The organism is Sphingomonas sp. 3-13AW, assembly GCF_049311085.1.
In the GTDB taxonomy this organism is placed as follows: domain Bacteria; phylum Pseudomonadota; class Alphaproteobacteria; order Sphingomonadales; family Sphingomonadaceae; genus Sphingomonas.
In genome coordinates this window covers 1-53,314 of record NZ_JASNVZ010000026.1, presented here as the reverse complement: position 1 = coordinate 53,314, position 53,314 = coordinate 1, and the positions used below count along the sequence as shown (strand labels likewise).

Here is a 53,314-nt window from a genome sequence, read left to right as displayed (position 1 = left end):
TCGCGCCGTGGGTGCTCGACGGGCCCATGAACGCCGACGCGTTCCTCACCTACGTCACCCGCGTCCTCGTGCCCGAACTCGCCAGCGGCGACGTGGTCATCTTGGACAACCTGTCGAGCCACAAGGCACCCGCCGTGCGCGCCGCCATCGAGAGCGTCGGCGCCAGGCTCCTGTTCCTCCCGCCCTACAGCCCCGACTTCAACCCGATCGAACAGGCGTTCGCGAAACTCAAGGCGCATCTGCGCAAGGCTGCCGAGCGCACCATCCATGGCCTATGGAACGCCATCGGCCGCATCCTCGACCTCTACTCGCCACAGGAATGCGCCAACTTCTTCCCCAACTGCGGCTACGATGCAGACTGATCGAAAACCGCTCTAGTCGCCCGCCAGACGTCTCGGGCTATTAGCGGCCCGGACCCGGGGGAATTGCGCCACCTGGACCAGCGCCGCCCGGCCCACCCGGACCGCCACCGCCCTGCATCATCTGCTGCATCATCTGTTGGCGCAGGACTGCCTCAGGAATGAAATCGAGCAGCTCGACGTCGAACTGGAGCGGGATCTTCGCGAGTTCCGCGGCCTCACCGGTCAGCGGCGGAGCGCCTTCGGGGCGCGGCGCGCCATAGCCGAGGTGCGGCGGGATCCAGAAACGGTACTTGGAGCCCTTCGGCATCATCTTCAGCGCCTCGGCAAAGCCGGGCACGACGCCGCGCACGGGCATCGGGGTCTGCTGGTTCTGATCGAAAACGCTGCCGTCCGGACGCTTGCCGACATAGTTGATCAGCGCGACATCGTCATCCGTCGGAGTCGGCCCGGAGCCCGGCTCGATCACTTCATAGCGCAGGCCGGAAGCGGTGGTCTCGCCACGGGTGGTTCCTGCCCATGCCAGCGCGGCAGCGACAGCAACGGTCAGCGCAATGCCCAGCCACAGCCAGACGAGGTAGCTCCGCTTTACGGGCTGGAGCGGGACGGCAGTAACGGACATGGACGGCGATCCCGCTTTTGTCAGGCGCCCGACTCGGCGCCGGGACGGCGATGAGGAAGAAGGCGATTCTGAAAGAGCGACAACATCCGACGCCCGAAGCCGGGCGCCGGATGCAGGAACCTACCGGGCGTTGTCGCGCTCGACACGCTTGCGCTCGAGCTTGCGAGCGCGACGCACGGCCGCTGCACGCTCACGAGCGCGCTTCTCGCTGGGCTTCTCGTAGTGACGACGAAGCTTCATCTCGCGATACACGCCTTCGCGCTGCAGCTTCTTCTTGAGCGCGCGCAGAGCCTGGTCGACGTTGTTGTCGCGGACGATGATTTGCATGAGGCCGTCTAACTCCGATTCGTTCGTGCAATAGCAAATGGTCGCCGGAGCGCGGGCCGCGGCGGTATGCGCTGCCCCTACCAGTGGCCAAAGCCCCGTTCAACCCCTTTCCCTCTCGGGAGCGAAGAGGAATCGCTGCAAAAGCCTTGCCGTGTCGCCACATAGGCGGCGCCCGGCGGCGCTGCGGCTCCGAACCGGCGCCGACACGCTATTCTGTAGAGATGGCGACGCATTCCCCGCCGCGCAACCGATCAGAAGAGAATCGCGTCCTCGTCCGACTTGCTGGCCAGGATCCGGCCGATCGCGTCGAACAGCGCTTCCATGGCGACGGGCTTGAACAGGACTTCGTCCGCACCGGCTGCGATGCACCGCTCACGCAGGTCGAGCGCGGTGTCCGCCGTCACGACGATCAACGGCAGGTCGCGCTTGGCATCCTCACGCGCGCGGATGTGACCGATCGCCTCCAACCCGTCCATGCCGGGCATGCGCAGGTCCACCAGCACGACGTCGAAGTCCTCCTCGTCGATGCGACGAAGCCCTTCTTCGGCTCGGTCCGCTTCCGCCATGGTGGCGCCGGCAACGTCGAGCATGTCACGCACGACCCTGCGGTTCATCGCGTCGTCTTCGATAAACAGAATATTCATCGCCCCCTGATCCTGGACGGCATGGCGAGGGTCTGCAGCAGGGGCATGGTTCCCAAGGCTATTGCGTTATGCGGCGCGCGAAACAAGGGGTGATTCGGCCGATCCCCTGCCGTTCGTCGTGAACAGGGCCTCAACGAGTTTAGCACCGGACACCGGTTTCGCGATCACCTGGTCGATCCCGGCCGCCAGCAACGTCGTTCGCGTGGCGAGATCCAGGTTCGGCCAGAGCATCGCGGTGGCAACCCCCGATGCCCGGGTTGCCGCTACGAGCGTCATGACCCGAGCAACGGCGTCGTCATTCGCTTCCAGAGCGCCCTCGTCGATCAGCACCCGGGCAATGCCGCCGCTCGCGAGCGCGTCCAGCGCCTCCTGCGGCGTGCTGGCAAAGCGGAGGTCAGGTGCATGCGGCGCGAACAGCGTCTTCATCATGCCGCGGACGATGGGATTTCGATCCAACACGAGCATCCCTTCGGAGCCGCCGACGCCCTGCGCAGCGGCCGGTGCCGGCACTTCAATCAGGGGCAGATCGACGGTGAATGTCGAACCTTCACCCTCCACGCTTTCCACGTCGATGTGACCGCCCAGCGCGACAGCGAGGTTACGGCAGATGGTGAGGCCTAGCCCGGTCCCACCGTACTGGCGGGTGGTCCCGGCATCGACTTGGCGGAAGGATTCAAAGATCTGCGCGTGCTTGTCCGCCGGAATGCCGATTCCGGTGTCCCAGACCGCAATCCGCAGCCGCCGGGTCGCACCTTCGCCGACAGCGGATACGCGAACCCCGATGCTGCCACGGTGGGTGAACTTCAGCGCGTTGGACAGCAGATTGAATACGATCTGGCGCAGCCTTGTCGGATCGCTCTCCACCCAGTGCGGCGCATCGCCCAGTTCGAGCGAGAAGGCGATCCCGCGCCCCTGTGCCTGCTCTTCCCAAAGCCGCGTGGCCTCCTGAAGCGTCGCAGGAAGATCGACCGGCATGGCATCGATGGTGAAGTTGCCGTTCTCCATCTTCGCAACGTCGAGAATGTCATCGACCATGCCGCGCATCCGCATGCCCGCGCCGTGGACAACATCGACGCGTTCGCGCGTGGCGGGAGATAAGTCGGGGTCGGCAAGCATCACCTGCGTCATCCCGAGAATGCCATTGAGGGGCGTGCGGATTTCGTGGCTGGTTGTGGCCAGGAATTCCGTCTTGGCCGTCAGCGCCTTCTCAAGGGATGCGTTGGCGACCGCCAAATCGACGTTGGCGGCACGAACTTCGTTGCGGCTCCGCCGGATAGTGATCAATCCGAAACTGAGCATTGCGATCAGCACCGCCACCGCGGCAGCAACCCCGCCGAACATGATCTGCTGGAGGCGTGTGCGCTGCCGTTCCGCCTCGACGTTTCGGCGCAATTCCTCGGCTTTCAGGCGCGCGATCCGCAGTTCCTGGTTCTGGAAGTCGAACCGGGCACCCATCAGGGCCGCCTTGGCGGAGGTCGAGATCTGGAGGGCCTGCCCATCCAAGCGCCGCAGGGCGAGCAGATGCTCCACCGCTTTGGCGGGCTCGCCGCTACGCCGGTAAATCTGTGCAGCGACGATGTGGACGTCTCGCATTGGAAGCGTAGTTTCGCTTAGGGGAAGCCCGCCGAGACTTTGCTCGATGAGCGCCCGTGCTCGAGAAATGTTACCATCTTCAAGTTCGACGCGCGCCGCGACGGCGTAGATCTGCGCGCGGACCTCACCCCGCCCAGACCCTTGGATGATCTGCATCGCCTCAGCCAGGTTTGACCGAGCCTTCGCGACTTCTCCGGCGTCTAGCCTCGCACGAGCGAGGTTGACGAGAATACGAGCCCGTACAGGATCACCTCGAGGAGAGTACTCAAGGGCTTTCGCGAAGGCGACCGACGCTTCTGAATAGCGGCTGCGCTCATTCAGAACGTTCCCAAGACCATTATAGATTGCATAGCTGACGCCGCGATCGCCGGACGCCGCTTCAAGAGCTTGCAAAAAGTAACGGCGCGCACCGTCGAGATAGTCCGCCTCGCGGTACAGGGAGGCGAGACGGATCAATGCCAGCGCTTCGCTGCGCCTGTCGTGGGCACGAACGAACTGACGGTAGGCCTCCTGGAAGTCCACAAGAGCCAACGCTCCGCGTCCATCTTCCTGGTTGATCGCGCCTCGGGTGAGAAGAGCGTTACCCCGCAGCTTGGCAGGCGCGTTCAATTTATCCATCTGCGCGATGACACGTTCGATCATGCGGCGACTGGAGTCGGTGGTTAACTCCATTCGGAATGTCGCTTCAGCCTCGATCCAATCGGCTGTCAGAACCGCAATGGGGTCAGCGTTCCCTGGCGTACGCGCCCGGCTCTGCACCGTTCTGCTGAGCTGGATCGCCCGCTCAGGGTCGCCGACCAGGGCTGCCACCGCCTGATCCAGCAGATCTTTCGTGGAGCGATCGGGCGAAGCCGCCTCCGCTCCATATGCGACAGAAGCTGTCGCCCCCCCCAGCCCGGCGCAGACACCCACCAAGAGAATGACGCCCGAGCAGAAATGTTCGATGCCGAAGCAACGAAGCAACCTGGCGCTCATCCCGTCTTCCAAAGGCGGTCCGACCGGAGGAAGGACAAGCGCTGCGTATTGAGGACCTGAAGATGGGAGGATTCTTCCAGAAAGACCAAGAGGAGGTCGAGCTCCACTGGCCTGCTGATGAGGTAACCCTGAACCATGTCGCAGCCCATCACCCCGAGGAGTGCCATAGCAGCTGGCGTCTCCACACCCTCGGCCGTGACTTCCATATCCAGGGCGTGCGCGAGATCGATGGTCGACCGCACGATCAGCGGATCGCGGTTACTGCTGGTCAGCTGGGTGACGAAAAGCTTGTCGATCTTAAGCTCTCGGGCGGGCAGCTGCTTCAAATACGCTAGCGAGGAAAGCCCCGCTCCGTAATCGTCGATGGCGATCGTGACCCCGATGTCGGCGAAGCGCTGAAGATGGCGGATCGCGCTGGCGGGATCCCGGATGACCGCGGTCTCGGTGATCTCGAACCCGAGCTTGGCGCCATGTCCTGCAACGACGCGACAGGCTTCATCCACGAAGCAGGCGTCGGCAAGGAGCACGCCCGACACGTTGACGAAGATTGGGATATCGTACCCGGCGGCAGCGAGTGACCGCTGATCCTCAAGCACCCGTTCGAGCGTCCACAGGGTCAACTCCCCTATCGCCCGGCTTTGCTCCGCAGCGGGGATGAAGTCGCCTGGAAGCACGAGCCCTCTCACCGGGTGCCGCCATCGGACCAGCGCCTCGACACTAGACACTTGCTGCCGGCGGACGTGCACTTTCGGCTGGTACTGAAGGAAGATTTCTCCGTCCCGAATCGCGCGGGGAAGTTCCTGAATCAGTTCCAGCGGATCGATACCTGGATCATCCTCGACCACATCATGAAGGACATCCCGGCCCTGCTCGCGCGCTTCGACCAAGGCCTTTTCAGCACCCTCGACAAGGCGAACCTCGTCGCAGTCGAAGTTCCGCGCCGTGGCCCCGCCGACACGGAGGCGAATCAGATGATGTTCACCGTAGAAATCGAAGGGCTGCCTGAAAACTTCCTGCAATCGGCTGACCGCAGCCTCACCGGCCCTAGATTCTGCAGCTTCAAAGACGACAGCAACAAGACGGTGCGAAAGCGTCCACGCTCGACTGTTGGGAAGCGCGACATCGCAGCGCACGACCACTTCCCCGGCAATGGTGTCAGCACGCGCGACCCCGAGCTGACGCCGTAACGCCGGGAAGTTCTCCAGTTCCAAGAGAAGGAGAACCCTCAGCACCTTGGGAGGCGTATCTGCACCCGCTTCCTCGCGCGGCAGCACGTCCGCCCCCAACCTTTCGACCGGGACGCCAACTCTGTCAGTCCGCAAGCCGGAGGAGAGCAAGGGCGGTGTCATAGCCGCCATCCATCCCACACAGGATTGAAGCTCTGGTTAATTTCACCACTCGTGATGATTAATGTTGCGTTAGGGTTAGTTTTGTTTTAACCATGCAACAGCAGCAGCCGAGGAGACCTAAGATGTTCGCAATCTTCGCACTTTTTAAGCGCAGCTACGGCCAGGACCTTTACCCCTGGTAAGGTCACTCCGGTCGTCGACGGCCGTTGATTGACAAAAGGCCGCTCGGTTCATCCGAGCGGCCTTTTTCGTTGTTGCTGCGCTTCCCTGCGCACCGCGCCAAGCGCGTGCCTCCGCACAGGAGCCATTCCAACCTTCCCAGCCGTGCCCTTCCTCCATATGTGCAGGAGCAAGTTCCGGCGGCGCCGGGCCGTTTCCGCGACAAAGAGGAAGACCAAGCATGCGTATTGTGATGATCGGATCGGGATATGTCGGCCTTGTCTCGGGCGCGTGCTTTGCCGACTTTGGTCATGACGTGGTCTGCGTCGACAAGGACGAGACCAAGATCGCCAAACTGCGCGCAGGCGGCGTTCCCATCTATGAGCCTGGCCTGGAGCAGTTGGTTGCGCGCAACGTCGCGGCAGGTCGCCTATCCTTCACCACCGAACTCACCGGTCCTGTGGGAGAAGCGGACGTCGTCTTCATCGGCGTGGGCACGCCGTCTCGTCGTGGCGACGGCCATGCCGATCTTTCCTATGTCTATGATGCGGCGCGCGAAATCGGTGCCGCCCTCAAGGACTTTACCGTCGTGGTCACCAAATCGACCGTGCCGGTCGGCACCGGTGACGAGGTGGAGCGCATCATCCGGGAAGTAAACCCGACCGCCGAGTTCGCCGTCGCCTCCAACCCGGAGTTTCTGCGCGAAGGCGCAGCCATCGAGGACTTCAAGCGTCCCGACCGCATCGTCGTCGGCATTGAGGACGAGCGCGCACGCGGGCCGATGGAAGAGGTCTACCGGCCGCTGTTCCTCAACCGCTCGCCCGTGCTGTTCACGGCACGGCGCACCAGCGAGCTGATCAAGTACGCCGCCAACGCCTTCCTCGCGATGAAGATCACCTTCATCAACGAGATCGCGGACCTGTGCGAAAAGGTGGGCGCCGACGTGAAGGACGTGTCGCGCGGCATCGGCCTCGACAACCGCATCGGCTCTAAATTCCTGCACGCCGGCCCCGGCTATGGCGGGTCGTGCTTCCCCAAGGACACGCTGGCGCTGGTGAAGACCGCGCAAGACCACGAGGCGCCGATCCGGCTGATCGAAACCACGGTGGCGGTGAACGACACCCGCAAGCGTGCCATGGCGCGCAAGGTCATCGCGGCGCTCGGGGGTGAGGTACGCGGCAAGTCGATCGCGCTGCTGGGCCTCACCTTCAAGCCGAACACCGACGACATGCGCGATTCGCCGGCGCTCTCCATTGTTCAGGTTCTGGAGGATGCCGGCGCAATCGTGCGCGCCTATGATCCGGAGGGGATGGACGCCGCCCGCGAGTTGATGCCGGACATCGTCTATACCGACTCGGCCTATGCCGCAGCAGAGGGCGCCTGCGCCGTGGTGATCGCCACCGAATGGGACGCGTTCCGTGCGCTCGACCTCAAGCGGCTGAAGGGCATCATGGCGCAACCTGTGATGGTAGACCTTCGCAACGTCTATCACCCCGAAGCGGTTGAGGCGGCAGGCTTCACCTATCGCGGCGTCGGACGCCCCGGCCACTCGATGCCCGTAAGCCAGGGCGGGGCGTCCCCGGCGGAAGCGGCCGCAGGCTGATGCGGGTCCTGATTACCGGCACGGCTGGTTTCATCGGGTTCCATCTCGCGCGCCGGTTGCTGGCGGATGGGCACGACGTCACCGGCTTTGACGGTATGACGCGCTATTACGATACGCGGCTCAAGCAGGCCCGCAACGCCGTGCTCAAGCAGTCCGATCGATTTCATATGGTCGAGGGGATGCTGCAAGACCGGTCGGCGCTGTACCAGGCGGCCGAGATGGCGGAGCCCGAGGTGATCATCCACCTCGCCGCCCAGGCGGGCGTACGCTATTCGATCGAGGCGCCGGGCACCTATGTCGAGAGCAACCTGACCGGCTCGTGGAACGTGCTGGAGCTCGCCCGCGATCTCCAGCCGCAGCATCTGCTGATGGCCTCCACCTCCTCGCTCTATGGTGCCAATCCCACTGTGCCGTTCAGCGAGGCGGACCGCGCGGACGAGCCGCTCAGCCTCTACGCGGCCACCAAAAAGGGCATGGAGGCGATGGCGCACAGCTACGCCCACCTGTTCGGTGTCCCCAGCACCATGTTCCGCTTCTTCACGGTCTATGGCCCGTGGGGCCGCCCGGACATGGCGCTGTTCAAGTTCACCGACGCCATTCTGAGCGACCGCCCGATCGACGTGTACGGCCATGGCCAGATGGCGCGCGACTTCACCTATGTCGATGATCTCGTCGAAGCGGTGGTCCGCCTCGCCGACCTCCCGCCTGCCGAAGAAAACCGGATCCGGGACGAGGGCGTGATCGACTCCCTGTCACACCAGGCGCCGTTCCGCGTGGTCAACATCGGCGGCGGGAAGCCGACACCGCTGATGGACTTCATCCGCACCATCGAGGGTGCGACCGGCCGCACGGCCAAGCTCAACATGATGGACATGCAGGCCGGCGACGTACCCCGCACCTATGCCGACCCAAGTCTGCTGCGGGGGTTGACCGACTATGTGCCGAACACTCCGATCGAGCAGGGCGTGGGAGCGTTCGTGGAATGGTTTCGCGAGTGGCGGGCTCAAGCTCCGGCGTAAAACGACAGTCTTAGCTGAACATCGCGCGCTCCTCCCGGTCGGAAGCGCCGAGGCATCATCCCTGCCCTTCCCCCAGAGAATAGCGGGCGGGGCCGATAGAGCCCTCCCCTGATCCTCCCGCACACCGGCATCGGTTGTGCCGCCGACCCACCGCCCCTAAAGCCGCCGCCATGTCGGGCGACACCATTCTCAAGGGCGTTGGCCTGCGGCTGCTCGCGATCTTCTTCCTCTCGACGATGTCGGCGCTGGTGAAGCTTGCGGAGACGCGCGGGGCGACCTTGTTCGAAACCATGTTCTGGCGCCAGTTCTGCGCCCTTCCCGTCGTGATCGCGTTCGTCGCCGCGGGACCGGGACTCGCGTCGCTACGCACACACCGGTTCAAGGCCCATCTCGGCCGCTCCGCCGTGGGTCTGCTGGGCATGGTATTCACCTTTGGGTCGGTGATGCTGTTGCCGCTGGCAGAGGCGACGACCTTCCAGTTCACGGTGCCGATCTTCGCCACCATTCTGGGCGCGCTGGTGCTGGGCGAGCGCACCGGCTGGCAACGCTGGACCGCGGTGCTGGTAGGCTTCCTGGGAGTGCTGGTGGTGGCACAGCCCGGCTCGGGCCATCACGTCTCCCCCTTCGGCGCGATGGTCGGGCTACTCGCCGCGCTGTTCGTGGCGATCGTGGCGATCCTCCTGCGCCAGCTCGGCCGCACGGAGAACAGCGGCACGACGGTGTTCTGGTTCTCGCTGCTGTCGGTGCCGCCGCTGGCGCTGGCCTATGCCTTCAACCTCAAACCGCATGACGCGGCCACCTGGGGAATCCTGGTGTCCATCGGGTTAATTGGGGGGATGGGGCAGATCGCCCTCACCGCCGCGATGCGCTACGCCCCGGTCGCAGTGGTGGTGCCGATGGATTATTCGGGACTGGTCTGGGCAACCATCTACGGCTGGGTGCTGTTCGGCTTCCTGCCGGGCACTTCCACCTGGATGGGTGCGCCCATCATCGTCGCAAGCGGGCTCTTCATCGTGTGGCGCGAACACCGGCTGGGCCGCCAAAAGGTAAAGACGGCGGCTGCGGTCGACGAAGCTTAGTCGCCTTCGTAGGAAACGAGCGTCTGGACGGTGATGCCGTCGCTGCGCAGTGCTTCGGCGCCGCCCAAAGCCGGCAGGTCGATCACGAACGAGGCCTGGGTGACGATCGCGCCGGCCTTGCGCAGCAGGCGCACTGCGGCCCGCGCAGTGCCGCCCGTGGCGATCAGGTCATCGACGAGCAACACGCGCGCCCCCGGTGCACAGGCGTCCGCATGGATGGTGATCCGGTCGGTGCCATATTCGAGGGCGTAATCCTCGGCGATCGTCGCGCCCGGAAGCTTCCCGTCCTTGCGGACCAGCAACACGCCCGCGCCGAGCGCCAGGGCAACGGCAGGCGCGAACACGAAGCCGCGCGCCTCGATCCCCGCCACAAGGTCGATCGGCCCCTCGACCGAAGCGACCATCTGCTCGACGGCGAGGCGCAGGCCATCGGGGTCGAGCAGCAGGGTCGTGATGTCCCGGAACTGGATCCCCGGCTTGGGAAAGTCGGGGATCGTCCGGATGCGCCGCCGAATTTCGTCGGCGGCGCTGTCGGCTTGGGTCAATGCTTCACGCCTCGCCAGATGTTGCGATAGGCGCCGAAGGTAAGGAGCGAGAAGATCAGAAGGAAGAGGATGGTCGCCAATCCCGCCTGATGCCGCGTCTGGAGGTTGGGCTCCGCCGTCCACACCAGGAACGCAGACACGTCCTTGGACATCTGGTCCACCGTCGCGCGCGTGCCGTCCTGGTAGGTCACCTGATCGTTGCTGGTGATCGGCGGCGGCATGGCGATATTCAGGTTCGGGAAGTACGGGTTGTAGTGTAGCCCTTCCGGCGTCTTCGCTCCCGGGAACTCGTGCAGCAGTTCGGCCGGCTGGTTCTGATAGCCGGTCAGCAGCGAGTGGATATACGCCGCCCCGCCTTCACGCGCCTTGGTGATCAGCGAGAGATCCGGCGGGATCGCGTTGTTGTTCGCCGCACGCGCCGCCACGTCGTTCGGGAACGGCAGCGGGAAGCGGTCCGACGGGATGTTGGCACGCGTCGCCGGCTCGCCGGTCTCGGGGTTGATGCTCGGCTGCTGGATCGCCCACTGGCTGGCGATCGCCTTCACCTCGGCCTCGTTATAGCCGAGATCGCTCAGGTTGCGGAACGCGACCAGGCGCAGCGAGTGACAGGCGGCGCAAACCTCCTTGTACACCTGGAAGCCGCGCTGGAGCTGCTGCCTGTCGAAACGGCCGAAGGGCCCGTCGGAGGCAAGCTTCAGCGGCTTGGCCTCGCGATGGAACTCATGCTCGGCCGTCGGTGCCGCCGGCTCCGTCACCAAGCCATAGATGGTGGAGACGAGCGCCAGCATCAGGACGCCTGCGAACGCCAGCCCAATGATGATGTTCAGGTTGCGCAACGCCACCCGGAAAAGGGAAGAGATCATGTAGGTCGATGCCCCTTATTCGGCGACGGCTGGCGAGCCGGTCACTGCAGTTTCGCGCATGCGGGAGCCGCTCTTCCCTTCCAGCACCGCTTCGGTGATGGAGTTGGGCAGCGGCCGCGGACGCTCGAGCGCGGACACGATCGGAACCAGCACCAGGAAGTGCAGGAAGTAGTAGGCCGCCGCGATCTGGCTCGCGATGATGTAGGCCGGCTCCGCCGGCGCACCGCCGCAGTAACCCAGCACCAGGACGTCGACCACCAGCACCCAGAAGAGGAAGCGGTACATGGGGCGATAGTTCGCCGAACGCACCGGCGACCGGTCCAGCCACGGCAGGAAGAACAGCAGCAGGATCGAGCCGAACATCGCCAGCACGCCCCACAGCTTTGCCGGGATGATGAAGTCGACGGTGAAGGCGCGCAGGATCGCGTAGAACGGCCAGAAATACCATTCCGGCACGATGTGCGCGGGCGTCGAGAGCGGGTTTGCCGGGATGTAGTTGTCCGCGTGACCCAGATAGTTCGGTGCGAAGAACAGCAGCCCTGCGAACACGATCAGGAACACGCCCAGGCCGAAGCCGTCCTTGGCGGTGTAATAGGGGTGGAACGGGACCGTGTCCTGCTCCGACTTCACCTCTACCCCGGTCGGATTGCTCGAACCCGGGATATGCAGCGCCCAGATATGGAGGATGATGACCCCCAGGATCACGAACGGCAGCAGATAGTGGAGCGAGAAGAAGCGATTGAGCGCGGCGTTGTCCGGCGCATAGCCGCCCAGCAGCCAGATCCGGATGGTCTCGCCGATACCCGGGATCGCCGAGAAGAAGCCGGTGATGACCTGCGCACCCCAGAAGCTCATCTGCCCCCAGGGGAGCACATAGCCCATGAAGGCGGTAGCCATCATCAGCAGGAAGATGGTGACGCCCAGCAGCCACACCATCTCTCGTGGCGCCTTGTACGAGCCGTAATACAGCCCGCGGAAAATGTGGATGTAGACCACCGCCAGGAACATCGAGGCCCCGTTGGCGTGGGCGTAGCGGAGGAACCAGCCGGCGTTGACGTCGCGCATGATCGATTCGACCGAGTCGAACGCGACTGCGCCGTTGGCGGCATAGTGCATCGCCAGGACGACGCCGGTGACGATCTGGATCATCAGCGCGGCACCGGCCAGGATGCCGAAATTCCAGAAATAGTTGAGGTTGCGCGGGACGGGGTAGCCGCCTCCGATGGCGTTGTAGACAAAGCGCGGCAGCGGCAGGCGGCTGTCCACCCACTGCATCAGCGGGTGCTTCGGCTCGTAATGCTGGGCCCAGGGAAAGCTCATCTCGGGTCCTTCCTCAACCGACCAGAACGGTCGTGTCGGACGTGAAACTATACTCGGGAACGGACAGGTTCGTCGGCGCCGGTCCCTGGCGAATGCGGCCTGCCGTGTCATAGGCAGAGCCGTGGCAGGGACAGAAATAGCCGCCGAACGGCCCCTTGTTCTCGCCCTCGCCCGCGCCCAGCGGCACGCAGCCCAGATGGGTGCAAACGCCCAGCGTGATCAGCCAGTTAGCCTTGCCTTCCTTGGTCCGCTCGGCAAGCGTCTGCGGGTCGCGCAGGTCCGACAGCGGCACCTTGTTGGCGGCCTCGATCTCCTGCGGCGTAAGGTTGCGCACGAACAGCGGCTGCTTGCGGAACGAAGCCTTGATCGCCTGTCCCGGTTCGATCGCCGAAAGGTCGAGCTCGGTCGTGGAGAGCGCCAGCACGTCTGCCGACGGGCTCATCTGGTTGATGAGCGGAAGCGCGATCACGCCCGCTCCCACGCCTGCAAACGACACCGCGGCAATGGATAGGTAATCACGCCGGCGGGGATTCTCGATCGCATCTTCTTCGTGAAAACCGGGCGATCCGCCGGGGGGAACCTCGTCTATTCTCGCCATGCGCTACTTGCCCCTGCAACCAAACCAATTGACGCGAATGCGTCTCAGAGAACTACAGGCAGCCTTACCATCTACTCGGCTGCGTCAAGTCGCCCCGAACGCGGCGCCCCGGCAACGTGATAGACGCGGGGGAACGTATTTGCCAACTGCCCCCGACCAAACACTGCCTGTGGGCCGCCCTTACACGACCTCGTTGCACAAGAGTTTGAGGCAAGGCAAAGCCGTACGGTGCGGATTGCAATGTTTCAGCCAGACATAGCCGGGAACGTGGGCACCGTGCTTCGGCTGGGTGCGTGCCTGGGCGTGGGCGTCGACCTGATCGAGCCGATGGGCTTTCCCTGGAGCGACCGGGCGCTCGCCCGCGCCGGGATGGACTATGCCGCGCAGGCATCGGTGGTACGCCACGTTGACTGGGAGGCATTCCGCACACAGGTGCCGCGCCGGCTCGTGCTGCTCACCACCCGCGGCGCAGTTCCCCTGCCCCAGGCCCGATTCGAGGCCGACGACACGCTGCTGCTCGGATCGGAGGGGTCCGGGGTTCCAGAGGAGGTCCATGCCGCCGCCGACCTTGCGGTCTTCATCCCGATGCGGCCGGCGATGCGCTCGCTCAACGTCGCGGTCGCGGGCGCGATGGTCCTGGGCGAAGTGCTGCGCCAGACGGCGAGTTGGCCGAAAGCGCATGCCCCGGAGTTTCGCTGACACTCTCGACTTCGGCCGTACCGCGCAGCTAAGTCGGCGCGATGGAACCCTTGGACTCCCAGCAGCTTGCCGCACGTACCTGGTTCGAGCTGCTACGCGACCGCATCTGTGCCGAATTCGAAGCCATCGAGCGTGAGGCCGGATCGAACGCCACGTTCGATTATAGTGCGTGGGACCGGGTCGATTCGGGCGGGGGCCACGGCGGCGGCGGCGTTCGCGGGCTGATGAAGGGCCGCGTGTTCGAGAAGGTCGGCGTCAACGTCTCCACCGTCGCGGGCACGCTGGAGGGCAGCTTTGCCCAGTCGATCCACGGCGCGGGAGAAAACCCTGCCTTCTTCGCCACCGGCATCAGCTTGGTCGCCCACATGGCCAACCCGCACGTACCGGCCGTGCACATGAACACGCGCTTCCTGGTCACCACCAAGCGCTGGTTCGGCGGCGGCGCCGACCTCAACCCGCCGATTCCCTATGCGGAGGATACCGCCGACTTCCACTCGGCACTGAAGACGGCGTGCGACCGGCATGATCCGACCTATTATCCGCGCTTCAAACAATGGGCGGACGAATATTTCTTCATCCCCCACCGCAACGTCCACCGCGGCGTCGGCGGAATCTTCTACGACCATCTCGAAGGCGATTTCGAGGCGAACCTGGCCTTCACCCGCGATGTGGGTGAGGCGTTCCTGTCGATCTATCCCGCGCTGGTGCGCCGCCGGATGCGGCAGGACTTCGACGCCGCCGATCGCGCCCGTCAGCTCGAATGGCGCGGCCGCTATGCCGAGTTCAACCTCGTCTGCGATCGGGGCACGCTGTTCGGCCTGAAGACCGGCGGTAACATCGACGCGATCCTGATGAGCCTGCCGCCGATGGCGACCTGGAGCTGATGCGGTGGGGCTGATCCCCCTCCGCCCCGACGAGGTCGCGACGGTCGTCACGTCGCTGGAGATGCGCAGCCGCCCGCCCCTGCGCCCGCTGCCGGACGCGCCGCTGCGGCTGGTCCACTGGCCCGCGCCGGACCTTGGGAACTATCGCGCGCTGTTCCGGCGGGTCGGCGAACCCTGGCTGTGGTTCTCTCGGCTGGTGATGGACGACGATCGGCTGCGCGCGATCGTCCACGATCCCGGGATCTCGGTGTATGCGGTCGTGGACCGGCGCGGCATCGAGGTCGGTTTGCTGGAGCTGGACCATCGCCGCGCCGGCGAGTGCGAGCTGTCCTATTTCGCACTGGTTCCGGAGCTGGTGGGACGCGGGCTCGGCCGCTGGCTGATGGCCCATGCCCTCACGCTCGCGTGGCGCAAGGATGTGGAGCGGCTGTGGGTGCACACCTGCACCCTCGACCACCCCCGCGCGCTCGCGTTCTACCGGGCGAGCGGCTTCGTTCCGTTCAAGCGGACGGTGGAGACTTTCGCCGACCCGCGCGCATCGGGCATCCTGTCGCCCGATGCCGCCCCGCATTATCCGCGGCTGGCCGTCGCTTCCCGATAAGCGGTGACGCGCAACAGCGCATAGGCCAGGGCCATGCCGCCGTTGGCCGCCCCGGCAATTAGCGCACCGACCGCAACCGCGACGGGATTGCCCTGCCCCAGGCTGGTAAACGTGCTCGCCAGCGCGATCACGACCTGCGCGGCAAAATAGAACATCGCCTGCAGCCCCAGGAGCGCCAAGCCGTTCCCGGCGGTAAGCTGGAGACCGCGCGCCATCGCGTCGACGGCGCCGCGACGCGGCTCCGCGATAATCGCGGCGGGGATCAGGAAGATGCGGCCGACCGCGTAGAGCCCCGGGATAAGGAACGCGAGGAGGCCGAGCACCACGGCGAACTGGCAGACGATCTGGGCCAGCAACAGGGCCGGGAAGCGGCGCAGCGCCACGCGCATGGCTTCCGCCACGGTCGGCCGCGAGCCGTCGAGGAACAGGGCCAGGATCACGCCCATGCCGAACAGGCCCATCACCGTTTCCAGCAACAGCCAGTGAAGGTTTGCAGAGACATAGCCCTGCATCCCCTCCACCAACGTCGCCAGGTCTGCCGGCGCAGCGGGGTCGGTGGCTGCCGGCGGCGGCACCATCCACACCGTACCGATCACGGTGGGCAACATCAGGAACACACCCGCAATCGGTAGCAACAGCGCGCGCTCGCTCCGCCATAGTTTCCATGCGCCGCCGACCACGGCACCCATATTCAGCTTCATCGACCCGCCGTTTCGTATCGTTCGCGTGCTGCCAGGTAGAGTTTGCCGGTAAACGCCCACAGCAGCACCGCCATGACCGTTTCCACCGCCGCGGTGAGCATCAGCGTCAGCACGGATGCCGCGCCAAGGCCGTCATCGCCGCCGAACGCGATGGCAAAAATTGTACCGGTGCCGAACCGCACGGCGGCGGTCAGCACCAGCGAGACGATGCCGTAGAGAAGCAGCATGCCGATGATCTTCGCGGCAAGGCCCCGGGTCAGCGTGAACGACCGCGAGATTGCCCGCAGGCCACGTCGCTCCCCCACCACCACCGGGAGGACCAGGCTCAGCCGGGCACCGATCCATAGCAGCACCGGCAACAGCACCAGCGTGTAGAGGATGATCCAGGCCGTGGCTGCCACCTCGGGCTCGAGGGTGCCGCCCTCGGCCGCCGCCACGAAGTCGAAGCTATAGATGCTCAGGATCACGACCGCCGGCACGGCGAGCAGCACCGACACCAGGCTGAGCAGGATGGCGAAACCGATCACCACCGGAAGGCGCAATCCTGCCTGTCCAAGCGCGGCACGCACGCTGCGCGGCTGTATCGCCAACGCGACGATGGCGAGTTCTCCCCACAGCGTCAGCAGTGCTGCGACCAGGCGAACGAGCATCCACCCGCTTCCGGCGCCGCCGTCGCTGCGCGATGTTGCCGCTTCGGCGAGGCCGGCGAGCACGCCGGGGACGAACAGCGTCAGGACCGCAATCGCCAGCAACGGCGCCGGGTTCGCGCGGACGAAGGCGGTGGTGCCATCCCACACCCGCTCCATCTCCACGGTGGCGCCGATCGGCGCCGCGCTCTCCACTGCCTGCATGACGTGCGGCTGTACCCATGCTACCGGGGCTTGCCAATGCTTAGCCAAGATCCCTCCCCCACGCCGCCGGCCCCGCCCGCTGCACCGGAATGGCGCATCGAACCGGGTCTCACCGACTATCCCCTGGCACTCGCCACGATGGAGGGGCGCGCCGCCGCGATTGCCAACGGCACCGCGCAGGAACTCGTCTGGCTGGTCGAACACCCCCCGCTCTACACCGCGGGCACCAGCGCCGATCCGGCCGAACTGCTCGATGCGCGCTTCCCGGTCTATCCGGCCGGGCGCGGCGGCCGATACACCTATCATGGTCCCGGTCAGCGGGTCGGCTATGTCATGCTGAACCTTGCCCGGCGCGGGCGCGACGTGCGCTGCTTCGTCCACGCGGTCGAGCAATGGGTGATCCGTGCGCTCGCCAGGCTCGACGTCGAAGCCTTTTCGGTGCCGGAACGGATCGGCATCTGGACCCGCGACGGCGGCCAGGAGGCAAAGATCGGCGCGATAGGCGTGCGCGTCCGCCGCTGGGTGACGTTTCATGGCTTTTCGGTGAACCTCTCGCCGGACCTGAGCCACTTCGGCGGGATCGTCCCGTGCGGGCTTCCCGAATTCCCAGTAACCAGTCTGGAACAGCTCGGCAGGGATGCCCGGCCGGAGAGCTTCGACACCGCACTTTTGCTGGAATTTCCGGCTTTGCTCGCGTCACTCACCGCATCCTGCGAAATCCCGCTTGAGGGTGGGAGGGGAACCGACTAATGTCCATCTCCGGTTGGGTATTAAACGGCAGATAAGCCGCCAAACCACTTGTTTAGGGAGCTCTACATGCGCGCAATCATTTCCAAGATCGTTACCAGCTCGATGGTCGCCGGCGCGGCGCTGATGGTCGCAGCTTGCGGCGATTCGACCGAGACCACCAACGAGAACACGATCGTCACCGATCTGAACTCGACCGACACGACGCTCGACGGCACGATGACCGACAACATGACCGCCGTTGACGGCGCCATGGGCAACGACGCGATGCTGGCGAACGACACGATGCTCGCCAACGACACCGCGCTGGGCAACGACACGATGACCAACGCGATGTAATCAGACGTTTCGACGTCTGTTACGCAAAGGCCGTCCGGGCAACCGGGCGGCCTTTGTTTTTGGATGACCGATGCTTCTCGCGGCCGCGTCCGGGGTGTCATGACCGCCTCGATTATTCGCTGGAATTCCAAGCAGCTGGATGCGAATTCGCCGATCCGGCGATAATGGAAAAAACCTATTGGCTGCGGGGGCCAAAACCCCGTACCTCGTCCTCGTGGCGCCCCCTTTTGGGCGCTTGAGAGGATCCCATGAAGTCAGTGCGAACCCTGATCGCCACCGCCGCTTTCGCGGCTGCGACCTACGCTGCCCCCGCCTCGGCCCAGTTCTTTTTCAAATCGCCCGACCTGTCGGGTCCGAGCGTGACCGGCGCCGACCCCGGAATGACGGTTCAGGCGCTCCCCGGCGCAACCGCGGAGGAGCAGCGCGCGGCACTGGCGTGGAACCTGCGCGCCGCCCTCAACGTGGCGGCCCTCCAGTGCCAGTTCGAGCCTACGCTCCTGACGCTGAACAACTATAACGACCTTCTCGACACCCATGCCGATGAATTGAAGCGCAGCTACGAACTGCTGGGCAAGTATTTCGAGCGCACGGCCAAGACGAAGAAGGAAGGCCAGACGGCGCTCGACCAGTTCGGAACCCGCGTTTATTCGAGCTTTTCGACCGTGTCGGCGCAGCTCAACTTCTGCCAGGCGGCGGGCGAGATCGGCCAGGAAGCGGTGTTCGCGCCCAAGGGCGGGTTCGGCACCCTTGCGGAACAGCGCATGCGCAAGCTGCGCAACAGCCTGGTGCCGGCGGGCGAACAGCAGTTCCCCGGAGGCATCTACCAGCGCCCGCTCGCCAACATGGAGCCGCTCACCCGGCCGAAGTGCTGGAAGAAGGGCGAATGGGTCAAGCGCTGCGGCGGCTACCCGCTCCTCGGGTAACGAACGCGCTCGGGTGGCGCCTCAGCGCAACCCGAGCAGCTTGTGGGTCTGGAGCGACAGCCGCCACTTCGGCCGGGCAAGCACCAGCTCCACCGCAGCCTCCCGGTTCGCCTCGGCAGCCGGATCGTCGAGCGGCTGGGCCAGAAAATTGGCGAATTCCCACCGCTCGACCTCATCCAGGTCGATGCCTGCTTGGGGCCACACCAGCTTGAGCTCGTCGCCGCGCTGCTGAACCACCGTGCTGCCAGCCTTTGGGCTGATGCACACCCAGTCGATGCCCGGGTGCACCGCCAGCGTCCCGTTGCTTTCGATCGCGATGGTGAAACCGGCCGCGTGCAGCGCCTCCACCAGCGCATCGTCGATCTGCAGCATGGGCTCGCCGCCCGTCAGGACGACGAAGCGGTCGCTGGCTCCCGCACCCCAGAACCCCTCCACGGACGCGACCAGGGCAGCAGCGTCGGCGAACTTGCCCCCGCCCTCACCGTCGGTGCCAACAAAGTCGGTGTCGCAGAAGCGGCAGACGGCGGTGGCGCGGTCGATCTCGCGCCCGCTCCACAGGTTGCACCCTGCGAAGCGCACGAACACCGCCCGGCGGCCGGCGTGCACGCCCTCCCCCTGCAGCGTCAGGAACATCTCCTTGACGGCGTAGCTCACGGCGGCGGCGCTCCCGTCAGGCCGCAGTGGTGGCGTAGCGGGTCGGATCGGGCACGCCCGCTTCCGCAAAGCCCTTCGAGCGCAGCCGGCAGCTGTCGCACAGGCCGCAATGGAGATCGCCTTGCGGGTCGTAGCACGACCAGCTGATCCCCAGGTCGAGGCCGAGCCGGGTGCCTTCGCGGACGATATCCGCCTTGGTCATGTGCTGCAGCGGCGCGTGGATATGGAACCCCTCGCCTTCCACGCCGGCCTTGGTGGCCAGCGCCGCCAGATGCTCGAAGCCCGCAATGAACTCGGGGCGGCAGTCGGGATAGCCCGAATAGTCGAGCGCATTGACGCCGATGAAGAGATCGCGCGCGCCGGCTGCCTCGGCCCAGCCCAGCGACAGGCTCAGGAAGATGGTGTTGCGGGCGGGCACATAGGTGATGGGGATGCCGGGGGCGACCCCGTCCTTGGGCACTGCGATGTCGGCAGTGAGCGCCGACCCGCCGAACGCGGACAGGTCCAGGGAAAGCGTCACGTGCCGCTCGGCACCCAGCGCTTCCGCCACGCGGGCGGCCGCGGCGAGTTCGATCTGGTGGCGCTGGTTATAGTCCACCGAAAGGGCAAGGAGCCGGTATCCGGCCTCTCGCGCGAGCGCGGCGGAAACCATGGAGTCGAGGCCGCCCGAGACAAGGGCGACGGCATAGGGCTGATCGGTCATGATGCCGCTCCGCTAGGCCTTGAGGGACCAATCCGCAACCATTGTGAAACAGTACGATCGCGCGTTGCTGCGCCGCCCCCTTCTTCAGAGGCGCGTCCCGCATTGGGCGGCTGACGATCATTGAAGTGGTAGCGGAGGAGGGACTTGAACCCCCGACACGCGGATTATGATTCCGCTGCTCTAACCAACTGAGCTACTCCGCCCCATGGGCACTCGCCGTGGCGAGGGCGGGCCTATACGAAGGCCGTTCCCTTCGGTCAAGCGAACATTTGACGGGAAATCGGCTCCCAGGGGCCGCCGCGATACCACCAGCTCGCCAACCCCGCGATCACGAGCGGCCGTGGGCGGAAATCTGCCTCCAGCACCAGCTGCAGCGCGCGGGCTTCGGCGGGCTCCACCTTGTTCTGGATGGTCACGTGCGGACGCCAGCCGGCGCGATCCTGTGGCGTCAGCAGCATTGCGAACGCGTCGGCCAGGCGGGCACGAATGTCCTCCAGCTCCGGCGATTCGATGCGGAGCGCCACCCCGCGACCCAGGTTCCGCAGCCCCGCGATCCGCGCCCGGGGTGCCGGCAGCCCCCGCGTCTCCGCCGCCAGCCGCTGGCGCAGCTCAGGCGCAAGCTGGGGCGGCAGGTGGTGGAACAGCGTGAGGTGCGCCGGCAGCTGGTTGCGTTCGGGCGGAAAGTGGCGCCGGCGAAGGCTGTCGAGCGCGGCATGGTCGGCCGCCCCGAACAGCGCCGAGACGATGATCGGGGCGCCTTGAGCCGAAGCGGCAGGCGCGCTCGCGGTCAAATCTCGACCTGGCTGCCGAGCTCCACCACCCGGTTGGTGGGTAGCCGGAAGAACTCCATGGCGCTTTCCGCGTTGCGCAGCATCCAGGCGAACAGCTTTTCGCGCCAGATCATCATGCCCGGCCGCGAGGAGGGCAGCAGGGTCTGGCGGGCTAGGAAGAAGCTGGTTTCCATCATCCGGAAGTCACCCCCCGCGATCTTCACCTGGCGCAGCGCAGCAGGGACGTCGGCGTCCTGCATGAAGCCGTAGCGCAGGATCAGCCGGTGGAACCCCTGCCCCAGGTCGTCCGCCAGCACGCGCTTCTCTTCGGAAACAAAGGGTTCGTCGGTGATCTTCACGGTCAGCAGCACGACCCGCTCGTGGAGTACCTTGTTGTGCTTGAGGTTGTGGAGCAGCGCATGGGGCACGCCGTCCGGCGTCGACGTCATGAAGACCGCGGTACCCGGCACCCGGCTTGCGGAGCTGGCGGCGGACTGGATGAACACCTTGATCGGCATCGCCGATTCGCGCAGCCGCTCGATCATCAGCTTGCGCCCCTTGGCCCAGGTGGTTAGCAACACGAAGACGATCACGCCGATCATCAGCGGGAACCAGCCACCATCCGGCACCTTGGTCAGATTGGCGGCGAAATAGGCGCCATCGACCAGGAAGAACACCGCGAGCAGCGGCAGCGCGTAATAGGCGGGCCAGCGCCACAGCCCGAACAGCAGCACCGCCAGCAGGCAGGTGTCGATCAGCATCGCCCCCGTCACCGCGATGCCATAGGCCGCGGTCAGGTTGGACGAGGTGCGGAAGGTCAGCACCAGCAGGATCACCATCACCATCAGCGCCCAGTTGATGAGCGGGATGTAGATCTGACCCGCAGTGACTGCGCTGGTGTGGTCGATCCGCAGGCGCGGGATGAAGCCCAGCTGGATCGCCTGCTGCGTGACGGAGAAGGCGCCGGAAATCACCGCCTGGCTCGCGATGATCGCGGCCATGGTGGCCAGGAACACCATCGGCAACTGGAAGGCTTCGGGCGCGAGCATGTAGAAGGGGCTCTCCAGGGCGGCCGCGCCCTCGCGCATCAGCAGCGCGCCCTGGCCCATGTAATTGGCCATCAGCGCCGGCAGCACGATCCACAGCCACGAGAAGGCGATCGGCCGGCGCCCGAAATGCCCCATGTCGGCATAGAGCGCCTCAGCCCCGGTCACGGCCAGCACGACCGAGCCCAGCGCCAGGAAAGCAGGAAGCGGATCCTGCACGAAAAAGTTGAACGCATAGGTCGGCAGGAACGCGTGCAGGATCGTCGGCGTGTCGAGGATGCTGAGGATGCCCAGCACCGCGATCACGGTGAAATAGACGATCATGATCGGACCGAAGAAGGCGCCGACCCGCGACGCGCCGCCGCGCTGGATCGAGAACAACGCCACCAGGATGATCACGGCCAGTGGCAGGACCAGCCCGGCAAAGGCCGGCGCTGCGATCGCGACACCCTCGACCGCGCTGAGCACGGAGACGGCAGGCGTGATCATGCTGTCGCCGTAGAACAGCGCCGTCGCGAACACGCCGAGCAGCACGATGCCACTGGTCCAGCGCTTACCCTTGGTGCGGCCGGACACGAGCGCCAGCAGCGCCAGGCTGCCGCCCTCGCCCTTGTTGTCGGCGCGCATGATGATCGAGACGTACTTCAGCGTCACCACGATCATCATCGACCAGAACATCAGGCTGATGACGCCCATGATGTGCAGCGGGTCGAGCGCGAGCTTGTGGTGGCCGTCGAAGGTTTCTCGGAACGCATACAGCGGGCTGGTGCCGATATCGCCAAAGACGATACCGACCGCGCCCAGCATCAGCTTCCATGTCGCCTGCTCGCGGGAATGGGCGTGGCCCTCCTCGCTCCGGTCGGACGGCAGCAGGGCAGCCCCTGCCGGGGCAGCAGCCGGAGGGCTCACCGGCGCGGCAATCGCAGGATCGTGTGAAACAATACCATTGCTGAACCGCTACCAATCCGCCCCAAAGGCGCCGGCCGTTAGCACGCGCAACATGCGCTCGCAACACGACAGCCGGGTAAGCGCGGGCTATAGCACCGCCATCATAGCGTTCGGAGAGGTTTATGCGCGTCGGAGTTCCAAAGGAAATCAAGAACCATGAATATCGCGTCGGCCTTACGCCCCCTTCTGTGGCGGAACTGGTCGGCGCGGGGCACGAGGTCATTGTCGAGACTTCCGCGGGCCTTGGGATCGACTTCACCGACTCGGACTATGTCGAGGCGGGCGCACAGATCGTGAACAACGCGGCGGCCGTCTTCGCCCAAAGCGACATGATCGTGAAGGTGAAGGAGCCGCAGCCTTCCGAGATCGCCCTGCTGGAGCCGCGGCATACGCTGTTCACCTACCTCCACCTTGCCGCCGACAAGCCGCAGGCGGAGGGGCTGATGCGTTCCGGCGCAACCTGCATCGCCTATGAGACGGTGACGTCGCACAGCGGATCGCTGCCGTTGCTGAAGCCGATGTCCGAAGTGGCCGGCCGCATGTCGATCCAGGTCGGCGCGCATTATCTGGAAAAGGAACAGGGCGGACGCGGGGTCCTGCTGGGCGGCGTACCCGGCGTCGCGCCGGCCCGAGTCGCGATCCTGGGTGGCGGCGTCTCCGGCATCAACGCTGCGCAGATGGCAGTCGGGCAGCGGGCCGACGTCACGATCTATGACATCAGCAACGAGCGTCTGGCGGAGCTCGACCTACACTTCGGCAGCCAGATCAAGACCGCCTATGCCTCTCGCGCGGCGATCGCCTCGGCCGTGGCGCGCGCGCACCTCGTGATCGGCGCGGTGCTGGTGCCGGGCGCCGCCGCCCCGAAGCTGGTCACGCGCGAAATGCTGCGGACGATGAAGCGCGGCAGCGTGCTCGTGGACATCGCGATCGACCAGGGCGGCTGCTTCGAGACCTCGCGCGCGACCACCCACGACGATCCGGTCTTCGTGGAGGAAGGCGTGATCCACTATTGCGTCGCCAACATGCCCGGCGCGGTCGCCCGCACCTCCGCATTCGCCCTCAACAACGCCACGCTGCCGTTCGTGATGCGGCTGGCAAAGCTCGGCGCGGAGGCAGCGATGTCGGCCGACCACCATCTGGCGGCCGGGCTGAACGTCTCCAACGGCAAGATCCGGCACCCCGCAGTCGCCGAGGCGCTCTCCCTCCCGTTTGGTGAATGGCACGGAACGGAATGAGAACAAAGCCGTTGTCGGGGGGAAGGAGATCCCCATGACAGCGGACCACAACCCCAAGAGCGAGCCCTTCTCCAACGCGGAAAAGGATCCCGACGACTGGACTACGGGCGACGAACCGATGACCGGCGCCCAGGCCTCTTACCTCAAGACCCTGAGCGAGGAGGCCGGGGAAGGCTTTGACGACTCGCTTAGCAAGGCCGACGCATCCAAGCGCATTGATGCGCTTCAGGAAAAAACCGGCCGCGGGGCGAATTGAACGGCGCCGCCACCTGCGGGTGGCGGCACCTTCTCGCACCAAGCCGTGCGCTGCGTTCAGCCGAGCCGGTAGAGCCCCGCCCCGTGGGACGGGATGCGCTGCGCCAGCCGGTCCGTTGCCGGGGCCAGCGCCCTGCCCTCCCACAAATCCCGCACTGGCTGCGAGCCTGCGAGGCCGAGATCGCGAAGCGGGACGACCACTTCGCGCTCCGTCTTGCTGGTGTTGAACAGCGCGACATAGCGACCGCGGCCATCAGCCGGCCGCGCCGACCAGATGCGGACGCCATCGGCGAGGAAATGGGGCCGGTTGTCCGTGCTCGCCTGGTTCACGGCCAGCACCTCGCGATTGGTGAGCAGCGCCAGCGTCGGCGCGTCCAGATGCCGCAGGTCGCCGCCCATGATCAGCGGCGAACGCGCGATCGACCACAGGGTCATCAACGTCCGCTGTTCGTCGGGCGTGAACTTGGTGTCGCGCTCGCCCAGCGCCAGGCGACCGAGCGGCAGCATGTCGCCATCCGGCCACGCTCCGGGTCGGCGCCACGGGTTCCAGTTTTCGAACCGAGTGAACTGCGCCTCCAGCAGCGGCCACTCGTCCCAGAAGTCGTCGCTGATGCGCCACATCTGCGCAAAGCGCTGGACGTGCTCGCCCCGCCCGACCGGTGTCTCGCCCGGCGACAGGCTCAGGATCATCGGCCGGCCGCAGTTCGCGATCGCCTTATGCGCGGCCTCAATCTCGGCGGCGCGGGAATCGTAGGGACGGCTCATGTCGTCCATCTTGACCAGATCGACGCCCCAGGAGGCGAAAAGTCGGAAGACGCTGTCGTAATAGGCCTGCGCACCCGGCTTCGTCATGTCGACGCCGTACATGTCCGGGTTCCATGCGCAGGTGCTGCTGGTGTCGGCAATATCGCGGGCACGCACGCGGGTGCCGAGGACCGGCAGGTTGCGCTCGACCGCCAGCCGGGGAATGCCGCGCATCAGGTGGACGCCGAATTTCAGGCCAAGTGCGTGGACGTCCGACGCCAGTGGCGCAAACCCCCGGCCGCGGCTGCTCGACGGGAAGCGATTGGGCGCAGGCAGCAGCCGGCCATAGCCGTCCATCGCCGGCACCGGCTTGCTGTTATAGGTGTAGCTCGACGCGTTCGGCTCGTACCACTGGATGTCGACGGTGAAGATGTCATAGCCGAAGGGCAGCAGCTTGGCGGCCATGATGGCCGCGGTTTCGCGAGCCTGTGCTTCGGTGATGGTGGTGGCAAAGCTGTTCCAGCTGTTCCAGCCCATCGGCGGGGTCGCCGCGAGTGTCGGTGCCGATCCCTGCGCGGTCTGGCCCGCGCGGGCGGCGGCTGGCAGCGCGGTAGCCGCGACGCCCGCCGCGCTTGCAGTCAATAGGTCCCTTCGGCCGATCAGCATGCCCTCTCCCTCTTCCTTATCGTTGACGCCCCACCGCTACCAGCGATGGGGCGCCAGAGCTACGCGCGAGAGAAAAGGCGCCGTCGCCTCAGATCGCGTCGCTGGCCGTGGGGCGAACGATAATCTCGCTGACATCGACGTCCGAAGGTTGGCTGACCGCGAACAGGATCGCGCGCGCGATGGCGTCCGCCTTCAGGATCGATGTGCGGAACACGTCCATCGCCTTCATGGTCTCGGCATGGGTGATCGTGTCCGCCAGTTCAGACTCCACCGCACCCGGCGAGATGATGGTCGCACGAATGTTGTTATGTTCGCGACGGATACCGTCGGTGATCGCCCAGACCGCAAACTTCGTCGCGGAATAAACCGCCGAAGTCGGCACGACATAATGGCCGGCAAGTGACGCCACGTTCACGAACTGGCCGGAGCCCTGCTCCATGAAGCCCGGAAGCGCGGCTGCAACACCGTTCAGCACCCCGCGAATATTGACGTCGATCATCCGCTCCCACTCGTCGGTCTTGAGCGCGGCGAGCGGCGACAGCGGCATGATGCCGGCGTTGTTCACCAGCACGTCGACGCGCCCGTAGCGCTCGACCGCTGCGTCCACGAAGCTTGCAAAGCTCGCGGCATCGGTGACGTCGAGCCGTTGCCACGCGACCGTGCCTCCGGCGGCTTCGATCTCTGCGGCGAGGCGCTCGAGGCGATCCGTGCGCCGCGCACCGATCATCAGGTGAGCACCGGCACCGGCGAGCAGCCGCGCCGTCGCCTCGCCGATGCCGCTGCTGGCGCCGGTGATCAGGATGATCTTCTCGTGAAGGTCGGACATGTTGTTTTCTCCATCCTGCCAGCGACCGCCGCTGGCCTGGAGCCTTTGTGCGCCTCGGGAGCCGGCAGGCGGTAGACAGCGAGTCCGCGATGCTTGCACGATCCTCCGGAAAGGCGTCCGGCGGCTTGCGCGGCGGCGCCCGCCGTGGAAGCAGGGCTGCCATGAACAGCATCCGCGATCTTGCCGGGTTGATCGAGCGCCACGCCCCCGGCGACGGCTTCCACGAGACGTGCTTGGCGAGCGTCACGCTTATACGATCCGCCACCGTCACGACCCCGACGCCCACCGTCTACGCGCCATCGCTGTGCATGGTCGCGCAGGGCGGCAAGGAGGCGCAGCTGGGCACGAGCCGGTTCTTCTATGATCCCGGCACCTTCCTGCTCGCCGGGGTCGACCTGCCGGTGGTGGGCGCGGTGACGCAGGCCAGCGCCGACGCCCCCTATTTATGCATGGTCCTGCACCTGGACAGCGCCCGCGTCGCAGAAATGGTCGCGGAGCATTCGATCGCCGGAGAACAGCCAGAGCGGCCGATCCGCGGGCTGATCCTGGGCGAGACGACGGCCGAGATGGTGGATGCCGCGTGCCGGTTGCTGGCATTGCTGGACGCGCCCGAGGACCGGGACGCGCTCGCGCCGCTGCTGGAACGGGAGCTGCTCTGGCGCCTGCTGCGCAGTCCCGCCGGGTCCCTGCTTCGCCAGATGGCCGCCGGCCCGCAGGGGGACAAGCTCAACCGCGCGCTCCAGTGGCTGCGCCACCATTATGCCCAGCCGGTGTCGATCGACGCCCTCGCGGAAGTCGCGGGGATGAGCGCGTCGGCCTTCCACCAGCATTTCCGCACCGTCACCGGGCTCAGCCCGCTGCGGTACCGGACCCAGCTGCGCGTGCAGGAGGCGCGCCGGCTGATGATCGCGCAAGGGCTGGACGCAGCGACGGCGGGCTTTCAGGTCGGCTATGGCAGCCCATCCCAGTTCAGCCGCGAATATGCCCGCACGATGGGACTGCCGCCGAGCCGCGACGTCGAGCGGCTGCGCGCGTCGACGGATTACCTGGTCGCCTGAGCATCCGACGGTTGCGGCTGCGCAATCCCTGCCGCGCGCTCCTGTGCCTGGAGGGCGAGCAACCGGTCGACCAGCACCAGCCGGACGGCGATATCCTGGCGGTAGGATACGTCCCGCGGCGTCAGCGCCAGCGCCCGCGCCCACAACGCGCGGGTGCGGGCGAAGTCGTTGGTGCGGGCCAGCGCCAGACCATAGAAGAACGGCGGCCCCGGATGCTCCGGCGCCAGGCGCATTCCCTGCTCGAACGCGAGCTTGGCAGCGGGCGACATCGTGCCGCCGTCCTTTTCCACCAGCATCATGCCGAGCCACGTCCATAGCGCCGCGCTCTGCGGCGCCTTTTGAACGCCGCCCAGCATCACCTGCGCGGCCGGTGCGACGGCGCCCGACGACAGCAGCGCGTCCGAGGCGATGAAATAGCTTTCCTCGAAATTGAAACGCCCGAACATCGCCTGGCGCAATTCCTTGAGGCTCGGGTCGATCGTGCGGCGCTCCCGCTGGCCCTCGGCAGCCACGCCCGGCAAGCCGGGGCGGCCCTGTACCGAATAGCCAACGGCGCCCAGCATCAGCGCGGCGCCGACGAGCGTCCACAGCTGCGGCGCGACACGCAGCCGCCACAGCAGCAAGCCCGAGAGGATCGCCAGCAGGCCCAGCATCAACCAGCCCATCAATGCCTCCTGCGCCGGCGAATGCTGCTTCGGGCGAGCAGGATACCGACCGCCAGCAGCACCAGCGGGGCGATCCACAGCGGCAGCGTCGCCGCATCCAGCGGGGGGTCGTAGCTCACATAGCTGCCGTAACGCTCAATCAGCCAGGCGCGGATCGCCTCGGGCTTTTCGCCACGGTCGATCCGCTCGCGCACCAGCGCCCGCATGTCGCCGGCCATCTCGGCATCGCTGTCGGCGATCGACTGCCCCTGGCACACCAGGCAGCGCAGCGTGTTCATCAGCGCCTTGGCCTCCGCCTCCTTGGCGGGATCGGGAAGCTGGTTATAGGCAAGCGGCGCCGGCGGCAGGCCAGACTGGGCGAGCGCGGGCGAGGCTGCAAACAGGAAGAGCGCAGCGAGCGCGAGGCGGGTCATCGCGCTTGCTCCAGCGCGCGGAGCAGCGCCGGCACGTCATCGTCGCGAATGTCGCCGATATGCTGCGCACGGATGATGCCCTTGCCATCGATCACGAAGGTCTCCGGCACGCCCGAGGAACCGAGCGCGAGTTGAACCTGGCTCGTGGGATCGTCGCCCACCGCGGCATAGGGATCGCCATTCTCGGCCAGAAAGCGCTGCACGTCCGCGGAGCGATCCCGGATCGCGACCGCACGAATGTCCGCGCCCGCTTCCTTCAGCCGCAACAGCTTGGGCGCTTCCGCCACGCACGGCACGCACCAGCTGGCAAAGACGTTGAGCAGCTTGGGCTTGCCGTCGCGGAACGCCGCGTCGGAAAGGCCCGCCTTGCCGGAGACCGATGCCGGCAAGCTGAACTCAGGGAGCGGCTTGCCGACCAGCCGCGAGCGGATCGTCGTGTCGGTCGGGCGGAGGTTGTAGGCAACCAGCCCCGCGAGCACGGCAAAGGCGGCCAGCGGCGCCCAGAGCAGCCACCGCCTCATGCGTATCCCTCCCGTACGACCGGGCGCCGCTCGCGCCACAACCGCCCGATCAGGGACAGGAGGCCGCCGAGCGCGATGAGCCCGCCACCGGCCCAGATCAGGATCACGAACGGCTTCCACCAGAGGCGCAGCTGCCGGCGACCGCCCTCGCTCGCCTGGCCCAGCACGACATAGAGCTGGCCATCGAGCGCGCTGGAGATGGCGGCTTCGCTGGTCTCCGTCGGCGGGGTGGCGAAATAGCGCTGCTGCGGCGCCATCCAGAAACGCTGGTTGCCGCGCTCGACCCGCATCCGCCCCTCGATCGCGGTCCAGTTCGGCCCGATCACCGGCCGCACGCCTTCCAGGGTGACGCGATAAGGACCGACCTCGTGAGTCTCGCCGACGCTGGCGGCCACCAGAACTTCCCGGGTAAAGGCGCTTTCGCTGGCCATGCCGGCGAGGCTGACGGCCACGCCCAGGTGAGAGATCACCATGCCCCAGGTGAACAGCGGCGTCCGGCGCAGCTTGCGTCCCCACAGGGGCGCCACGCTGGCGACGACCAGACCGGGGGCGAGCACGAGGCCGAGGATCGAGAGGATCCCGATGCCTGGGGTGAGCACCAGCACCGCCACCAGCGCCACGGCCGTGACGATCGCAGGCACCAGCATCCGGCGGCCGAGCGCTCGCGCACTGTCCCGGCGCCAGCGCAGCATCGGCCCGGCGCCCATTGCGATCACCAGCACCAGCGTGATCGGTCCCACGGTCTTGTTGAAGAATGGCGGGCCGACAGAGAGCTGCACGTCCATCGCCTGCGCCACCAGCGGGTAGAGGGTGCCGATCAGCACGATGCCCAGGATCACGGACAGCAGCAGGTTGTTGAGCACCAGCCCAGCCTCTCGGCTGATCGGCTCGAAGGTGGCGCCCTGCCGGACGGTGCCGATCCGCAGCGCGAACAGCGTCAGCGCGCCGCCGATGTAGAGCACCAGCAGCGCCAGGATGAAGCTTCCGCGGGTAGGATCGACCGCAAAGGCGTGGACGCTGGTGAGGATGCCGGACCGCACCAGGAAGGTGCCGAGCATCGACATCGAAAAGGCCACGACTGCCAGCATCACCGTCCAGGCACGAAGACCGTCCCGGGTCGCAAGCACCGTCACCGAATGCAGCAGCGCGGTCGCCGCCAGCCACGGCATCAGCGAGGCGTTCTCGACCGGATCCCAGAACCACCAGCCGCCCCAGCCGAGCTCATAATAAGCCCAATAGCTGCCGGCGGTGATCCCGAGCGTCAGGAAGATCCAGGCGCCGAGTACCCAGGGCCGCATCGCGCGGGCGAACTGCGGGCCCACGTCGCGCGTGACCAGCGCGCCGATGGCGAAGGAGAAGGCGACCGACAGCCCGACGTAGCCGAAGTAGAGCGTCGGCGGATGGAAGGCCAAGCCCGGGTCCTGGAGCAGCGGATTGAGCCCCATCCCCTCCACCGCCGGCGGGTTCAGCCGCGAGAACGGGTTGGATGCAACCAGCAGAAAGGCAAAGAAGCCCAGCGCGATCGCCGCCTGCCCGCCCAGCGTCGCTACCAGCGTGCGCGGATCCAGCCGCTTCTCCAGCAGCGCGATCGCGGAACCGGCAAGGCCCAGCACCGTGACCCACAGCAGCATCGAGCCCTCATGGTTCCCCCATGCGGCCGCGATCTTGTAGAGCATCGGCTTGGCGGTGTGGCTGTTCTGCGCGACCAGCTGCACCGACAGGTCGGTTCGCGCGAACACCAGGATCAACGCGCCGAACGAAACGGCGGTGAGCAGGCCCTGCACCACCGCGACCGGCCGCACCGCGCCCAGCAATTCGACACCGCCTGCCGCAGGCGTAGCCCCCCGCGTCATCCGCAGCCCGAGCGCCGCCGCCAGCAGTTGCAGCAGCGCCAGCGCCGCGGCGAGCCACAGCGCGGCGAGCCCCGCTTCGGCGATCATGGCTCGAGCGTCTCGGTCTTGTGCATCTTGCCCGCAACTTCAGGCGGCATGTAGCGCTCGTCGTGCTTGGCCAGCAGATTGTCGGCAAGGAAGCTGCCGTCAGGGCGGAAGCGCCCCTCTGCGACGACCCCCGAATCTTCCTTGAAGAGGTCGGGCGCGATCCCGCTGAACCGCACCGGCACCTGCGCTGCGCCGTCGGTAACCGTGAAGGCGATGGTGACGCCGTCCGGCTGCCGCTGAATCGAGCCGGGCGCGACCATGCCGCCCAGCCGCACGGCGCGATCCGTGGGTGGCGCCGCCTTTGCGACATCGGAAGGCGCGTAGAAGAAGGCGGCCTCTTCCTGCAGGGCGGACAGCGCGAGCGCACTCGCACCAAGGACGGCGGCGACGGCAAGCCCCACCAGGGTCAGGCGTTGATGCTTTGGCTTCACTTCTTCCTCTGGCGCTCGGCCTGGGCTTCGGCGCGTCGCATCGCGAACCAGGCGGCGGCGGCCATCGCCGCGGTGCCGCCAAGGGTCAGCGCATAGGCGCCGATCACGAACGGCCAGGGATTCATGCGGCGGCCATGCGGCGCAGGCGCGCCTCTACCTTGATACGGGCAAGCTCCGCCCGCATCCGCATCAGCACGATGGCGACGAACAGCAGCGAAAAGCCCGCGAGCGTGAACCCGAGGGGCCACAGGATGCTGTTGTCGATCGTGGATTTGGAGAGCGTGATGCTCGGCCCCTGGTGCAGCGTCCGCCACCAGATCACGGAATAACGGATGACCGGCAGCAAGGCGGTGCCAGCAATACCGAACAGCGCCGGGATGCGGCCGTCCCCGTCCCGCTCCGCATCGGCGCGGGAGAGCGCGAGATAGGCGAGGTAGACGAAGAACAGCAGCAGCATCGACGTCAGCCGGCCATCCCACTGCCACCACGTCCCCCAGGTCGGACGGCCCCAGATCGATCCGGTCGCCAGACACAGGCCCGCGAACACCGCGCCCGGCAAGGCGACGGCCCGCGCGGCGATCACCGCCAGCGGGTGCCGCCACACCAGGTAGACGATGCTGGAGATCGCGATCCCGCTCCAGCCGCCCATGCCCAGCCAGGCGGTAGGTACGTGGATGTAGAGGATGCGGACCGTCTCGCCCTGCAGATAGTCGGGCGGCGTCTGCGTCAGCCCCGCCCACGCGCCGAACGCCAGCAGCGCTGCGCCGAGCGCGAGCAGCACCGGCGTCAGTGGACGGGCGATCGACAGGAAACGCGTCGGATTGGCAAAGGCGTGAAGGGTCGGCACAGTCAGCCACAGGGTTAAGCGAAATTGACCCGGGCGTCACCCCGATCCTCGCTTATTCGGCGATTGCGCGTCCCGGAACATTGCGCGCGGTCAAACTGGGCGCGCGACGCGGCGCCGACGGCCCTTGAGATTGCCGGTGGTGAGCGGTCCCATGCGGACCGCCCGGACGCCTTAGCCGCGGCCGATCCGGCGTTGCGCGATCTTGTCGGCGACATCGGCATCCGATGCGCCCGTACGCTCTGCCTCGTCCCATACCTCGACGAGGCGCTCGGGGATCTGGTGGAGGCGTGCGTCTACCTCGGCGCGGTCGCCCTGGCCGAGATATTCGAGCGCCACGTTGATGATGCCGCCCGCGTTGATGACGTAATCGGGTGCGTAGAGGATGCCGCGCGCCTGCAGCCGCGCACCGTCTTCGGGTGCAGCGAGTTGGTTGTTCGCGCCGCCTGCGACAGCCTTGCAGCGCAGGGCGTCGATCGACGTCGCGTCCAGGATTGCGCCGAGCGCGTTGGGGCTGACGATATCGACTTCGCTGGTGAGCACGGCGTCAGGCGCAACGATAGTCGCGCCGAGTTCGTCCGCAAAGCGCTGCGCACGGGCGGCATCGACGTCCGCCACCGTCAGAACCGCGCCATCGGTTGCCAGCATGCGCGCAAGCCGACCGCCGACGCTGCCCAGGCCCTGAACCGCAACCCGGACACCCTTCATGTCGCTGGCACCCAGCGCACGCTGCGCAGCGGCGCACACGCCCAGATAGATGCCCTTGGCCGTATAGGGTCCGGGGTCGCCGCCGACGTTTTCGCCCTCGACCGGAAGGCCGGAGACATAGCGCGTCGCCCGCGCGATCGCAGTCATGTCGGCTTCGGCAATACCGACGTCCTCGGCGGTGATGTAGCGACCGCCCAGCGACTCGACCGCGCGGCCGAAGGCCTCCAACATCGCGGGAGTCTTGGTGCGGGCGGAGTCCGCCAGGATGACGCCCTTGCCACCGCCCAGCGGCAGGCCGGCCATCGCGTTCTTGTAGCTCATGCCGCGCGAGAGGCGCAGCGCATCCGTGATCGCAGCAGCGCTGTCGACATAATGCCAGAAGCGCACGCCGCCTGCCGCAGGACCCAGCTTGGTGGAATGAACCGCGACCACCGCCTGGAGGCCGGTCTCCCGATCCGAGAAGAGATGCACGCCTTCGTGATCGTCGAAATCGGGGAAGCCCCAGTCGGTCTGCACTGGCTGAATATCCGCGTGTCAGGGAAAGGAGTGGGGCGACCGACGGGACTTGAACCCGCAACTTCCGGCATCACAAGCCGGCGCTCTAACCAATTGAACTACGGTCGCCGCGAAGCCGGCCGCTTAGACGCGACGAGCGAAGTTCGTCAAGGTGGTGTCGCATGCCCGATGCAAAGATTGTCGGTCGCCCCGCCCCGCGCGATGGCATCGCCGGTCGGGCTCTGGCAGGAGAACAGCCCATGCAGACGCTCGCACCTCCCTCCCCTGGCCCCTCGCTCGGCTCCGGCTTCCCTGCCAAGCCGATTATCGAGCGCATCCTGTCGCATCCGGGCGTGCAGCGGGTCCCCAGCCCCAAGCTGACGCTGTTCATGGTTCGTGACTTTCTGTCGCCACAGCTTTGCGCCGAGATGATCGCGCGCATCGACGCGACCCGCCGCCCCTCCACCCTCTCGGATGCCAATGGGGACGCGGCCTTTCGCACCAGCGAGACCTGCGACCTCGATCGCGACGACCCGCAGGTGGCCGAGGTGGAGGCGCGCATCCACGCCTTTTGCGGCATCGACCCTGACCATGGGGAGCCGCTGCAGGGCCAGCGCTACGCCGTCGGGCAGGAGTTCAAGGCGCATACCGACTATTTCGAGCCGAACGGCGTCGACTTTCCCAAATTCTGCGGGGTGGCGGGCAACCGCACCTGGACGGTGATGCTCTATCTGAACGTGCCCGAGGCAGGCGGCGCGACGCGCTTCAAGGCGATCGACAAGATCGTCCAGCCCGAAACCGGCAAGCTGCTCGCCTGGAACAACAAGCGGCCGGACGGAAGCTGCAATCCCTCGACCATCCACCACGGGATGAAGGTTCGCGCCGGCACGAAATACGTGCTGACCAAGTGGTTCCGCGAACGTCCCTGGGGCTGGTGAGCCGAGGCCGGTCGGCGCCCGGCTAGTTACGGAAAAAGGACGACACGATAGCGCGGGGTCGGAACGATCCGCTGCCGCTGTGGCGTCGCAGCTGGTCGGCATACTGGGCGATCGCCTGCGCCTCCGCTAGCGACGGCGCAGCGAGCGCCTGGCGCTCCAGCTCCGCCGGGGTCGGCCCCCTCTTAGCCGGCGTGGGCGGGCGGAAGATCACGGTTGTAGACCCTGTCCAGATAATAGCCGGCAAGCAGATAATGGACCTTCATGACCGCCGGATTGGACGCGGTCTGCGCACGTTCCAGCTCCGTCTCTGCCCGCTTGTAATAATATTGGATGTCGTCTTCCCGCTGCATCTCGCTCTCCGATCACGGTTCCTGAAAACCGCCCCGCGGCACGGCTATGCCCCTTCTTCGCCCGCGCGTCCTTTACTTGAGTTACATAGCGCAAATCCCTGCCGGAGTCCTGCGCCCGACGCCCGGGCTACATGATCGGCCGGCAGTATCATCCGAGACGATGCTTAGTGCTTTCTTCCCTCATGGTTAGCGCTACTAAGAAAGCGACAGGCTAACATCCCTCAGAAGGTGATGCTGGCACCCAGCGAAAAAATTCGACCCAGGCGATAGCTGTTAATGTCGACTCGCTGCCCCTCGGCGAAGGTCTGCGACTCGCGATAGCGGGTGCCGGTGAGGTTGCGTGCCTCTGCCTTCAGCTCGATCGTCTTGCCGGCGACCAGGATGCCCTGACGCCCGACAACGTCCAGACGAATGCCCGGCCTCTCGATCAGGTCCGGCAGCCGCACCCCGCCCCCGCCGCCCACCGGACCACGGTTGGTGACGCGGTCGCTCGCATAGTTGAACAGCACCGTCAGCTGCGACAGCCGCTCGGTATCCTCGATGCCGAACTGCAGGTTCACCAGATGATCCGACTGGCCGGTCAGGGGCGCGCCATCCTTGAACAGGATGTTGGCAGGGCGCAGCACCGGCTCGGTCCCGGACTGGAGCGGGCTTGCGATCAGCGTATCGTCGGCTTTGATCTTGGAATCGGTGTACGTGTAGTTGGCGATCAGAACGAGGCGGCGGGTGGCAAAGAAATCTCCGCCCAGCCCCGCCAGCGGCACGTATTTCTGGAACTCGATCTCGCCGCCGAACAGCCGTGCGGATGGCGCATTGGCAAAGCCGGTCTGCAGGGTGTCGGTACCTGCCGGGAAAAACGCAACCGCCTCAATCGGATCGTCGATCTTCTTGTAGAAGCCGGCGAGCGACAGTCGCTGGTCGCGCGCGAAATACCATTCGAACCGTGCTTCGCCGTTATAGAGCTGCGAGTCCTTCAGGAACGCATTTCCGAAGAACAGACGGTCGCTTTCGAAATCCTGATACAGCTGCGGCGCGAGTTCGCGGAACTGCGGCCGCGCGAGCGTCTTCGACGCGTGCAGGCGCAGCTGCATGTCCTCTGCGAAGTTCCAGGTGACAGTGGCCGCGGGCAGCCAATAGTCGTTGGCAAGGCGCGTGGCCGCGGCGTTGCCCGATGGAGTCACCTCCTCCACCGCATCCTCGTAGCGCACGCCGAGCGTGCCGCGCAGGCCGTCGGCGATCTCCGCCTCCGCCTGCGCATAGCCGGCATGGACGCGCAGGCTTGCGCGATAGGCGGCTGCGCCCTGCCCGGTCGAGGTGTTGCGCAGGTAGATGCCGTTGGTGAGCACCGTGTAGTCGGACAGCAGATAGTCCGGACGCAGCTGCGCGACCACGGGGTCGAGCGCGCCGTTGTTCGCCGCCGAATATTGGAAGGTGTAGCGCGTCGAATCGCGGTCGGTGTCATTATAGGCATAGCCTGCCGACAGCAGGATCTCGCGCGCGGCAGGTACCTTCCAGCTGACGTTTGCCTGGCCGGACCACAGGTCCTCGTCGAGCTCGCTGAAGGCGACGCTCGCCGACTGAAGACCGGAAAGATTGTCGGTGTAGCGCTGCAGCCGCTCGTTGTACTGGTAGGTGAAGGCGCGCTCATACGGGGCATTGCGCTGCGTGTTCGCATAGGCGCCGCGCAGGTCGAGCGAGACGTCGCCCAGCTTGAACTCGCCGACCAGCTGGCTGTCGATCAGCTGCCGTTCGAACCAGTTGGTGTTCTGGGTGATGAAGGGGTCGATGCCCCCCGGCAGCGTGCCGATGTTCGCGGTCGATCCGCGCGAAAGGCGGCCCTGCTTGAGCGTGTCGTGGACATAGAGGTTGGTGAAGCGGACGCGGTTCTCGCCGAACTCCGCGCCCAGCCCGAGCAGGCCGTTCACGACCGCGCGGTTGTCCGTCAGCACCGTGTGGAAGTCCCGCAGCAGGATCGCATCGGGGCTGTCGGTGACCTGCTGGATCGCGTCGCGGGTGCGCCAGGTGTTGCTGATGCCCGCCGCCGCGATGACGCCGACGCGGGTGCCGCCCAGGTCCTTGGAAGTGCCGAAGCTCAGTTCCCCGGAGTAGTTCGCCGGAAGCTGCGCATTCTCCTGGAGCAACGTGGTCGGGGCATTGGACATGGCGGCAAGCTGCGCGGGCGTGATCGAAGCGCCATCCGCGCCGGCAGCCTTGATAAAGCGCGGCACCTTGCGCTCGCCGCTGTCAAAGCCCGTCCAATCGTAGCGGCCACCGTCATAGACATAGCCGAGCTCGCTGGTGGTCACCGTATCCGCGCTGATCGTGCCGCCGATCTGGAGAAAGGTCTCCTTCGGCACCGCGCGGGTGGTAAGATTGATGACGCCACCGCCGAACTCGCCGGGGTAGTTCACCGAGTAGCTCTTCTGCACCAGCGCCGAGGCGATGACGTTGGTCGGGAAGATGTCCAGCGGCACCACGCGGCGCAGCGGCTCCGGGCTCGGCAACGGCGAGCCGTTGAGCAGCGACGAGGAATAGCGGTCGCCGAGGCCGCGAACATAGACGAAGCCGTTGCCGACGACCGACAGGCCAGTCACCCGCTGAAGGGCACCGGCGATGTCGCCCTCCCCCGTGCGCGCGATATCGGCGGTGGAAAGGACGTTCACGACCTGCGGGGTCGCGCGGACCGCGTCCGGGATGTTGCGGCCGACGACGACGATTTCGGCGCCCATGTCGCCGCCCGGGGCGGAAACGTCGACGTCGGGTTCGGCGGTGGCACCGGCGTCAGGCGCGATGGTGGTGCTGGCCGGCGGCGAGGCCGGCGTAGCGCTGGTCTGCGCCTGTCCCGGCAGCGCCCAGGCGGACGAGGCGAGCAGAGTTGTCAGAAACACGGTCTTCTTCATGGCTGCCCCGTCTGGTCGGAAAGATGCGCGGGCGGGGAACGCGATGGTCCCCCGCCCCATTTTGACTTCAGTTCGGAAGCGCGGTGCAGCTGGCGCTGGTCGCGAAGGTCGCGCGGTTCGAGCTGCAGGTCCAACCCTGGTACCAGGTGTCCGTCGACCCGTTGACCGCGCCCACATAGCTGGTCTTGACCAGGAAGCTCGAGCCCGCGGGATTGAGCGTCGAGGCGTCGAACGGCGTCGCAGTCAGCGCCGCACCCGCCGGGAAGTAGGTGCTGGCGAGCAGCCCGGTCCCGCTTTCGAGGTTGTTGGTGCCGGCCGTGAACACCGCGCGCTGTTCGGCACTGGTCACGGTGATGTTGTTCACCGTGGTCTCCGCATAGGGCGAAGCGCAGCCGAACAGCACCGAGTTGAACATCGGCGGACCCTGGTCATCGAGCGCCGGGTTGGCAGGGCGGATGGTGGTCTTGCCACTCGCGTCGGCGCCCGCGACGATGTTCAGGCAGGCGACCGGGCTTACGACGATGCCGTTGACGAAGCGCGCGTCGGCGCCGCCACGGATGCGGATCGCTGCATTGGTCGCGCTGGAGGTGTGGACGAAGGTGAAGTTCGCGAGGTTGTAGCGCTGGCGCGGCAGCACGTCCTCATTGCCGTTCGAATCGATCTCGGTCGCGTAATTGTCGCTCTGCGTGTTGTTCGGCTTCTGGATCGCCAGCAGGAACTGGACGAAGCCCTGCCAACCCACATCGGTGTCCAGGCTGTCGTCGTCGGCGCCCGTCATGACGAGGTAGCGCAGGTTGGTGCGGCCGCCGAAGATCTCGATGCCGTCATCCGAGCTGTTATGGACCTGGATATGGTCGATCGTGGTGCCCGATCCGGTGCCGCCGAGGGTCAGCCCCTGCAGCTCGTTGTTCGGGCTGATGACGGTACCGGAATAGCGGATCTGGACGTAGCGCAGCGTACCGCTGCTGTCGGTCGGGATCGCGCCGCCATAGAGTGCAGTGCTGGTGCCCTCGACCACGTTCTCGCACTCGGCGCTTCCGGGCGTCACGGTGGCGTTGCAGTTCGAGATCGGCGCGCGGCCGGCAAGGATGATGCCGCCCCACAGCCCCTGGGTTTCGTCCGTCACTTCGCCGGTCAGGTTCTGCTGAGCGGTGAAGATGACCGGCTGGGTCTCGGTACCTTCCGCGATCAGGCGCGAGCCCCGGTTGACGACCAGGAAGTCGTTGTCGCTGTTGGTGGTGTTCGCATAGACGATGGCGCCCGGCGCGATGGTCAGCGTGGCGCTGACGCCGCTCGGCGCATTACCGGCGCCGCCGATGTCCACCCCGACGTCGACCCGGCCGTTCATCTCATAGGCGACGCCGGCGACCTTCGGCAGCGAGAGCGCGGAGGTAATCTGCGACGGCAGGCGGCAGGCGCGATAGTTGCCGATCACGCCCACGTTGCTGGTGCCGGTCGGGCAGTCCGCCGCCGGGGTTCCCGGGGCGGGCGTCGGGGTGGCACCTGGCGTGGGCGTCGGCGTCGGGGTTCCCGGGATCACCACCGTGCCTTCGCCGGGGGATGCCACACTCGAGGAACCGTCGCAGCCGGCCAGCGCCATCGCGGCGCAGCTCGTCAGCAGGATCAGGCTAATGCGCTTCAGGTCGGCCATGGAATCTCCGTTCCGGGACGCGCCCGGGCTTGCAGGACAGGCGTGACCGATCGGAGGACGTTCCCCCCATCGGCCTCGCCGCCCTGCTAGGCAGCGGAGGTGACATGTTGATGTGACTCGCGGGTCAGGGCCGTGACAGGTTCGTTGCAGTTCCGTGACATTCCCTGCCCGGACGTCGTTGCGCTACAGTTCCGGTCTCGCTTTGGACGTGACGAAGCCTTATGCCTGCGCGCATGAACAGCCCATCTGGCACCCAGGAGCCGCCGCCCTTCGGACCCAATTCTGAGTTTCGCCTTCAACTGCTTCTGCAGTCGATCAAAGATTACGCGATCTACATGCTGGACGCCCATGGGCGGGTGAGCAGTTGGAACACCGGTGCGGAACGGTTCAAGGGCTACACCGCGGACGAAATCATCGGTCAGCACTTCTCCCGTTTCTATACGCCCGAAGACCGCGCCTCCGGCCTGCCGGCGCACGCGCTCCAGACCGCGCTCGACCAAGGCAAGTTCGAGGCGGAGGGGTGGCGTGTACGCAAGGACGGCTCGCGCTTCTGGACGAGTGTCGTCATCGATCCTGTCTATGACGAGGACGGACGGCACGTCGGCTTCGCCAAGATCACCCGCGACATCACCGAGCGCCGCCAGGCTCAGGAAGAGATCGACCGCACGCGTCACGCCCTCTCGCAGGCGCAGAAGATGGAGGCGATCGGCCGACTGACCGGCGGCGTCGCGCATGATTTCAACAACCTGCTGACCGTCATCCGTTCCTCGGCCGACCTGCTCCAGCGCCCCGGTCTCTCCGAAGAGCGGCGGGCCCATTATGTGCAGGCGATCGCCGACACGGCCGACCGCGCCGCGCGGATCACCGGTCAGTTGCTTGCCTTCGCCCGCCGCCAGCCGTTGCGACCCGAGCGGTTTGCCGTGGCCGAGCGCATCCGCGGCATGGAACAGATCCTGCGCACGACCGTCGGCGCAACTGTCACGCTGGAGATCCAGGTCCCGGATGGCGTCGGATCGGTCGAGGCGGATCCCAGCCAGTTCGAGACGGCCGTGCTCAACCTGGTCATCAACGCACGCGACGCGATGCCGGACGGTGGCCTGATCCGCATCAGCGCAGCACGTGCGGACAGCATCCCGCCCACCCGCGGGCATGCCGCCGCCGATGGCGCGTTCGTGGTGGTGAGGGTGGAAGATACCGGCTCCGGCATCACGCCCGAAACCCTGGAGCGCATCTTCGAGCCGTTCTTCACGACCAAGCCGGTCAACAAGGGTACCGGCCTCGGCCTCAGCCAGGTCTATGGCTTTGCCAAGCAATCGGGCGGCGAGATCGGCGTCACGAGCAAGGTTGGGGAAGGCAGCGCGTTCTGCCTGTTCCTTCCCGAGGCGCCGGAAACAACCGCGACGGACGCGGGGGCATCACAAGGCTCCGTTGCCCCCGTTCCCGCCCGTCATGTCCTGCTGGTGGAAGACAACGAAACCGTCGGCGAGTTCGCCAGCACCTTGCTCGGAGAACTCGGACAGACCGTCACCTGGGCAAAGAGCGCCGCAGAGGCGCTCCGCCTGCTCGAGGCGGGGCACAGCCATTTCGACCTGGTCTTTTCCGACGTGGTCATGCCGGGAATGGACGGGGTCGCGCTCGGGCAGCAGATCCGCCAGCGCTGGCCGGACCTGCGCGTGGTGCTCACCAGCGGCTACAGCCATGTCCTGGCAGAAGAAGGCCACTACGGCTTCACCGTCCTCCAAAAGCCCTATTCGGTCGACGGGCTGCTTCGCATGCTCTCGGTATAAATGTCCGTCATGCGCATGAACGCACGGGGAACCCTCCTCGCGATCGTCAGCCTCGCGACTCTGGCGGGATGCGGCAAACCCGCCGATGACCCGCGCCGTTCCGAGGAACGTTCGCGCGCGCCACTGGCCGAAAGGCTGGCAAGCGCCGATGCCGACAAGGGGCTGCGGCTGTTCCGCCAGTGTGCGGCCTGCCACACCATTGCAAAGGGCGGTGGCGACCGGAATGGCCCGAACCTTTACGGCGTCATCAACCGCCCGGTCGCGCAGGGCAGCGCGCGGTTCAACTATACCGCGGCGCTTGAGTCGATCGGGGGAAGCTGGACGCCGGAGCGCATGGATGCGTGGATCGAGAACCCGCATCGCGTCGCGCCGGGGACTTCAATGATCTACGCCGGAATGCGCAATGGCGTCGATCGGGCGGACCTGATCGCTTATCTCGCGCTTCAGGGCGACGCGCCGGCCGCCTCTCCGACGCGCTGACGGGGCCGCCTCAACTATAGGGGTTCCGACGCGCGCGTGCCGCGCGCCGGATACCGGACCTTAGTTACACTCGACGCTGTTGCGGTCGATTGCGCGGCCGCCCAGTGCACCCGCACCGGCGCCCAGGATCGTGCCAAGCGTCTTCGATCCGCCCGGCGCGATGATGTTGCCGAGGATGCCGCCTGCCAGGCCGCCGATGATCGTGCCTTCGGTTCCGTCGTCGCGCTTGCAGTAGTAGCGCCCATCATTACCGCGATAGATGCGATCGTTCTCGGCAAGCCGGCGACGCCGTTCGCCCTCACGGCGGGTTTCGCGACCGCGCTGCTGATAACTGGGCTGACCATAGCCCCTCTGGCTGTTGTAGCCGGGGCGGCCATTATCATTGCCCATGCAGGCGCCCAGCGGCAGGGCGCAGGCCATGCCCATTGCGATCTTCAGAATGGTCGTATTCAAAATTGAGCTCCCGTTGCTCCAAAACTACCAAGGCGCACGCGGGCTCGACAAAGCCGAAGCACGGGCGCGTCTCATCAGCCAACCCGCGACCTCCCGCTTTGGTTCATCCTGACGGGACTGGCAGACCTGGAACCGGGGCGTGAAAAGCGTGCCGGGCGGCCGTGCATCTTCCCGCCGGACGAGGCGTTGAACGCGGATCGACCGGTCGCCCAGAGGAACCGCCAGCCATGCGCGCACGTAGCTTTCTCCCGCTCATGATGGCCGTCAGCCTCGCCGGCTGTGGCGGCGACGACGGGGGTTCGAGCCCTCCGCCGCCGCCGGCCCCGTCACCAACGCCGACCCCGACGCCAACTCCGACGCCCTCCCCCACCCCGGCGCCCGCGCCGGTGACGGCCGTCGATCAGCGCGTGGTCGCCACCTTCGACAATCCGTGGGCGATGGTGTTTCTTCCGGACGGACGCCTGCTCGTGACGGAGAAGCCCGGGCGGCTTCAGCTCGTGACCCAGGCGGGGGCGAAGACGGCGGTAAGCAACGTACCGCGGGTTCGCTCTTCGGGCCAGCTCGGGCTGCAGGAAGTGGTTCTGGACCCGGCCTTCGCGTCGAACAACCGCATCTGGATCACCTATGCCGAGCCCGCCGAAGGCGGCGAACGCATGGCCGTCGCCAGTGCGACCCTCAACCTTGCCGGTGCACCGCGCCTGGACGATCTGGTGGTGGTCTGGCGCGCAGTCCCGACCACGACGGGCGGCCAGCTCGGCGGCAGGCTCGCCTTCACGCCCGATGGCCGGTACCTGTTTATCAGCACGGGTGAGCGCCAGCAGGGCGCTCCGGCCCAGGACATGGCCGGCACGCTCGGGAAGATCGTCCGCATCAACCTCGACGGCACCCCGGCGGCCGGGAATCCCTTCGCATCGACCGCCGGCGCCCGGCCCGAGATCTGGAGCCTGGGCCACCGCAACCCCTATGGCCTGGTGTTCGCTACGGATGGTCGCCTGTTTTCGTCTGAAATGGGGCCCGCCGGCGGCGACGAATTCAACCTGATCGAACCGGGAAAAAACTATGGCTGGCCGCGCGTGTCGGAGGGCGACAATTACGACGGCACCTCCATTCCCCGCCACCCGACCAACAGCGCGTACACCGCACCGCTCGTGAGCTGGTCGCCGGTGATCGCGCCCGGCGGGATGATTCAGTATCGCGGCACCCGCTTTACCGGATGGACCGGCGACTTCCTCCTCGCCGGGCTGGTGCAGCAGGGTCTCGTGCGGGTGCGGGTGGAAGGCAATCAGGCGCGCGAGGTCGCACGCATCAGCCTCGGCTCCCGCACCCGAGAGGTGGAGGACGGTCCCGACGGATCGCTCTGGGTCCTGCGCGATGGTGGCGGCGGTGCTCTGGTGGAACTGACGCCACGCTGAGCGCCCGGGCCCGGCGCAAAACTGCCCCTCTCGTCAGGCGCGAACCAGACCGTCGATGCGCCTGCCTTTGGTGGCGCCGGGAAACAACACCGAGGCCGCGCGCGCGGGATCGATGCCGAAGCTGCCGGCTACCGCACCGGCGATCAGCGCGTCCAGTTCCATCGTCGGGCGCAGGTCCCGCCCCTCGTAAAGCTGGCCGGAGGCAAGACCCGGCCAGTCCGTCAGGACCCGCCCCCCGGCCACGCTGCCGCCCAGCAGCAGTGCACAGGCGGCGGTGCCGTGATCGGTGCCGCCCGTGCCGTTCACCGCAACGGTCCTGCCGAATTCCGTCGCGACAAGGATGGTCGTTTGGGGCCAGACCGGACGGAGACCCGCGTGCAGGGCGCCGATCATCGCGTCGAGGCTCGTCAGATTGGCATCCAGCCGTGGCGATTGACGCGAGTGGGTGTCCCAACCTCCCGTCTCCACCATCGCGATCCTTGCGCCGTTCGCCGGCAGGAGCAGCTTGGCCACGAGAGCACCGGTCGCCGCCGCATCCTGCCGCCCCTTCACCGCAAGGTCGCCCGTCACTTCCCGCGTCGCCAGCGCCTTGCTCCAGAGCGCGTGTAGCTGACTGTCGCCTTCGTACAGCATGGTGACGCGCTGGAGCAGATCGTCCGACGCGCCCGGAAGTGCGGATGGCGCATAGGAGGAAACTTCGTTCGGGCCCCGGAGCGCCATGGGCACGGTCGTGGAAACCGCCACCGCCTTCGCAGCGCCCGAGGGCACCAGTTCGAGCATGCGGTTCATCCAGCCGTCATTGAGCTGGTTCGCCCTGCTGCCCCCCGTCTCCAGTACGTTCTGGCCGTCGAAATGGGATCGCTCGCGATAGGGCGAGGCGACGGCATGGGCGAACAGCGCCTCGCCGTGGCGATAGAGCCCCAGCGTGTGCCTGAGCGCCGGGTGCAGGGAGAAGGTGTCCCCGAGCTTCGGCGCCGACGCGAACGCCTCTGCAAGGCTGCCACGCTGGGAGGCGTAGGCGGGATCGCCGGTTGGCGCCACGATCCCGAGCCCGTCCGCGGCACCCCGCTGGATAATGAAGATGAACCGCTGGTCGGTCTCGGCGCGCGCAAAGGCCATTTTCGGCACTGCCGCCATCGACAGCGCTGCCAGGCCGCCGCTGTGGAGCAGGGTACGACGGTCGATCAACGCTTACCTCCGCATCATTTCGGGTGAGACGAGCAGCAGCGCCAAAGCCTGCGACGGGCTTTCCGCGCGGTCCAGTGCCTCGGCGGTGGCGGGGCTTAGGCTCGAGGGGAACAGCCGCTTCGCAAGAATCCGTCCGTCCACCCCCGGGGATCGGGCTGCCAAGCGCTCCGCGGCTTCCACCCGGCGCATCAGTGCATCGGGCCCGGCCCAGTTGGCGGCCGTATCGGCATAGCCGGCGGGCGATCCCGGCTTCCACACCGGCTGCCCCAGCTGTTCCAGCAGGCCGGCCACGGATCGTGGCTGCACGTTCCGGATCCCCAGCGCACGATAGCTCGAAATCGTCCATTGCCAGGGCGTCTTGAACTTCGTGGGCTTGGCATTCCACGCCTCGGGAGACGACAGGATCGCCTGGTACACGGTCGGCAGGTTTCCGCCTGATTGAAGATAGGCGCGCTTCAGCCGCTCGACCATCGGCTTGGGCGGCGCATCGCCGGCGAAATGACGCGCGAGCTTGGTGGCGAGGAAAGCGGCGGTCGCGGGCTGGACGGCCAGGTCGGCGAGCACGGCCGCCGCCTGCGCCTCCCCACCCTCGGGATAGCGCTTGCCGAGGACCGTCCGGTCGCCGGGTTCGTGCACCTTCGCCGCAAAGAAGAAGGCGCCCGGCGGACCTTCGGAACCATCGAGGCGCGCTCCGGGGCGCCGGCTGATGCCGCTGACGGACCAGCCCGTCAGTGCCCGCGCCAGTTCGGTCACGTCCGCCTGCGTGTAGCCGCTCCCCACTCCGACCGTATGCAGCTCCAGGATTTCGCGTGCGAGGTTCTCGTTGATCCCGACGCGGCGCTTTCCTTCTGCCGCGATCCGCTGCCCGACGATGCTGGCCGGTCCCACGGACAGCGCCTGGTCTAGATAGATCAGCATCGCAGGATGACGTTCCACCGCCGCAAGCATGTCGCCGAAGCGGCCGAGGACGTGCGGGCGGATGGCCTCGAACTCGAGGCTGCCGGCGAGGCCGATCACCTCCAGCTTCTCGGCAGAGACCGCGAAATGGTTCGCCCAGAAATGCACCAGCCGCTCTACGAAAGGAGCCTGCGTCTCCAGTGCGCTGTTCACGCGCGCACCTACCGCCGCGAAATATTCCGCGCGGGCGTTCCGCCCAGCTTCCTGGTTCAATTCGCGCAAGAGGTCGCGCCCCGTCGCCTGCGGGGTTGCCGGCTCCGCACCCTCCATCCGGGCCGCGTTCGCCCGCCGCAGCTCGCGCTGGCGGGTAGCGTGTTCGAACAGCTGCCGGGATATCACGGCACTGGACGATACGCCGGCAATAGGCCCGGGTCGGGGCTCGAAACGGTCGAACTGTGCAACAAGCCAGCCCTGTGGATCCGCTGGCGGAACCGCATCGCGTGTCGCCCCCAGACCGAAACGGGTCAGAGCGATACTGGTCTTGCTCACGGACGGGACCTCGGCAAAAACACGCCCCCCAATGCCGTCCTACATAGGCGAACCGCGCCAAAATCGCGAGGGGAATCAGGAGCATGTCCGGCCGGCGCGCCGCTCCCTGTTTACGACGATGGTTATCGCGCGGCGGTAGGGCGCGAAGCGCCCTGGCCGATGACATCGGTCGCCATGTCCCAATTGTGAGCAACAGCACCTTGAAAAGCCGCCCAAAGCTTATCCCGAAGCGACGTTATTCCGGTAGAAAGGGACCGCAGACTAACATTTCGCCACTGGGCCATCTTGTTCGGGCGCGGACCTGCACGCGCAGCCATGATGGTGAACGTCGGCATATTCCCAGTTTCAGGAACGCAGTGATTCATGGTGAAGGTTTCGATTCACGCAGGCCCATTGGGCAACAAGGTTGCAGAGTCTGAGTTTGCTTGCCTCCCCCGGATCGGCGAAGACATCGGCATCGCTTCCGTCGTAGATCCCACCATCGTGCGGGTATTCACGGTGCGAAGCGTGTACCATGTTGCCGCAGGTGTGGACGCCGAGCAGTTGGGCCCCGGCCCCATCACGATCCTTCACGCGGACGAGATCAGCTAAGGCCCTGCGAACCCGTCAGGCTGCGTCCGAGATCTTTGTTCAGGAATTTTCCGAGCACACGCGTCTGCGCGCTGCGCGTCATCGACGCGATACTCTCGCTATCCGGCATCCCCAGGCTAGGCTGGGAACGACCGGATAACGCAGAGACTATATGGTGGGCGCGGCTGGGATTGAACCAGCGACCCCTGCGGTGTGAACGAACAGAACAGTACGCGTTTCCGTCACTTTTGACGGGTCACTCGACTTTCCTCCGCCGTCACACACCGCAGAAAATCGGGCTCCGAATCGGCAACCGCGTAACTCCCGCGGAAGGGCTGACTCACCCGAACACCAGCTTCATCGACCGCGAGGTGCCGCCCGTCGGCCCTCGCTCCCATCGACTTCCCAAGCGGGAGCCGACGCGATGTCGCACGCCTCTACCTTTCAGCAGCGCGGATCCGCGCGAGCATCTTCTACCCCAAACGGTCCTGCCCCGCTGGGCGCCTTCGCCTTCGCCGCGGCCGGCATCACACCAGATCGCGCGAGTCGCGCGCGCTTCAACCGCGGCGACAGCCCGCGCAGCGGCCAGCCGGTCTGGCGCAACAGCTATACGGTCGGCCAGGTCGAGGACCGCGTCTGGAAGCCGATCGGCGGCGGCACGGCGCGCGGTGGTAAGCGCTGGACGGCCGCGCTGCTCAAGGCAGCCAAGCAGTATGAGATCCGCACCCGGGCAAAGCGCCGGGAGGTCGAGCCCGGCACCCGCAATGGCGACCTAGGCGAAGTGGGGATCGAGGTTCTCGAATTCCTCTACTCGTCGGTGGACTATGCCACCGGCCGTCTCGACCCCGCGATCCGGACGATCGCCGCCGCGATCGGCCGCGCCTACTCGGCGGTACATGAGGCGCTGAAGCGCCTTAGGCGGCACGGCTTCCTCCACTGGATGCGGCGAAGCAAGCCCGTAGAGAACCCCGAGCCAGGCGGGCAGCAGGTAGAGCAGGCGAGCAACGCCTACGCCCTGCTGTGCCCCAAGCCGCTGCAGGGTTGGCTCAGCCGCCTGTTCCGCAAGGCGCCCACACCCGAATGCGAGGCCGACCGGCGCAAACGCGAGAAGGAGCAGTTCGAGGCGATGCTCGAGCACCTATCCGCCCAGGACCGCCATACGCTCACCTGGAACGGCGACACGCTGCTGGGCGAGACGCTCCGGCGGATTGCCGCAGCCGTCGACGCGCGCGACAGCCAAAAGGGCGAATCCTCCACCAGCGATGAAACCGGGGGTATCTGATAGATACCTGAAAGGAATGGCTTCGCTCAGGCGAAGCCATGCAGGTTTGATGCTCCCCCAAGGCCGAAATGGCCCTACCCCTCCCCCCGACAGCCAAGACCCGGCTGTCGGAACGTGGCGGCTTGCGCCGCCCCGGGCTCAGCGATGGGGGAGGAGCACGAACCGTGCCACCCGCCCCCGGCGGCGCGTCAGCGGCGCCCTTCCGATCCAGTGAGTAGATCCGCCCACGCATCGAACAGTTCGCGACGACGCTGCAGATGCTGGGCCCGGTTGTACGCTGCCTCGACCTTGTCCTTCGGCGCATGCGCCAATGCGCGGTCGATCGCGCCCTGATCTTCCGGGAACAGCTCGTTGAGGATGGTCGAATAGCTCGCCCGCCAGCCGTGCGGGACGTGGCGGCCGGCGAATGAGGTCCGCGCGTAGAGCGCGCCGATCGCCGCCTCGCCGATCGGGCGAGATCCCGACCGCCCTGGGAACACCAGATCATGCATATTTGCATGCCCCGGATGCATATTCGCGCGGGCGGCGCGCAGGATCTCCACCGCGGCCGGGCTGAGCGGCACCAGGTGGTCGTGCCGCGCGTCGGTCTTCTTCGCTGCCGCGAGCTTCATGCGTGCCGCTGGCACGCGCCACAGCGGCGACGGGCCCTCAAGATCCTCGAACTCGTCCCACCGGGCGCCGCGCACGGCCGCCAAGCGCACCGCGGTCAGCGCCAGGAACGAAGACGCGAGCTTGGACGAGGGCCCGGCTTCAAGCGCGTCGACCTCCGCGAGCAGCGCGCGCACGTCGTCCAGCTCGGTCAGCGCCGGCTGCTGGCCGCGACGCCCTGGCGCCTTCATGGCGCGGCCGATCACCGCGGCCGGGTCGTGCTCGCACCACCCCTCCGACTGCGCGAACGCGAAGATCATCGAGACGCGCTGCCGCAGGCGGCGGGCGGTTTCGCGCGCTCCGCGCGATTCCACGACGCGCAGCGCGTTGAGCACCACCGGCGGCGTGATCGCCGCCAGCGGCATGGCGCCGATGACCGGGAAGACGTCGCGCTCGAGGCTGGCCATGACGTCGCCGGCGTGGACCTCGGTCCAGGTCGGGCGCTGGTGCGCGTGCCAGGCGCGGCCGGCGTCCTCAAACGTCGACGGCTTCGCGGCCGCGGCTGGCGCCTTGGTGCGGGGATCCTCGCCGCGGCCGAGCTGCTCGCGCGCCAGATCGCGGCGCTCGCGCGCCTCGGCCAGTGATACTTCCGGCCAGGTGCCGAACGTCAGCAGCTGCTCCTTGCCGCCGATGCGGAACTTCATGCGGAATGACTTCGTGCCGGTCGGGGCGACGTGCAGGAAAAGCCCCTGGCCGTCGGTCATCTTGTACGGGCGCGCGTCGGCGCGCGCGGTCTTCACGGTCGCGTTTGTCAGCATGTCGATTCCTACTCGAAAGCACGAAGAGGCCGCGAACACGGCGGACAGGTTGTCCGCCGCGCTCGTGCGGGATGCGCGGTTTTCCGCGGCTTCGGCGTAGTCGGCTGGGGCACGATACCCCTGCCGATACCCCCAATCAGAAGTTGCGGACGATCAGCTCTGTGACCTTCTTGGCGCCGGCACGGTTGCCGGTGCCGATCGTCCAGGTCGTGTCGACGTCCTCGATGTTGAAGCGGCCGAACACCTCTCGGCTGCCTTCCGTGGCGTTGATCGACAGAATGAACTTGCCGGCGATGCCGGCGAGCTGGTCGGCCAGCTGGGCGAAATCGTCGCGGCCGAAGGCGTCGGCGCCATAGTCGCCCTCGCTGCCCCAATAGGGCGGATCGAGGTAGAACAGCGTGCCGGCGCCATCGTAGCGACGGATCAGATCCGCATAGGGCAGCTGCTCGACGACAACGCGCTCGAGGCGAGTGTGCAGCAGCGCCAGATCCGCGCGGACGCGGCCCGCATTGAAGCGGGTGGCTGCGTCCCGGGCCACACCGAACCCGCGGCCGACCACCTTCCCGCCAAACGCCAGGCGCTGCAGATAGAGGAAGCGCGCTGCGCGCTCGATGTCGGTCAACGTCGTCGGGTCGACCCGCTTCAGGCGCTCGAATTCCTCGCGACACGCCGGCATCCACTGCAGCTCGTCGACCAGCGGCTGGTAATGCCGCTTGGCGATGCGGAACAGGTTGGCGACGTCGCTGGACAGGTCGTTGATCACCTCGGCCGCCGGCCGGCTCGATCGACGAAGGAAGATCCCGCCCATGCCGACGAACGGCTCCGCATAGGTGCGGTGCGGCTGGGCATCGATGATGGCGCACAGGCGCTTGGCCAGGTTGCGCTTGCCGCCGATGTAGGGCGCAGGGGTACGGATCGCGGTGGGCGCGTTCATGCAGTCTTGGTCCTTCAGGGAAGAAGCACGTCGGCTACGCGCGCATGATGGCCGCCGGCCGCGAATGCGGGGCGGTGCCCGCGCCGATCGGCGCGAGATGGGTCGAGTTTGCGAAATTGCGCAAACTGGCAAACTGGCAAACTGGATGGTGGCTTCGGGGAACACGCTGGCGGCGCCTTGCGCGCTACCACCTGGTACCGGGTGGTTAGCCGCGCAGTCCAGGCGGCTGCGCCCCGCGTATTCCCCGAAGGTCTTCTATTTCGCAGGCCACCCGGCGAACCGGTCAACCTGGAGCCGCGCGCGCGCGGACCACTCCTTCCGGCTAAGTCCGGAGCGGCAGCGGCCCTATGGCACGCACAGGATGAGCGGTCGAGGTGCTACTCGCGGGGGCAATCCGCCGGCGCAACGCCGGTTTGCCAGATCGCCTCAATGCACCGGCGCTCGGTACGGCCGGCGACGATTCGAGCGTTGAGCCTGGACACGGCGGCCACGGCCTCGGCGAAGCGCTCGACCAGCTCGGCCAGGATCCCCTTGTCGATCGTCATCAGCTCGCCCGTCGGGGTGGCCGAAAGGGGCTTCAGCGTTTCCGTCCTGGTCAGATCAGCGGACTGCGCGGGGATCCTCGCCCGCTCGGTTCGCTCGATCGATGGCCGCGTTGAGGGTGTCGCGCAGGCCGTCGGCAGGAGCGGCAGGCAAAGCAGCGCTACCAGGCGCAGGCGGGACGGTGTCGAGCGCATTGCGGAGATCCTCGATCGTGGTTTGGAGCTGGGCATCGGTGAGCGCTTCGGCGCGCGCGGTGCGCGCATCGATGGCGCGGGCGACGTCGACGGCGGTGCGCTCGTCCTGCCGGGCTTCGGCGCGGACCTGGTCGTGTTTCTCGACGCCGGCGGCGCGCACCTGGTCGGCGCCAGCGCCGCGACCGCTGCCGTAGATCCACGCGATCGCGGCCGCGGTGGCGCCGGCGATCGCCAGCATCACCAGCAACCATGCGGCCGCCTTCGCCGCCCGGGTGGGCACGCCGGCGCGAACCGCGAGCTTCGCGATCGTCTCGATCATGCGACACCCTGCAGGCAGAGCGCGCGCTCGCGCTCGCGGCGGGCGGACAGCCCGCGCACCACCTTCAGCGGCCGGCCGGCCTTGTTCCACAGGAGGAAGGCGTCGCACGCTTCCCGGGTTCGGCCGGCGCGGAACCGCTTGGCTGCCGTGGATCCGCAGAAGCCGCTGGTGCCGATGTTGTAGGCCAGCGAGATCGCGGCCGCGCGCTGGCGATCGCGCCCGGGCTGCCACAGCTGCGGCACGCATGCCTGAACGTCCAGGGCATGGGCGACCAGCTCCTGCTCGAGCAGCTGCGCGCACTGCGCCTCGGTGTAGACCTGGCCCATCTTCACGCCGCGCGTGATGCCGTCGCAGGCCGTCGCGATGCCGGCGATATCGCGATACGCCTTCAGGTACTGCGGCCCGCTGACGTGCCGCACGGTGGCGTCGCCGGCCGGCGAGACGGTGACCTCGACCTTGCGGCCGCTTTCGTCGGCCGGAACGCTGGTCAGGAGCAGAGATGCCGCGATCGCGCCGACGATCGCGACCAGGCCACCCTTCTTCGTGGTGCTCTTACTCGCCATCGTCTTCCTCCTGGGGAATGAGGCGGGCGACCAGGACGGCGGCGAACAACGCCGCGCCGATCGCGCGCTCGATATTGTCGGGGATCCACGCGCGGATCCCGGCGGGCAGATCCATCCAGAGCGCGAGCGCCTGGTCCGGAAAAGCGGTCAGCAGCGCGAACAGCAGCGCCCCGAGCGCGGACACGCGCACGGACCACCAGCGCCGCACCTGGCGCCAGTCGAAGGTTGTCATCGGTCTCTCCAGTGATGGCGGCTGCCGGCCGCCGGCGGTCAGCCCCGCGCGTCCAGCTTCAGGGCTGGGATCGAGGATCCGAGGCGCGGGTTGCGCGTCACGACGAACCAATCGAGCCGCCCGGATCCGAGGCGCGTGGCGAGCCGCCGCGCCGGGGCGATCGCCTGCAGCACAGAACCCGCGACGATCAGCAGGACGGCAGGATCCATCATCGCACAGCCTCCTTGGCGGGCACCATCATCTCGAGTTTCGTCTCGATCCGGATCGTGCGCCCGTCGATCTTCTGCAGGATGTCGCTCTTCGCGAGATCCTTTGCCTCGAGCGCCTCGATGCGTCGGGTGTTGTCATCGATCTGCTTGTCGCGGCCACCGTCGCTCCGGAGCGCCCCGCCGACGACGGCGGCCGGGCCGATCACGGCGCAGGCGAGCATCAGCATATCTTTCCACGCCGGCGCCCGAGGCGCCACATCGGCGGCACTCACGCGCGCAGTCCTGCCCAGGTGAGCATCGCCAGTTCTCCTTTGATGGTGGGCCGCGGCCCTCGCGCAGGTGGGCCGCGGAGGGGCTTACCTCAGAGGGCAGTGATCCCGCGCAACGTCATGCGGCTCTTGAGCGACGCGATCAGGACATCCATCTCGGCTGCTGTCTTGGTGACGTTCTTGTAGATGCCGGCCATCGCTATTTCGCCGATGACAGTCTGCGAGGTGTAGCCCACCGCACCGAACACATGCCGGGCGCCAACCGACTTCTGGTAGTCAATCCAAACGGCTGCATCTTCCGGCGACGCAATGGTGTGACCACCGCCGAGGGCACGGAAAGTGTAGCCGGCAGACCGGTCGAACGAGAGCGCCCAAGCGATATACGAGTCCTTTGGCGTGCCCGCCATCTGGGGGCCGGGGCGCACCTGCCCGCCACCCCACGCTTGATTGTTGTTTGGCGCCCCTC

59 protein-coding genes and 2 tRNA genes are annotated in these 53,314 nt (G+C 66.7%); 19 read left to right on the top strand and 42 right to left on the bottom strand.

All coding sequences use genetic code 11. The features are described from left to right. The coding region (locus QP045_RS18630; protein WP_422516503.1) for a transposase at nt 1-362 on the top strand (362 nt) is incomplete at its 5' end. A 40-nt stretch (nt 363-402) separates the two neighbouring features. Here QP045_RS18630 and QP045_RS18625 read toward each other — a convergent pair. The 5 genes from QP045_RS18625 to QP045_RS18605 form a co-directional block, all read right to left on the bottom strand. Further along, nucleotides 403-981, bottom strand: a complete 579-nt coding sequence (locus QP045_RS18625) for an FKBP-type peptidyl-prolyl cis-trans isomerase (protein ID WP_422516502.1) — start codon at nt 979-981, stop codon at nt 403-405. A 120-nt stretch (nt 982-1,101) separates the two neighbouring features. Beyond that, complete coding sequence (gene rpsU / locus QP045_RS18620; protein WP_422516501.1) at nt 1,102-1,308, bottom strand: 30S ribosomal protein S21; 207 nt, start codon at nt 1,306-1,308, stop codon at nt 1,102-1,104. Between the two features lie 251 nt (nt 1,309-1,559). Then, nucleotides 1,560-1,952: a response regulator gene (locus QP045_RS18615; RefSeq protein WP_422516500.1), complete on the bottom strand. Its 393-nt coding sequence runs from the start codon at nt 1,950-1,952 to the stop codon at nt 1,560-1,562. A gap of 66 nt (nt 1,953-2,018) precedes the next feature. Beyond that, nucleotides 2,019-4,520 carry an ATP-binding protein gene (locus QP045_RS18610; RefSeq protein ID WP_422516499.1) on the bottom strand — a complete coding sequence of 834 codons (2,502 nt, stop codon included), beginning with the start codon at nt 4,518-4,520 and terminating at the stop codon, nt 2,019-2,021. Beyond that, a complete protein-coding gene (locus QP045_RS18605) occupies nt 4,517-5,806 on the bottom strand; it encodes an EAL domain-containing protein (RefSeq protein WP_422516498.1) in 1,290 nt (429 codons plus the stop codon). The genes QP045_RS18610 and QP045_RS18605 overlap by 4 nt, the downstream gene beginning before the upstream one ends. A gap of 463 nt (nt 5,807-6,269) precedes the next feature. Here QP045_RS18605 and QP045_RS18600 point away from each other — a divergent pair, with 463 nt between their 5' ends. The 3 genes from QP045_RS18600 to QP045_RS18590 all read left to right on the top strand — a co-directional run bounded on the left by QP045_RS18600 (nt 6,270) and on the right by QP045_RS18590 (nt 9,729). Then, on the top strand, nt 6,270-7,631 hold the full coding sequence (locus QP045_RS18600; RefSeq protein WP_422516497.1) for a UDP-glucose dehydrogenase family protein: 1,362 nt from the start codon (nt 6,270-6,272) through the stop codon (nt 7,629-7,631). Further along, the gene (locus QP045_RS18595; protein ID WP_422516496.1) at nt 7,631-8,650 is read left to right on the top strand and encodes an NAD-dependent epimerase; all 1,020 of its coding nucleotides are present in this window, start codon (nt 7,631-7,633) and stop codon (nt 8,648-8,650) included. The genes QP045_RS18600 and QP045_RS18595 overlap by 1 nt, the downstream gene beginning before the upstream one ends. A gap of 170 nt (nt 8,651-8,820) precedes the next feature. Next, complete coding sequence (locus tag QP045_RS18590) at nt 8,821-9,729, top strand: DMT family transporter (protein ID WP_422516495.1); 909 nt, start codon at nt 8,821-8,823, stop codon at nt 9,727-9,729. Here QP045_RS18590 and QP045_RS18585 read toward each other — a convergent pair. From QP045_RS18585 to petA, 4 genes are read right to left on the bottom strand one after another with little or no spacing between them, the layout of a single operon-like run. Further along, nucleotides 9,726-10,274 (bottom strand): adenine phosphoribosyltransferase, encoded by a 549-nt coding sequence (locus QP045_RS18585; protein WP_422516494.1) that lies wholly within the window; start codon nt 10,272-10,274, stop codon nt 9,726-9,728. The genes QP045_RS18590 and QP045_RS18585 overlap by 4 nt on opposite strands. After that, nucleotides 10,271-11,137, bottom strand: a complete 867-nt coding sequence (locus QP045_RS18580; protein WP_422516493.1) for a cytochrome c1 — start codon at nt 11,135-11,137, stop codon at nt 10,271-10,273. Before QP045_RS18580 ends, QP045_RS18585 begins: the two co-directional genes overlap by 4 nt. 15 nt (nt 11,138-11,152) lie before the next feature. Next, complete coding sequence (locus QP045_RS18575) at nt 11,153-12,457, bottom strand: cytochrome b (RefSeq protein WP_422516492.1); 1,305 nt, start codon at nt 12,455-12,457, stop codon at nt 11,153-11,155. Nucleotides 12,458-12,470: 13 nt separating this feature from the next. Then, a complete protein-coding gene (petA, locus tag QP045_RS18570) occupies nt 12,471-13,055 on the bottom strand; it encodes a ubiquinol-cytochrome c reductase iron-sulfur subunit (protein WP_422516491.1) in 585 nt (194 codons plus the stop codon). A gap of 228 nt (nt 13,056-13,283) precedes the next feature. Here petA and QP045_RS18565 point away from each other — a divergent pair, with 228 nt between their 5' ends. From QP045_RS18565 to QP045_RS18555, 3 genes are read left to right on the top strand one after another with little or no spacing between them, the layout of a single operon-like run. After that, entirely contained in the window at nt 13,284-13,754 is a 471-nt protein-coding gene (locus QP045_RS18565) for a tRNA (cytidine(34)-2'-O)-methyltransferase (protein ID WP_422516490.1), read from the top strand. A gap of 41 nt (nt 13,755-13,795) precedes the next feature. Next, nucleotides 13,796-14,638, top strand: coding sequence for an oxygen-dependent coproporphyrinogen oxidase (hemF, locus tag QP045_RS18560; protein WP_422516489.1), 843 nt, complete (start codon nt 13,796-13,798; stop codon nt 14,636-14,638). Between the two features lie 4 nt (nt 14,639-14,642). Beyond that, nucleotides 14,643-15,239: a GNAT family N-acetyltransferase gene (locus QP045_RS18555; RefSeq protein ID WP_422516488.1), complete on the top strand. Its 597-nt coding sequence runs from the start codon at nt 14,643-14,645 to the stop codon at nt 15,237-15,239. On the opposite strand, the gene QP045_RS18550 is transcribed toward QP045_RS18555, so the two are convergent. Together QP045_RS18550 and QP045_RS18545 are read right to left on the bottom strand one after the other, a co-directional pair. Beyond that, nucleotides 15,209-15,940 (bottom strand): hypothetical protein, encoded by a 732-nt coding sequence (locus QP045_RS18550; protein ID WP_422516487.1) that lies wholly within the window; start codon nt 15,938-15,940, stop codon nt 15,209-15,211. The two genes, QP045_RS18555 and QP045_RS18550, sit on opposite strands and share 31 nt — an antisense overlap. After that, entirely contained in the window at nt 15,937-16,791 is an 855-nt protein-coding gene (locus tag QP045_RS18545; RefSeq protein WP_422516486.1) for a hypothetical protein, read from the bottom strand. The genes QP045_RS18550 and QP045_RS18545 overlap by 4 nt, the downstream gene beginning before the upstream one ends. Nucleotides 16,792-16,827: 36 nt before the next feature. On the opposite strand from QP045_RS18545, the gene lipB reads away from it, so the two are divergent. From lipB to QP045_RS18530, 3 genes are all read left to right on the top strand, one after another. Beyond that, the gene (gene lipB / locus QP045_RS18540; protein WP_422516485.1) at nt 16,828-17,541 is read left to right on the top strand and encodes a lipoyl(octanoyl) transferase LipB; all 714 of its coding nucleotides are present in this window, start codon (nt 16,828-16,830) and stop codon (nt 17,539-17,541) included. 66 nt (nt 17,542-17,607) lie between these two features. After that, complete coding sequence (locus tag QP045_RS18535; RefSeq protein WP_422516484.1) at nt 17,608-17,877, top strand: hypothetical protein; 270 nt, start codon at nt 17,608-17,610, stop codon at nt 17,875-17,877. 248 nt (nt 17,878-18,125) lie between these two features. After that, nucleotides 18,126-18,800, top strand: coding sequence for a hypothetical protein (locus QP045_RS18530; RefSeq protein WP_422516483.1), 675 nt, complete (start codon nt 18,126-18,128; stop codon nt 18,798-18,800). Between the two features lie 21 nt (nt 18,801-18,821). Here QP045_RS18530 and queE read toward each other — a convergent pair whose 3' ends face one another. The 5 genes from queE to QP045_RS18505 form a co-directional block, all read right to left on the bottom strand. Further along, complete coding sequence (gene queE, locus QP045_RS18525) at nt 18,822-19,454, bottom strand: 7-carboxy-7-deazaguanine synthase (protein WP_422516482.1); 633 nt, start codon at nt 19,452-19,454, stop codon at nt 18,822-18,824. A gap of 16 nt (nt 19,455-19,470) precedes the next feature. Then, entirely contained in the window at nt 19,471-20,157 is a 687-nt protein-coding gene (gene queC, locus QP045_RS18520) for a 7-cyano-7-deazaguanine synthase QueC (RefSeq protein WP_422516481.1), read from the bottom strand. A 126-nt stretch (nt 20,158-20,283) separates the two neighbouring features. After that, nucleotides 20,284-20,360 (bottom strand) — tRNA-Met (locus tag QP045_RS18515). Nucleotides 20,361-20,414: 54 nt separating this feature from the next. Next, the gene (locus QP045_RS18510) at nt 20,415-20,948 is read right to left on the bottom strand and encodes a 2'-5' RNA ligase family protein (RefSeq protein ID WP_422516480.1); all 534 of its coding nucleotides are present in this window, start codon (nt 20,946-20,948) and stop codon (nt 20,415-20,417) included. Beyond that, nucleotides 20,945-22,843 carry a potassium transporter Kup gene (locus QP045_RS18505; RefSeq protein WP_422516506.1) on the bottom strand — a complete coding sequence of 633 codons (1,899 nt, stop codon included), beginning with the start codon at nt 22,841-22,843 and terminating at the stop codon, nt 20,945-20,947. Before QP045_RS18505 ends, QP045_RS18510 begins: the two co-directional genes overlap by 4 nt. A 200-nt stretch (nt 22,844-23,043) precedes the next feature. Here QP045_RS18505 and ald point away from each other — a divergent pair, with 200 nt between their 5' ends. Both ald and QP045_RS18495 read left to right on the top strand, forming a co-directional pair. After that, nucleotides 23,044-24,156: an alanine dehydrogenase gene (gene ald / locus QP045_RS18500; RefSeq protein ID WP_422516479.1), complete on the top strand. Its 1,113-nt coding sequence runs from the start codon at nt 23,044-23,046 to the stop codon at nt 24,154-24,156. 34 nt (nt 24,157-24,190) lie between these two features. Next, nucleotides 24,191-24,412, top strand: a complete 222-nt coding sequence (locus QP045_RS18495; RefSeq protein ID WP_422516478.1) for a DUF3072 domain-containing protein — start codon at nt 24,191-24,193, stop codon at nt 24,410-24,412. Between the two features lie 56 nt (nt 24,413-24,468). On the opposite strand, the gene QP045_RS18490 is transcribed toward QP045_RS18495, so the two are convergent. After that, nucleotides 24,469-25,821 (bottom strand): glycoside hydrolase family 27 protein, encoded by a 1,353-nt coding sequence (locus QP045_RS18490; protein WP_422516477.1) that lies wholly within the window; start codon nt 25,819-25,821, stop codon nt 24,469-24,471. A gap of 88 nt (nt 25,822-25,909) precedes the next feature. Continuing rightward, the gene (locus QP045_RS18485) at nt 25,910-26,647 is read right to left on the bottom strand and encodes an SDR family oxidoreductase (RefSeq protein ID WP_422516476.1); all 738 of its coding nucleotides are present in this window, start codon (nt 26,645-26,647) and stop codon (nt 25,910-25,912) included. A gap of 161 nt (nt 26,648-26,808) precedes the next feature. Here QP045_RS18485 and QP045_RS18480 point away from each other — a divergent pair, with 161 nt between their 5' ends. Next, nucleotides 26,809-27,705: an AraC family transcriptional regulator N-terminal domain-containing protein gene (locus QP045_RS18480; protein ID WP_422516475.1), complete on the top strand. Its 897-nt coding sequence runs from the start codon at nt 26,809-26,811 to the stop codon at nt 27,703-27,705. Here the strand turns inward: QP045_RS18480 and QP045_RS18475 are convergent. The 9 genes from QP045_RS18475 to QP045_RS18435 form a co-directional block, all read right to left on the bottom strand. Then, nucleotides 27,690-28,370: a tetratricopeptide repeat protein gene (locus tag QP045_RS18475; protein WP_422516474.1), complete on the bottom strand. Its 681-nt coding sequence runs from the start codon at nt 28,368-28,370 to the stop codon at nt 27,690-27,692. The two genes, QP045_RS18480 and QP045_RS18475, sit on opposite strands and share 16 nt — an antisense overlap. Beyond that, nucleotides 28,370-28,783, bottom strand: a complete 414-nt coding sequence (locus QP045_RS18470) for a cytochrome c-type biogenesis protein (protein ID WP_422516473.1) — start codon at nt 28,781-28,783, stop codon at nt 28,370-28,372. Before QP045_RS18470 ends, QP045_RS18475 begins: the two co-directional genes overlap by 1 nt. Further along, nucleotides 28,780-29,304 (bottom strand): DsbE family thiol:disulfide interchange protein, encoded by a 525-nt coding sequence (locus tag QP045_RS18465; RefSeq protein ID WP_422516472.1) that lies wholly within the window; start codon nt 29,302-29,304, stop codon nt 28,780-28,782. The genes QP045_RS18470 and QP045_RS18465 overlap by 4 nt, the downstream gene beginning before the upstream one ends. Next, nucleotides 29,301-31,244 (bottom strand): heme lyase CcmF/NrfE family subunit, encoded by a 1,944-nt coding sequence (locus tag QP045_RS18460; protein WP_422516471.1) that lies wholly within the window; start codon nt 31,242-31,244, stop codon nt 29,301-29,303. Before QP045_RS18460 ends, QP045_RS18465 begins: the two co-directional genes overlap by 4 nt. Next, a complete protein-coding gene (gene ccmE / locus QP045_RS18455) occupies nt 31,241-31,675 on the bottom strand; it encodes a cytochrome c maturation protein CcmE (protein ID WP_422516470.1) in 435 nt (144 codons plus the stop codon). Before ccmE ends, QP045_RS18460 begins: the two co-directional genes overlap by 4 nt. Then, complete coding sequence (locus tag QP045_RS18450) at nt 31,672-31,800, bottom strand: hypothetical protein (RefSeq protein WP_422516469.1); 129 nt, start codon at nt 31,798-31,800, stop codon at nt 31,672-31,674. The genes ccmE and QP045_RS18450 overlap by 4 nt, the downstream gene beginning before the upstream one ends. Further along, a complete protein-coding gene (ccmC, locus tag QP045_RS18445) occupies nt 31,797-32,522 on the bottom strand; it encodes a heme ABC transporter permease CcmC (protein WP_422516468.1) in 726 nt (241 codons plus the stop codon). The genes QP045_RS18450 and ccmC overlap by 4 nt, the downstream gene beginning before the upstream one ends. 171 nt (nt 32,523-32,693) lie before the next feature. After that, nucleotides 32,694-33,743: a Glu/Leu/Phe/Val family dehydrogenase gene (locus QP045_RS18440; RefSeq protein ID WP_422516467.1), complete on the bottom strand. Its 1,050-nt coding sequence runs from the start codon at nt 33,741-33,743 to the stop codon at nt 32,694-32,696. Between the two features lie 31 nt (nt 33,744-33,774). Next, a tRNA-His gene (locus tag QP045_RS18435) sits at nt 33,775-33,851 on the bottom strand. A 131-nt stretch (nt 33,852-33,982) separates the two neighbouring features. On the opposite strand from QP045_RS18435, the gene QP045_RS18430 reads away from it, so the two are divergent. Then, nucleotides 33,983-34,660, top strand: coding sequence for a prolyl hydroxylase family protein (locus QP045_RS18430; RefSeq protein WP_422516505.1), 678 nt, complete (start codon nt 33,983-33,985; stop codon nt 34,658-34,660). 182 nt (nt 34,661-34,842) lie between these two features. Here QP045_RS18430 and QP045_RS18425 read toward each other — a convergent pair whose 3' ends face one another. From QP045_RS18425 to QP045_RS18415, 3 genes are all read right to left on the bottom strand, one after another. After that, the gene (locus tag QP045_RS18425) at nt 34,843-35,010 is read right to left on the bottom strand and encodes a hypothetical protein (protein WP_422516466.1); all 168 of its coding nucleotides are present in this window, start codon (nt 35,008-35,010) and stop codon (nt 34,843-34,845) included. 221 nt (nt 35,011-35,231) lie between these two features. Beyond that, nucleotides 35,232-37,910 carry a TonB-dependent receptor domain-containing protein gene (locus QP045_RS18420; protein WP_422516465.1) on the bottom strand — a complete coding sequence of 893 codons (2,679 nt, stop codon included), beginning with the start codon at nt 37,908-37,910 and terminating at the stop codon, nt 35,232-35,234. Between the two features lie 67 nt (nt 37,911-37,977). Continuing rightward, nucleotides 37,978-39,561 carry a hypothetical protein gene (locus tag QP045_RS18415; RefSeq protein WP_422516464.1) on the bottom strand — a complete coding sequence of 528 codons (1,584 nt, stop codon included), beginning with the start codon at nt 39,559-39,561 and terminating at the stop codon, nt 37,978-37,980. Between the two features lie 233 nt (nt 39,562-39,794). Here QP045_RS18415 and QP045_RS18410 point away from each other — a divergent pair, with 233 nt between their 5' ends. Continuing rightward, nucleotides 39,795-41,348, top strand: coding sequence for a PAS domain S-box protein (locus tag QP045_RS18410; RefSeq protein WP_422516463.1), 1,554 nt, complete (start codon nt 39,795-39,797; stop codon nt 41,346-41,348). 15 nt (nt 41,349-41,363) lie between these two features. Further along, nucleotides 41,364-41,828, top strand: a complete 465-nt coding sequence (locus QP045_RS18405) for a c-type cytochrome (protein WP_422516462.1) — start codon at nt 41,364-41,366, stop codon at nt 41,826-41,828. 60 nt (nt 41,829-41,888) lie between these two features. Here QP045_RS18405 and QP045_RS18400 read toward each other — a convergent pair whose 3' ends face one another. Further along, entirely contained in the window at nt 41,889-42,254 is a 366-nt protein-coding gene (locus QP045_RS18400; protein WP_422516504.1) for a glycine zipper 2TM domain-containing protein, read from the bottom strand. 254 nt (nt 42,255-42,508) lie between these two features. Between QP045_RS18400 and QP045_RS18395 the strand changes: the two genes are divergently transcribed. Continuing rightward, the gene (locus QP045_RS18395; protein ID WP_422516461.1) at nt 42,509-43,693 is read left to right on the top strand and encodes a PQQ-dependent sugar dehydrogenase; all 1,185 of its coding nucleotides are present in this window, start codon (nt 42,509-42,511) and stop codon (nt 43,691-43,693) included. 33 nt (nt 43,694-43,726) lie between these two features. Here the strand turns inward: QP045_RS18395 and QP045_RS18390 are convergent, their stop codons facing one another. Both QP045_RS18390 and QP045_RS18385 read right to left on the bottom strand, forming a co-directional pair. Continuing rightward, complete coding sequence (locus QP045_RS18390; RefSeq protein ID WP_422516460.1) at nt 43,727-44,881, bottom strand: DUF1501 domain-containing protein; 1,155 nt, start codon at nt 44,879-44,881, stop codon at nt 43,727-43,729. Nucleotides 44,882-44,884: 3 nt separating this feature from the next. Continuing rightward, nucleotides 44,885-46,327: a DUF1800 domain-containing protein gene (locus QP045_RS18385; protein WP_422516459.1), complete on the bottom strand. Its 1,443-nt coding sequence runs from the start codon at nt 46,325-46,327 to the stop codon at nt 44,885-44,887. A gap of 363 nt (nt 46,328-46,690) precedes the next feature. Between QP045_RS18385 and QP045_RS18380 the strand changes: the two genes are divergently transcribed. Both QP045_RS18380 and QP045_RS18375 read left to right on the top strand, forming a co-directional pair. Continuing rightward, on the top strand, nt 46,691-46,918 hold the full coding sequence (locus tag QP045_RS18380) for a hypothetical protein (protein ID WP_422516458.1): 228 nt from the start codon (nt 46,691-46,693) through the stop codon (nt 46,916-46,918). A gap of 403 nt (nt 46,919-47,321) precedes the next feature. Next, nucleotides 47,322-48,179 (top strand): hypothetical protein, encoded by an 858-nt coding sequence (locus QP045_RS18375; protein WP_422516457.1) that lies wholly within the window; start codon nt 47,322-47,324, stop codon nt 48,177-48,179. A 188-nt stretch (nt 48,180-48,367) separates the two neighbouring features. On the opposite strand, the gene QP045_RS18370 is transcribed toward QP045_RS18375, so the two are convergent. The 9 genes from QP045_RS18370 to QP045_RS18330 all read right to left on the bottom strand — a co-directional run. Continuing rightward, complete coding sequence (locus QP045_RS18370) at nt 48,368-49,585, bottom strand: tyrosine-type recombinase/integrase (RefSeq protein WP_422516456.1); 1,218 nt, start codon at nt 49,583-49,585, stop codon at nt 48,368-48,370. A gap of 136 nt (nt 49,586-49,721) precedes the next feature. Further along, on the bottom strand, nt 49,722-50,519 hold the full coding sequence (locus QP045_RS18365) for a DNA adenine methylase (RefSeq protein WP_422516455.1): 798 nt from the start codon (nt 50,517-50,519) through the stop codon (nt 49,722-49,724). 377 nt (nt 50,520-50,896) lie between these two features. Beyond that, nucleotides 50,897-51,064: a hypothetical protein gene (locus QP045_RS18360; RefSeq protein WP_422516454.1), complete on the bottom strand. Its 168-nt coding sequence runs from the start codon at nt 51,062-51,064 to the stop codon at nt 50,897-50,899. Nucleotides 51,065-51,119: 55 nt separating this feature from the next. Beyond that, the gene (locus tag QP045_RS18355; RefSeq protein ID WP_422516453.1) at nt 51,120-51,575 is read right to left on the bottom strand and encodes a hypothetical protein; all 456 of its coding nucleotides are present in this window, start codon (nt 51,573-51,575) and stop codon (nt 51,120-51,122) included. Next, nucleotides 51,572-52,138, bottom strand: a complete 567-nt coding sequence (locus QP045_RS18350) for a lysozyme (RefSeq protein WP_422516452.1) — start codon at nt 52,136-52,138, stop codon at nt 51,572-51,574. Before QP045_RS18350 ends, QP045_RS18355 begins: the two co-directional genes overlap by 4 nt. Then, a complete protein-coding gene (locus QP045_RS18345; RefSeq protein ID WP_422516451.1) occupies nt 52,128-52,370 on the bottom strand; it encodes a hypothetical protein in 243 nt (80 codons plus the stop codon). Before QP045_RS18345 ends, QP045_RS18350 begins: the two co-directional genes overlap by 11 nt. Nucleotides 52,371-52,408: 38 nt before the next feature. Then, entirely contained in the window at nt 52,409-52,582 is a 174-nt protein-coding gene (locus QP045_RS18340; RefSeq protein WP_422516450.1) for a hypothetical protein, read from the bottom strand. After that, a complete protein-coding gene (locus QP045_RS18335; protein WP_422516449.1) occupies nt 52,579-52,806 on the bottom strand; it encodes a hypothetical protein in 228 nt (75 codons plus the stop codon). The genes QP045_RS18340 and QP045_RS18335 overlap by 4 nt, the downstream gene beginning before the upstream one ends. Before the next feature lie 134 nt (nt 52,807-52,940). After that, on the bottom strand, nt 52,941-53,314 hold a 374-nt coding region (locus QP045_RS18330), incomplete at its 5' end, for a hypothetical protein (RefSeq protein WP_422516448.1).

What these genes read in the sequence shown, in the direction of transcription:
- QP045_RS18625 (WP_422516502.1), bottom strand. Translation starts at nt 981, where the DNA reads ATGTCCGTTACTGCCGTCCCGCTCCAGCCCGTAAAGCGGAGCTACCTC.
- rpsU (WP_422516501.1), bottom strand. Translation starts at nt 1,308, where the DNA reads ATGCAAATCATCGTCCGCGACAACAACGTCGACCAGGCTCTGCGCGCG.
- QP045_RS18615 (WP_422516500.1), bottom strand. Translation starts at nt 1,952, where the DNA reads ATGAATATTCTGTTTATCGAAGACGACGCGATGAACCGCAGGGTCGTG.
- QP045_RS18610 (WP_422516499.1), bottom strand. Translation starts at nt 4,520, where the DNA reads ATGAGCGCCAGGTTGCTTCGTTGCTTCGGCATCGAACATTTCTGCTCG.
- QP045_RS18600 (WP_422516497.1), top strand. Translation starts at nt 6,270, where the DNA reads ATGCGTATTGTGATGATCGGATCGGGATATGTCGGCCTTGTCTCGGGC.
- QP045_RS18595 (WP_422516496.1), top strand. Translation starts at nt 7,631, where the DNA reads ATGCGGGTCCTGATTACCGGCACGGCTGGTTTCATCGGGTTCCATCTC.
- QP045_RS18590 (WP_422516495.1), top strand. Translation starts at nt 8,821, where the DNA reads ATGTCGGGCGACACCATTCTCAAGGGCGTTGGCCTGCGGCTGCTCGCG.
- QP045_RS18580 (WP_422516493.1), bottom strand. Translation starts at nt 11,137, where the DNA reads ATGATCTCTTCCCTTTTCCGGGTGGCGTTGCGCAACCTGAACATCATC.
- QP045_RS18575 (WP_422516492.1), bottom strand. Translation starts at nt 12,457, where the DNA reads ATGAGCTTTCCCTGGGCCCAGCATTACGAGCCGAAGCACCCGCTGATG.
- petA (WP_422516491.1), bottom strand. Translation starts at nt 13,055, where the DNA reads ATGGCGAGAATAGACGAGGTTCCCCCCGGCGGATCGCCCGGTTTTCAC.
- hemF (WP_422516489.1), top strand. Translation starts at nt 13,796, where the DNA reads ATGGAACCCTTGGACTCCCAGCAGCTTGCCGCACGTACCTGGTTCGAG.
- QP045_RS18550 (WP_422516487.1), bottom strand. Translation starts at nt 15,940, where the DNA reads ATGAAGCTGAATATGGGTGCCGTGGTCGGCGGCGCATGGAAACTATGG.
- QP045_RS18545 (WP_422516486.1), bottom strand. Translation starts at nt 16,791, where the DNA reads ATGCAGGCAGTGGAGAGCGCGGCGCCGATCGGCGCCACCGTGGAGATG.
- lipB (WP_422516485.1), top strand. Translation starts at nt 16,828, where the DNA reads ATGCTTAGCCAAGATCCCTCCCCCACGCCGCCGGCCCCGCCCGCTGCA.
- QP045_RS18535 (WP_422516484.1), top strand. Translation starts at nt 17,608, where the DNA reads ATGCGCGCAATCATTTCCAAGATCGTTACCAGCTCGATGGTCGCCGGC.
- QP045_RS18530 (WP_422516483.1), top strand. Translation starts at nt 18,126, where the DNA reads ATGAAGTCAGTGCGAACCCTGATCGCCACCGCCGCTTTCGCGGCTGCG.
- queC (WP_422516481.1), bottom strand. Translation starts at nt 20,157, where the DNA reads ATGACCGATCAGCCCTATGCCGTCGCCCTTGTCTCGGGCGGCCTCGAC.
- ald (WP_422516479.1), top strand. Translation starts at nt 23,044, where the DNA reads ATGCGCGTCGGAGTTCCAAAGGAAATCAAGAACCATGAATATCGCGTC.
- QP045_RS18495 (WP_422516478.1), top strand. Translation starts at nt 24,191, where the DNA reads ATGACAGCGGACCACAACCCCAAGAGCGAGCCCTTCTCCAACGCGGAA.
- QP045_RS18490 (WP_422516477.1), bottom strand. Translation starts at nt 25,821, where the DNA reads ATGCTGATCGGCCGAAGGGACCTATTGACTGCAAGCGCGGCGGGCGTC.
- QP045_RS18485 (WP_422516476.1), bottom strand. Translation starts at nt 26,647, where the DNA reads ATGTCCGACCTTCACGAGAAGATCATCCTGATCACCGGCGCCAGCAGC.
- QP045_RS18480 (WP_422516475.1), top strand. Translation starts at nt 26,809, where the DNA reads ATGAACAGCATCCGCGATCTTGCCGGGTTGATCGAGCGCCACGCCCCC.
- QP045_RS18475 (WP_422516474.1), bottom strand. Translation starts at nt 28,370, where the DNA reads ATGGGCTGGTTGATGCTGGGCCTGCTGGCGATCCTCTCGGGCTTGCTG.
- QP045_RS18470 (WP_422516473.1), bottom strand. Translation starts at nt 28,783, where the DNA reads ATGACCCGCCTCGCGCTCGCTGCGCTCTTCCTGTTTGCAGCCTCGCCC.
- QP045_RS18465 (WP_422516472.1), bottom strand. Translation starts at nt 29,304, where the DNA reads ATGAGGCGGTGGCTGCTCTGGGCGCCGCTGGCCGCCTTTGCCGTGCTC.
- QP045_RS18460 (WP_422516471.1), bottom strand. Translation starts at nt 31,244, where the DNA reads ATGATCGCCGAAGCGGGGCTCGCCGCGCTGTGGCTCGCCGCGGCGCTG.
- QP045_RS18450 (WP_422516469.1), bottom strand. Translation starts at nt 31,800, where the DNA reads ATGAATCCCTGGCCGTTCGTGATCGGCGCCTATGCGCTGACCCTTGGC.
- QP045_RS18430 (WP_422516505.1), top strand. Translation starts at nt 33,983, where the DNA reads ATGCAGACGCTCGCACCTCCCTCCCCTGGCCCCTCGCTCGGCTCCGGC.
- QP045_RS18425 (WP_422516466.1), bottom strand. Translation starts at nt 35,010, where the DNA reads ATGCAGCGGGAAGACGACATCCAATATTATTACAAGCGGGCAGAGACG.
- QP045_RS18420 (WP_422516465.1), bottom strand. Translation starts at nt 37,910, where the DNA reads ATGAAGAAGACCGTGTTTCTGACAACTCTGCTCGCCTCGTCCGCCTGG.
- QP045_RS18415 (WP_422516464.1), bottom strand. Translation starts at nt 39,561, where the DNA reads ATGGCCGACCTGAAGCGCATTAGCCTGATCCTGCTGACGAGCTGCGCC.
- QP045_RS18410 (WP_422516463.1), top strand. Translation starts at nt 39,795, where the DNA reads ATGAACAGCCCATCTGGCACCCAGGAGCCGCCGCCCTTCGGACCCAAT.
- QP045_RS18405 (WP_422516462.1), top strand. Translation starts at nt 41,364, where the DNA reads ATGAACGCACGGGGAACCCTCCTCGCGATCGTCAGCCTCGCGACTCTG.
- QP045_RS18400 (WP_422516504.1), bottom strand. Translation starts at nt 42,254, where the DNA reads ATGGGCATGGCCTGCGCCCTGCCGCTGGGCGCCTGCATGGGCAATGAT.
- QP045_RS18395 (WP_422516461.1), top strand. Translation starts at nt 42,509, where the DNA reads ATGCGCGCACGTAGCTTTCTCCCGCTCATGATGGCCGTCAGCCTCGCC.
- QP045_RS18380 (WP_422516458.1), top strand. Translation starts at nt 46,691, where the DNA reads ATGGTGAAGGTTTCGATTCACGCAGGCCCATTGGGCAACAAGGTTGCA.
- QP045_RS18375 (WP_422516457.1), top strand. Translation starts at nt 47,322, where the DNA reads ATGTCGCACGCCTCTACCTTTCAGCAGCGCGGATCCGCGCGAGCATCT.
- QP045_RS18370 (WP_422516456.1), bottom strand. Translation starts at nt 49,585, where the DNA reads ATGCTGACAAACGCGACCGTGAAGACCGCGCGCGCCGACGCGCGCCCG.
- QP045_RS18365 (WP_422516455.1), bottom strand. Translation starts at nt 50,519, where the DNA reads ATGAACGCGCCCACCGCGATCCGTACCCCTGCGCCCTACATCGGCGGC.
- QP045_RS18360 (WP_422516454.1), bottom strand. Translation starts at nt 51,064, where the DNA reads ATGACGATCGACAAGGGGATCCTGGCCGAGCTGGTCGAGCGCTTCGCC.
- QP045_RS18355 (WP_422516453.1), bottom strand. Translation starts at nt 51,575, where the DNA reads ATGATCGAGACGATCGCGAAGCTCGCGGTTCGCGCCGGCGTGCCCACC.
- QP045_RS18350 (WP_422516452.1), bottom strand. Translation starts at nt 52,138, where the DNA reads ATGGCGAGTAAGAGCACCACGAAGAAGGGTGGCCTGGTCGCGATCGTC.
- QP045_RS18345 (WP_422516451.1), bottom strand. Translation starts at nt 52,370, where the DNA reads ATGACAACCTTCGACTGGCGCCAGGTGCGGCGCTGGTGGTCCGTGCGC.
- QP045_RS18340 (WP_422516450.1), bottom strand. Translation starts at nt 52,582, where the DNA reads ATGATGGATCCTGCCGTCCTGCTGATCGTCGCGGGTTCTGTGCTGCAG.
- QP045_RS18335 (WP_422516449.1), bottom strand. Translation starts at nt 52,806, where the DNA reads ATGCTGATGCTCGCCTGCGCCGTGATCGGCCCGGCCGCCGTCGTCGGC.